At 73.5% G+C, this 54,707-nt stretch carries 56 protein-coding genes, 4 tRNA genes and 1 riboswitch (1 of these 61 running past the window's edge); of the genes, 29 read left to right on the top strand and 31 right to left on the bottom strand.

Features of this window, described 5'->3' with window-relative positions; all coding sequences use genetic code 11:
- Window positions 1–4 carry the beginning of a M23 family metallopeptidase gene (locus ACIRVF_RS38190; RefSeq protein ID WP_402828815.1) on the bottom strand. The gene continues 863 nt to the left of window position 1, outside the view, so only the first 4 of its 867 coding nucleotides appear in the window; it begins with the start codon at window positions 2–4; its stop codon lies off the left edge, out of view.
- A gap of 12 nt (window positions 5–16) precedes the next feature.
- A riboswitch (cyclic di-AMP (ydaO/yuaA leader) is annotated at window positions 17–175 on the bottom strand.
- Window positions 176–371: 196 nt separating this feature from the next.
- On the opposite strand from ACIRVF_RS38190, the gene ACIRVF_RS38185 reads away from it, so the two are divergent.
- The 10 genes from ACIRVF_RS38185 to ACIRVF_RS38140 all read left to right on the top strand — a co-directional run bounded on the left by ACIRVF_RS38185 (window position 372) and on the right by ACIRVF_RS38140 (window position 8,228).
- Window positions 372–662 (top strand): YiaA/YiaB family inner membrane protein, encoded by a 291-nt coding sequence (locus ACIRVF_RS38185; protein WP_402828813.1) that lies wholly within the window; start codon window positions 372–374, stop codon window positions 660–662.
- 97 nt (window positions 663–759) lie between these two features.
- Window positions 760–1,584 carry an alpha/beta fold hydrolase gene (locus ACIRVF_RS38180; protein ID WP_402828811.1) on the top strand — a complete coding sequence of 275 codons (825 nt, stop codon included), beginning with the start codon at window positions 760–762 and terminating at the stop codon, window positions 1,582–1,584.
- A 47-nt stretch (window positions 1,585–1,631) separates the two neighbouring features.
- On the top strand, window positions 1,632–2,207 hold the full coding sequence (locus ACIRVF_RS38175) for a TetR/AcrR family transcriptional regulator (protein WP_402828809.1): 576 nt from the start codon (window positions 1,632–1,634) through the stop codon (window positions 2,205–2,207).
- Window positions 2,208–2,572: 365 nt separating this feature from the next.
- Entirely contained in the window at window positions 2,573–3,826 is a 1,254-nt protein-coding gene (locus ACIRVF_RS38170) for an ATP-binding protein (protein WP_402828849.1), read from the top strand.
- A 91-nt stretch (window positions 3,827–3,917) separates the two neighbouring features.
- Window positions 3,918–4,331, top strand: coding sequence for a roadblock/LC7 domain-containing protein (locus ACIRVF_RS38165; RefSeq protein WP_030289775.1), 414 nt, complete (start codon window positions 3,918–3,920; stop codon window positions 4,329–4,331).
- Entirely contained in the window at window positions 4,328–4,693 is a 366-nt protein-coding gene (locus ACIRVF_RS38160; protein ID WP_030289776.1) for a DUF742 domain-containing protein, read from the top strand. Before ACIRVF_RS38165 ends, ACIRVF_RS38160 begins: the two co-directional genes overlap by 4 nt.
- Window positions 4,671–5,297 (top strand): ATP/GTP-binding protein, encoded by a 627-nt coding sequence (locus ACIRVF_RS38155; protein ID WP_046386144.1) that lies wholly within the window; start codon window positions 4,671–4,673, stop codon window positions 5,295–5,297. Before ACIRVF_RS38160 ends, ACIRVF_RS38155 begins: the two co-directional genes overlap by 23 nt.
- Window positions 5,294–6,826 carry a cytochrome P450 gene (locus tag ACIRVF_RS38150; protein ID WP_402828806.1) on the top strand — a complete coding sequence of 511 codons (1,533 nt, stop codon included), beginning with the start codon at window positions 5,294–5,296 and terminating at the stop codon, window positions 6,824–6,826. The genes ACIRVF_RS38155 and ACIRVF_RS38150 overlap by 4 nt, the downstream gene beginning before the upstream one ends.
- Window positions 6,823–7,902: a cytochrome P450 gene (locus ACIRVF_RS38145; RefSeq protein WP_402828804.1), complete on the top strand. Its 1,080-nt coding sequence runs from the start codon at window positions 6,823–6,825 to the stop codon at window positions 7,900–7,902. Before ACIRVF_RS38150 ends, ACIRVF_RS38145 begins: the two co-directional genes overlap by 4 nt.
- A 65-nt stretch (window positions 7,903–7,967) precedes the next feature.
- Complete coding sequence (locus ACIRVF_RS38140) at window positions 7,968–8,228, top strand: hypothetical protein (protein WP_402828802.1); 261 nt, start codon at window positions 7,968–7,970, stop codon at window positions 8,226–8,228.
- 81 nt (window positions 8,229–8,309) lie between these two features.
- Here ACIRVF_RS38140 and ACIRVF_RS38135 read toward each other — a convergent pair whose 3' ends face one another.
- Together ACIRVF_RS38135 and ACIRVF_RS38130 are read right to left on the bottom strand one after the other, a co-directional pair.
- On the bottom strand, window positions 8,310–9,119 hold the full coding sequence (locus ACIRVF_RS38135; RefSeq protein WP_402828800.1) for an isocitrate lyase/phosphoenolpyruvate mutase family protein: 810 nt from the start codon (window positions 9,117–9,119) through the stop codon (window positions 8,310–8,312).
- A gap of 11 nt (window positions 9,120–9,130) precedes the next feature.
- On the bottom strand, window positions 9,131–9,610 hold the full coding sequence (locus ACIRVF_RS38130) for a carboxymuconolactone decarboxylase family protein (protein WP_402828798.1): 480 nt from the start codon (window positions 9,608–9,610) through the stop codon (window positions 9,131–9,133).
- A 142-nt stretch (window positions 9,611–9,752) separates the two neighbouring features.
- Here ACIRVF_RS38130 and ACIRVF_RS38125 point away from each other — a divergent pair, with 142 nt between their 5' ends.
- The 5 genes from ACIRVF_RS38125 to ACIRVF_RS38105 all read left to right on the top strand — a co-directional run bounded on the left by ACIRVF_RS38125 (window position 9,753) and on the right by ACIRVF_RS38105 (window position 14,354).
- Entirely contained in the window at window positions 9,753–10,532 is a 780-nt protein-coding gene (locus ACIRVF_RS38125; RefSeq protein WP_402828796.1) for an NRDE family protein, read from the top strand.
- A 189-nt stretch (window positions 10,533–10,721) separates the two neighbouring features.
- The gene (locus tag ACIRVF_RS38120; RefSeq protein WP_402828794.1) at window positions 10,722–10,844 is read left to right on the top strand and encodes a hypothetical protein; all 123 of its coding nucleotides are present in this window, start codon (window positions 10,722–10,724) and stop codon (window positions 10,842–10,844) included.
- A gap of 121 nt (window positions 10,845–10,965) precedes the next feature.
- Complete coding sequence (locus ACIRVF_RS38115; RefSeq protein WP_402828792.1) at window positions 10,966–11,883, top strand: undecaprenyl-diphosphate phosphatase; 918 nt, start codon at window positions 10,966–10,968, stop codon at window positions 11,881–11,883.
- Between the two features lie 96 nt (window positions 11,884–11,979).
- Window positions 11,980–12,732 carry a glucose 1-dehydrogenase gene (locus ACIRVF_RS38110; protein WP_402828791.1) on the top strand — a complete coding sequence of 251 codons (753 nt, stop codon included), beginning with the start codon at window positions 11,980–11,982 and terminating at the stop codon, window positions 12,730–12,732.
- Between the two features lie 188 nt (window positions 12,733–12,920).
- Complete coding sequence (locus ACIRVF_RS38105) at window positions 12,921–14,354, top strand: PLP-dependent aminotransferase family protein (protein WP_402828789.1); 1,434 nt, start codon at window positions 12,921–12,923, stop codon at window positions 14,352–14,354.
- 21 nt (window positions 14,355–14,375) lie between these two features.
- Here the strand turns inward: ACIRVF_RS38105 and ACIRVF_RS38100 are convergent, their stop codons facing one another.
- The 8 genes from ACIRVF_RS38100 to ACIRVF_RS38065 all read right to left on the bottom strand — a co-directional run bounded on the left by ACIRVF_RS38100 (window position 14,376) and on the right by ACIRVF_RS38065 (window position 23,793).
- Window positions 14,376–14,621, bottom strand: a complete 246-nt coding sequence (locus tag ACIRVF_RS38100; RefSeq protein ID WP_402828787.1) for a DUF6126 family protein — start codon at window positions 14,619–14,621, stop codon at window positions 14,376–14,378.
- 31 nt (window positions 14,622–14,652) lie between these two features.
- The gene (locus tag ACIRVF_RS38095; RefSeq protein ID WP_402828785.1) at window positions 14,653–15,288 is read right to left on the bottom strand and encodes a helix-turn-helix domain-containing protein; all 636 of its coding nucleotides are present in this window, start codon (window positions 15,286–15,288) and stop codon (window positions 14,653–14,655) included.
- 103 nt (window positions 15,289–15,391) lie between these two features.
- Window positions 15,392–17,104: a pyruvate dehydrogenase gene (locus tag ACIRVF_RS38090; RefSeq protein WP_402828847.1), complete on the bottom strand. Its 1,713-nt coding sequence runs from the start codon at window positions 17,102–17,104 to the stop codon at window positions 15,392–15,394.
- 171 nt (window positions 17,105–17,275) lie between these two features.
- Window positions 17,276–19,681 (bottom strand): glycoside hydrolase family 65 protein, encoded by a 2,406-nt coding sequence (locus ACIRVF_RS38085; RefSeq protein ID WP_402828784.1) that lies wholly within the window; start codon window positions 19,679–19,681, stop codon window positions 17,276–17,278.
- Entirely contained in the window at window positions 19,678–20,424 is a 747-nt protein-coding gene (locus ACIRVF_RS38080; RefSeq protein ID WP_402828782.1) for an HAD family hydrolase, read from the bottom strand. The genes ACIRVF_RS38085 and ACIRVF_RS38080 overlap by 4 nt, the downstream gene beginning before the upstream one ends.
- A 163-nt stretch (window positions 20,425–20,587) precedes the next feature.
- On the bottom strand, window positions 20,588–21,388 hold the full coding sequence (locus ACIRVF_RS38075) for a VOC family protein (RefSeq protein ID WP_402828781.1): 801 nt from the start codon (window positions 21,386–21,388) through the stop codon (window positions 20,588–20,590).
- 193 nt (window positions 21,389–21,581) lie between these two features.
- Window positions 21,582–22,031: an SRPBCC domain-containing protein gene (locus tag ACIRVF_RS38070; protein WP_402828779.1), complete on the bottom strand. Its 450-nt coding sequence runs from the start codon at window positions 22,029–22,031 to the stop codon at window positions 21,582–21,584.
- Between the two features lie 106 nt (window positions 22,032–22,137).
- Window positions 22,138–23,793 carry an LCP family protein gene (locus tag ACIRVF_RS38065; RefSeq protein WP_402828777.1) on the bottom strand — a complete coding sequence of 552 codons (1,656 nt, stop codon included), beginning with the start codon at window positions 23,791–23,793 and terminating at the stop codon, window positions 22,138–22,140.
- Window positions 23,794–24,811: 1,018 nt separating this feature from the next.
- Between ACIRVF_RS38065 and ACIRVF_RS38060 the strand changes: the two genes are divergently transcribed.
- Window positions 24,812–25,531, top strand: a complete 720-nt coding sequence (locus ACIRVF_RS38060) for a G1 family glutamic endopeptidase (RefSeq protein WP_402828775.1) — start codon at window positions 24,812–24,814, stop codon at window positions 25,529–25,531.
- 216 nt (window positions 25,532–25,747) lie between these two features.
- On the opposite strand, the gene ACIRVF_RS38055 is transcribed toward ACIRVF_RS38060, so the two are convergent.
- The 5 genes from ACIRVF_RS38055 to ACIRVF_RS38035 form a co-directional block, all read right to left on the bottom strand.
- Entirely contained in the window at window positions 25,748–26,890 is a 1,143-nt protein-coding gene (locus tag ACIRVF_RS38055; RefSeq protein ID WP_402828773.1) for an MFS transporter, read from the bottom strand.
- 213 nt (window positions 26,891–27,103) lie between these two features.
- Complete coding sequence (locus tag ACIRVF_RS38050) at window positions 27,104–27,532, bottom strand: hypothetical protein (protein ID WP_402828771.1); 429 nt, start codon at window positions 27,530–27,532, stop codon at window positions 27,104–27,106.
- 226 nt (window positions 27,533–27,758) lie between these two features.
- Window positions 27,759–28,268 carry a hypothetical protein gene (locus ACIRVF_RS38045; RefSeq protein ID WP_402828769.1) on the bottom strand — a complete coding sequence of 170 codons (510 nt, stop codon included), beginning with the start codon at window positions 28,266–28,268 and terminating at the stop codon, window positions 27,759–27,761.
- Between the two features lie 118 nt (window positions 28,269–28,386).
- Window positions 28,387–28,459: transfer RNA gene (locus ACIRVF_RS38040), tRNA-Lys, on the bottom strand.
- A gap of 49 nt (window positions 28,460–28,508) precedes the next feature.
- On the bottom strand, window positions 28,509–29,261 hold the full coding sequence (locus ACIRVF_RS38035; RefSeq protein WP_402828767.1) for a DNA polymerase beta superfamily protein: 753 nt from the start codon (window positions 29,259–29,261) through the stop codon (window positions 28,509–28,511).
- Between the two features lie 112 nt (window positions 29,262–29,373).
- Here ACIRVF_RS38035 and ACIRVF_RS38030 point away from each other — a divergent pair, with 112 nt between their 5' ends.
- From ACIRVF_RS38030 to ACIRVF_RS38020, 3 genes are all read left to right on the top strand, one after another.
- Entirely contained in the window at window positions 29,374–30,687 is a 1,314-nt protein-coding gene (locus ACIRVF_RS38030) for a DNA glycosylase AlkZ-like family protein (protein WP_402828765.1), read from the top strand.
- A gap of 10 nt (window positions 30,688–30,697) precedes the next feature.
- Complete coding sequence (locus tag ACIRVF_RS38025; RefSeq protein ID WP_402828763.1) at window positions 30,698–31,459, top strand: SDR family oxidoreductase; 762 nt, start codon at window positions 30,698–30,700, stop codon at window positions 31,457–31,459.
- A gap of 86 nt (window positions 31,460–31,545) precedes the next feature.
- Window positions 31,546–32,241, top strand: coding sequence for a tyrosine-protein phosphatase (locus ACIRVF_RS38020; protein ID WP_402828761.1), 696 nt, complete (start codon window positions 31,546–31,548; stop codon window positions 32,239–32,241).
- A 17-nt stretch (window positions 32,242–32,258) separates the two neighbouring features.
- On the opposite strand, the gene ACIRVF_RS38015 is transcribed toward ACIRVF_RS38020, so the two are convergent.
- A complete protein-coding gene (locus ACIRVF_RS38015) occupies window positions 32,259–32,927 on the bottom strand; it encodes an RICIN domain-containing protein (RefSeq protein ID WP_402828759.1) in 669 nt (222 codons plus the stop codon).
- A gap of 106 nt (window positions 32,928–33,033) precedes the next feature.
- Between ACIRVF_RS38015 and ACIRVF_RS38010 the strand changes: the two genes are divergently transcribed.
- Together ACIRVF_RS38010 and ACIRVF_RS38005 are read left to right on the top strand one after the other, a co-directional pair.
- Window positions 33,034–34,176, top strand: a complete 1,143-nt coding sequence (locus ACIRVF_RS38010; RefSeq protein WP_402828757.1) for a hypothetical protein — start codon at window positions 33,034–33,036, stop codon at window positions 34,174–34,176.
- Window positions 34,177–34,262: 86 nt separating this feature from the next.
- The gene (locus tag ACIRVF_RS38005; protein WP_402828755.1) at window positions 34,263–34,598 is read left to right on the top strand and encodes a hypothetical protein; all 336 of its coding nucleotides are present in this window, start codon (window positions 34,263–34,265) and stop codon (window positions 34,596–34,598) included.
- Between the two features lie 31 nt (window positions 34,599–34,629).
- Here the strand turns inward: ACIRVF_RS38005 and ACIRVF_RS38000 are convergent, their stop codons facing one another.
- From ACIRVF_RS38000 to crcB (ACIRVF_RS37975), 6 genes are all read right to left on the bottom strand, one after another.
- A complete protein-coding gene (locus ACIRVF_RS38000; protein WP_402828753.1) occupies window positions 34,630–35,481 on the bottom strand; it encodes a TIGR02452 family protein in 852 nt (283 codons plus the stop codon).
- A gap of 173 nt (window positions 35,482–35,654) precedes the next feature.
- A complete protein-coding gene (locus ACIRVF_RS37995) occupies window positions 35,655–37,937 on the bottom strand; it encodes a DEAD/DEAH box helicase (protein WP_402828751.1) in 2,283 nt (760 codons plus the stop codon).
- 195 nt (window positions 37,938–38,132) lie between these two features.
- Window positions 38,133–38,771, bottom strand: a complete 639-nt coding sequence (locus tag ACIRVF_RS37990) for a hypothetical protein (protein ID WP_402828749.1) — start codon at window positions 38,769–38,771, stop codon at window positions 38,133–38,135.
- A 229-nt stretch (window positions 38,772–39,000) separates the two neighbouring features.
- Window positions 39,001–39,375, bottom strand: coding sequence for a fluoride efflux transporter CrcB (crcB, locus tag ACIRVF_RS37985; RefSeq protein ID WP_402828747.1), 375 nt, complete (start codon window positions 39,373–39,375; stop codon window positions 39,001–39,003).
- Window positions 39,372–39,728, bottom strand: a complete 357-nt coding sequence (locus tag ACIRVF_RS37980; protein ID WP_402828745.1) for a DUF190 domain-containing protein — start codon at window positions 39,726–39,728, stop codon at window positions 39,372–39,374. The genes crcB (ACIRVF_RS37985) and ACIRVF_RS37980 overlap by 4 nt, the downstream gene beginning before the upstream one ends.
- Window positions 39,725–40,192 (bottom strand): fluoride efflux transporter CrcB, encoded by a 468-nt coding sequence (gene crcB, locus ACIRVF_RS37975; RefSeq protein WP_402828743.1) that lies wholly within the window; start codon window positions 40,190–40,192, stop codon window positions 39,725–39,727. Before crcB (ACIRVF_RS37975) ends, ACIRVF_RS37980 begins: the two co-directional genes overlap by 4 nt.
- Before the next feature lie 71 nt (window positions 40,193–40,263).
- Here crcB (ACIRVF_RS37975) and ACIRVF_RS37970 point away from each other — a divergent pair, with 71 nt between their 5' ends.
- The 4 genes from ACIRVF_RS37970 to ACIRVF_RS37955 all read left to right on the top strand — a co-directional run bounded on the left by ACIRVF_RS37970 (window position 40,264) and on the right by ACIRVF_RS37955 (window position 41,008).
- A complete protein-coding gene (locus tag ACIRVF_RS37970; RefSeq protein ID WP_402828741.1) occupies window positions 40,264–40,605 on the top strand; it encodes a metallopeptidase family protein in 342 nt (113 codons plus the stop codon).
- Window positions 40,606–40,706: 101 nt separating this feature from the next.
- Window positions 40,707–40,779: transfer RNA gene (locus tag ACIRVF_RS37965), tRNA-Glu, on the top strand.
- A 54-nt stretch (window positions 40,780–40,833) separates the two neighbouring features.
- Window positions 40,834–40,907, top strand: a tRNA-Asp gene (locus tag ACIRVF_RS37960).
- A 27-nt stretch (window positions 40,908–40,934) separates the two neighbouring features.
- A tRNA-Phe gene (locus ACIRVF_RS37955) sits at window positions 40,935–41,008 on the top strand.
- A gap of 120 nt (window positions 41,009–41,128) precedes the next feature.
- Here ACIRVF_RS37955 and ACIRVF_RS37950 read toward each other — a convergent pair.
- The 3 genes from ACIRVF_RS37950 to ACIRVF_RS37940 all read right to left on the bottom strand — a co-directional run bounded on the left by ACIRVF_RS37950 (window position 41,129) and on the right by ACIRVF_RS37940 (window position 43,013).
- Window positions 41,129–41,533 (bottom strand): type II toxin-antitoxin system VapC family toxin, encoded by a 405-nt coding sequence (locus tag ACIRVF_RS37950; RefSeq protein ID WP_402828739.1) that lies wholly within the window; start codon window positions 41,531–41,533, stop codon window positions 41,129–41,131.
- A complete protein-coding gene (locus ACIRVF_RS37945; protein WP_218203968.1) occupies window positions 41,530–41,760 on the bottom strand; it encodes a FitA-like ribbon-helix-helix domain-containing protein in 231 nt (76 codons plus the stop codon). The genes ACIRVF_RS37950 and ACIRVF_RS37945 overlap by 4 nt, the downstream gene beginning before the upstream one ends.
- A gap of 116 nt (window positions 41,761–41,876) precedes the next feature.
- Window positions 41,877–43,013 (bottom strand): hypothetical protein, encoded by a 1,137-nt coding sequence (locus ACIRVF_RS37940; RefSeq protein WP_402828737.1) that lies wholly within the window; start codon window positions 43,011–43,013, stop codon window positions 41,877–41,879.
- Window positions 43,014–43,083: 70 nt separating this feature from the next.
- On the opposite strand from ACIRVF_RS37940, the gene ACIRVF_RS37935 reads away from it, so the two are divergent.
- Entirely contained in the window at window positions 43,084–43,293 is a 210-nt protein-coding gene (locus ACIRVF_RS37935; RefSeq protein WP_402828735.1) for a hypothetical protein, read from the top strand.
- A gap of 455 nt (window positions 43,294–43,748) precedes the next feature.
- Complete coding sequence (locus ACIRVF_RS37930) at window positions 43,749–45,482, top strand: RICIN domain-containing protein (RefSeq protein WP_402828733.1); 1,734 nt, start codon at window positions 43,749–43,751, stop codon at window positions 45,480–45,482.
- A 57-nt stretch (window positions 45,483–45,539) separates the two neighbouring features.
- On the opposite strand, the gene ACIRVF_RS37925 is transcribed toward ACIRVF_RS37930, so the two are convergent.
- The 3 genes from ACIRVF_RS37925 to ACIRVF_RS37915 form a co-directional block, all read right to left on the bottom strand.
- A complete protein-coding gene (locus ACIRVF_RS37925; RefSeq protein WP_402828731.1) occupies window positions 45,540–47,054 on the bottom strand; it encodes a glycoside hydrolase family 28 protein in 1,515 nt (504 codons plus the stop codon).
- Window positions 47,055–47,203: 149 nt separating this feature from the next.
- Window positions 47,204–47,644 carry a hypothetical protein gene (locus tag ACIRVF_RS37920; RefSeq protein WP_402828729.1) on the bottom strand — a complete coding sequence of 147 codons (441 nt, stop codon included), beginning with the start codon at window positions 47,642–47,644 and terminating at the stop codon, window positions 47,204–47,206.
- Window positions 47,645–48,096: 452 nt separating this feature from the next.
- Window positions 48,097–48,627 (bottom strand): SigE family RNA polymerase sigma factor, encoded by a 531-nt coding sequence (locus ACIRVF_RS37915; RefSeq protein WP_402828727.1) that lies wholly within the window; start codon window positions 48,625–48,627, stop codon window positions 48,097–48,099.
- Window positions 48,628–48,965: 338 nt separating this feature from the next.
- Between ACIRVF_RS37915 and ACIRVF_RS37910 the strand changes: the two genes are divergently transcribed.
- Both ACIRVF_RS37910 and ACIRVF_RS37905 read left to right on the top strand, forming a co-directional pair.
- Complete coding sequence (locus ACIRVF_RS37910) at window positions 48,966–51,356, top strand: non-reducing end alpha-L-arabinofuranosidase family hydrolase (RefSeq protein ID WP_402828845.1); 2,391 nt, start codon at window positions 48,966–48,968, stop codon at window positions 51,354–51,356.
- 318 nt (window positions 51,357–51,674) lie between these two features.
- Window positions 51,675–52,220 (top strand): Uma2 family endonuclease, encoded by a 546-nt coding sequence (locus tag ACIRVF_RS37905; RefSeq protein ID WP_030289478.1) that lies wholly within the window; start codon window positions 51,675–51,677, stop codon window positions 52,218–52,220.
- Between the two features lie 140 nt (window positions 52,221–52,360).
- Here the strand turns inward: ACIRVF_RS37905 and ACIRVF_RS37900 are convergent, their stop codons facing one another.
- Together ACIRVF_RS37900 and ACIRVF_RS37895 are read right to left on the bottom strand one after the other, a co-directional pair.
- The gene (locus tag ACIRVF_RS37900) at window positions 52,361–53,404 is read right to left on the bottom strand and encodes an alpha/beta hydrolase family protein (protein ID WP_402828725.1); all 1,044 of its coding nucleotides are present in this window, start codon (window positions 53,402–53,404) and stop codon (window positions 52,361–52,363) included.
- Window positions 53,405–53,426: 22 nt separating this feature from the next.
- On the bottom strand, window positions 53,427–54,347 hold the full coding sequence (locus ACIRVF_RS37895; RefSeq protein WP_402828723.1) for a zinc-binding dehydrogenase: 921 nt from the start codon (window positions 54,345–54,347) through the stop codon (window positions 53,427–53,429).
- Window positions 54,348–54,707 lie beyond the last annotated feature (360 nt).

Raw genomic sequence — 54,707 nt, 5'->3', positions numbered from 1 at the left:
CCACGGAGGCGCGCTCCTTTCCTTCCTTCGCGCCTACCGGGTTAGCTGACGGGTTCGGAGCAGGAAGGTCTCCTACGGCCGGGCCGGAGCCCCGCCGATTCACCCCAAGGAACGTGGTTCCCCGGCTCCCTGGCCTGCCCGGAGGCCGGCCGGCGGGATTAGGCGACGGCGCACGGTGCCGTCTGGGTACGGCGTTGACGACCGCGCTGCGTTATCAGACGTTAATCCTAGGACGCCCTGATTCCAAGCCGTCCATCCGCCAGGGGCGGGCAACAGGTGACCGGACGTCAACGAACGACCGCTCGACCGCCCGGCCCATCTGAGTACTCCTACTCATGTGCACCCCGGCCGCCCCGCCGCATCCTGGCGCCATGAGCACACCGATGCAGTCACGCACCACGGCCGCGTACTACGTCCAGGCCGTCCTCTCCTTCGCCATCTCCGGCGCGGCCCTCGCCGCCGGGATCGCCTACCTGCCCGTCGGCGGCTGGACCCGGGCCTTCCTCGGGATCGGCCTCCTCTACACCGTCACCTCCGCGTTCACGCTGGCCAAGGTGATCCGGGACCGGCAGGAGTCCTCGGACACCCTCGCCCGGGTCGACCAGGCCCGGCTGGAGAAGCTGCTGAGCGAGCACGACCCCTTCAAGGTCGAAGGGGTGTGACCGGGGAGTTCCGCGCGGCCGGAGGCTTGACGGCTAAGGCTAATAGCCGTAGCTTTATGGCTATCGGCAGCAGCGAGCGACCCCGTGGAGGTCCACCGTGAACGGCACCGTCACCCCGAGCACCCAGTACCTCGACGTCCCCGGCGGCCGCCTCGCGTACGACGACACCCGGCAGGGCGACGGCACCCCGGTCGTCCTGCTCCCCGGGATGCTCGACTCCCGCCGCGCCTACCGGCACCTCCACCCACTGCTCACCGCGGCCGGGCGCCGGGTCATCACCATGGACCTGCGCGGGTTCGGCGAGTCCTCGATCGTCTGGGACGACTACAGCCCCGCCGCGATCGCCACCGACGTCCTCGCCCTGCTCGACCACCTCGGCATCGAGCGGGCCGTCCTGGTCGGGCAGTCCTACACCGGGGCGACCGTCGTCAAGCTCGCCGGGGACGCGCCCCAGCGGGTCGCCGGGATCGCGCTCATCGACGCCTTCGTCGAGCACCGGGCGAACGCCCTCATGAAGGGCGTCATGGTCGTCATGGGCGCCGCGATGGTCCGGTGGCCCGCGGTCTGGGGCCACTACCTCCGCAGGATGGCCTTCCCCGGCCCCCGGCCGGCCGACCTCGACACCTACGTGGACGGGCTGGTCGCCGCCCTGCGCACCCCCGGCCGCCGCACCGCCACCCGCGGCCACGTCACCGGCGACTCCGCGCCGATCGGCTGGACCGCGGCCGTCCGCTGCCCCGCCCTCGTGCTGATGGGCAGCAAGGACCCCGACTTCCCCGGGCCCGAGGCCGTCGCCGACCTCCAGGCCGAGAAGCTCGGCGCACGGAAGGTCATGATCGAGGGATCCGGGCACTACCCGATGGCCGACAACCCGCGGGCGGTCGCCGACGCGCTGCTGCCCTTCCTCGCCGAACTCGCCTGAGACCGAACCCGCCTGAGACCGAACCCGCCCGCTGGAGAACCGGAGCCATGCCCCGCGTAGGACTGACCCCCGACCAGGTCGTCGACCACGCCCTCGCCCTCATCGACGACCAGGGCACCGAAGCCCTCACCCTCGCCTCCGTCGCCGCCCGCGCCGGGGTCGCCACCCCCTCGCTGTACAAGCACGTCAGCGGCGGGCTCACCGAACTCCGCCGGCTCATCGCCGTCCGGGTCACCGGGGAACTCGCCGACCGGCTCGCGGAGGCCGCGGTCGGCCGCAGCGGGGACGACGCCGTCACCGCCCTCCTGCGGGCCTACCAGGCCTACGCCACCGAACACCCGCACCGCTACACCGCCCTCCCCCAGGCCCCCCGACCCGACGACGACCTCACCCGGGCGGCCACCCGCCTCGTCGGCGTCATCATCGCCGTCCTCCGCGACTACGGCCTCGACGACTCCGAAGCGATCCACGCCGCCCGCACCCTCCGCTCCCTCGCCCACGGTTTCGCCGCCCTCTCCATCACCGGTGCCTTCCAGCTCAGCGAAGACCTCGGCACCACCCACGACCGCCTCGTCACCACCCTCACCACGGGCCTCCGCTCCTGGCCGAAGGAGGAGAAGTAGCAACCGGCGGTAGCAACCCGCCCCGGCCCGGGTCGGGCCCCCGGCGCCGGAGCGGACGCGCACCGGACGGCATCGCATCCATGGCCGGGGCCGGAATTGTTCACCTGCACGGAATGTCGTTCGTTCAACAACATCGTGCACACCGAACCCACACATCCCGGGAAGCGAATCGGTCACCACCCGCCACCCCCGCGAAGGCCGGAAGACCATGGACGAACGACCGGACAGCCCGTCAGGGCAGCGCGATCGCGTCCGAACGACACCGGGACGACGGCGTATTGACTCGATATTGACGAGATCCGGTCACATGGCGAGATCCGTTCACACCTTCGTAGGATCATCGCCCTAGAATTCGCCGCGTGACGATGACTCAGTGGTGCGCAACGGCTACCGGCGTGCTCGCCGTCCTCGCCCTCGTGGCCGCCGCGCGGTACCGCGCCGTGTCCGTCACCCAGCGCGGCCGGGCCGACCGGCTGGAGGGCGAACTCGCCCGGCTGCAGGAGCAGCTGAGCTCCGAGCTGTCCCGCCGGGGCGCCGACCTGGCCGCCGTCCAACAGGAGCAGGAGCTCACCGCCTCCACCCAGCGGGCCTTCCTCAGCGTGGCCCGACGGATCCTCGTCATGGCCCACGACCAGCAGGCCCTGCTCGACGAGATGGAACGCACCCACGACGACCCGGCGCTGCTGGAGGGCCTGCTCAAGGCCGACCACGCCGCCGCCCAACAGGCCCGGCTGGCCCAGACCCTGGCCGTACTGTGCGGCGCCCGGGCCGGGCGGCACTGGCCGGAGCCGGTCTCGCTGGAGGACGTGGTGCGCGGCGCCCAGTCGCGCATCCTGCCCTTCCAGCGGGTGGTCGTGCGCAGCCGGATCGAGACCGCGGTGGTCGGCGCCGCCGCCGAGGCGCTGATCCACGCCGTCGCCGAGCTGCTGGACAACGCCACCCGCTACTCCCCGCCCAGCACCCAGGTGTTCGTCACCCTGATGCCGGTGCACAACGGCGCCGTCATCGAGATCGACGACGGCGGCGTCGGCATGCCCGAACAGGCCGTCGCCAAGGCGGCCGACGCGCTCGCCGGGGGCAGCAGCCTGGAGGTCTCCCGGCTCGGCGAGGTGCCGCAGTTGGGGCTGGCCGCGGTCGGCCGACTGGCCGAGAGCTACGGCTTCCGGGTCACCCTCAGCTCGGCGCCCTCCCCGTACGGCGGTGTGCGCGTCGTCGTGCTGCTGCCGAACGCCCTGCTCACCGAGCCGCTGCCGCCGACCGTGCCCGGGCTCGGGCTCGGGCCGGACGGGGACGACCCGGCGTTCCGCCCCGGTCCGGCGCTCACCCCCGACCCGCGGCCGGCCTCCGGGGCCACGCACCCCGGCGCCGGTCACCCGCTGGTGGAGCCCCCGCCCACCGGCCGGCCGCCCGCGACCGGCGACGCCCCGCCGCCGCTGCCCCGCCGGAGCCACCGGCGCGACCGAGGGAACCGCACCGCCCAGCACGCCGCTCCCCCGCCGCCCGAGCCGCCGTACCGCTCCGCCCGGGAGGCCCAGACCTTCATGACGATGTTCCAGGCCGGGACGGCCAACGGCCGCTCGGCCGCCCGCTCCCAGGACCGGCCCCCCGGCCCGCACTGACCGGCCCACGCCGGCCGGCCCGCGCCGCTCGCCCCGACCTTCCCCGAGTCCCCCGGCTTCCCCCGACTTCCCCAGCGCTCCGGAGAGTTCCATGACCACCACCCCCGATCTCGGCTGGCTGCTCGCCGACATCATCGCCGTCCCGCAGGTCCAGCACGCCGTGGTCGTCTCCAACGACGGCCTGGAGATCGGCCGCAGCGCCGACATCGCCCGCGAGGACGCCGAGCGGCTCGCCGCCGCCTGCTCCGGACTGCAGTCACTGGCCCGCGGCGTGGCGGCCGGCTTCGGCGGCCCGGGCAGCGCCACCCGGCAGATCATCATCGAGTACGGCGGCGGCTACCTGTTCATCGTCGCCGCCGGGGCCGGCGCCCACCTGGCCGTGGTCACCAGCGAGGCGGTCGACGCCGGGCTGGTCGCGTACCAGATGCAGGTCCTGGTCGAGCGGATCGGCACCCACCTGACCAGCCCGCCGCGCGTCGACCACGCGGCGGGGGGCCACCGGTGAACGGGCCGGTCCGGCCCTACGTGATCACCGGCGGCCGCAGCCGCCCGACCCGCACCGACCTGGCCATCGAGAGCCTGGTCAGCGCCCTGCCCGGACCGTTAGGGCTGCCCGAGCCCCCGGCGCTGCCCGAGCACGTCCTGCTCAACCGGGAGCACCGGCGCATCCTCGGGCTCTGCCACAGCCTGCTGTCCGTCGCCGAGGTGGCGGCCCACCTGGGGCTGCCGCTCGGCGTCGTCAAGGTGCTGGTCGGCGACCTCTGGGACCTCGGCGCCGTGCAGGTGCTCCCGCCCGTCCCGCAGGCCGAGCGCCTGCCCACAACCCTCCTGGAAGAGGTGCTCGTTGGCCTCCGCCAACTCCGCTGAAGCCCCCGCCTCCCGGCCGTCCGGGCCGCAGTACCTGCCGTCCTCGGTGCAGGGAGCGGTGAAGATCCTGGTCACCGGCCCGTTCGGGGTCGGCAAGACCACCCTGGTCGGCTCGCTCAGCGAGATCACCCCGCTGCGCACCGAGGAGACCATGACCGCCGCCAGCAGCGGCGTGGACGACCTCACCGGGCGCGGCGACAAGACCACCACCACGGTCGCCCTGGACTTCGGCCGGATCACGCTCAACTCCCGGCTCGCGCTCTACCTGTTCGGCACGCCCGGACAGCAGCGGTTCTGGCCGCTGTGGGACGACCTGTCGCGCGGCGCGCTCGGCGCCATCGCGATGGTCGACCTGCGCCGGCCGGACGAGAGCTTCGACGTGCTCGGCCGGCTGGAGGAGCAGCGCATCCCGTTCGCGGTGGCGGTCAACACCTTCCCGGACACCCCGAGTTACCCGGAGGAGGAGCTGCGCTCGGCGCTGGACGTGCTGCCTGAGGTACCGATCCTCTACTGCGACGCCCGGGACCGCCGCCAGTCCTACGACCTGCTGATCGACTTCGTCGACCACCTGCACCGCAGCTCGCTCCTGGAGCTGCAGCCGTGACGGCACCCGAGCCCCCGCGGGCGCCCGGCGGCTGCCCGGTCGCGCACGGCGCCGCGTACGGAGCCGGGTACGGCGGCGCCCCGCCCGGCGGCGCCCCGCCCGGCGGCGGGCTCCCCGTGGGCGTCCCGCTGACCCCGCTGTACGGACAGGCCGTCGCCGACGACCCGCACGGCCTGTACGCCCGGCTGCGCGAGCGCCACGGACCGGTCGCGCCGATCGAGCTGGAGCCCGGGGTCGAGGCCTGGCTGGTCATCGGCTACGCCGAACTGCTCGAACTCACCCGGAACGAGGCACTGTTCTCCAAGGACTCGCGGCACTGGCGGGTCCCCGCCGAGGGCCGGCTGGCCCCCGACTCGCGGCTGCAGCCGATGACCGCCTGGCGGCCCACCCTGCTCAACCTGGACGGCGCCGAGCACCAGCGGCTGCGCGCCGCCGTCTCGGACACCCTGGCCCAGATCGACCACCGGCAGCTGCGCGAGACCACCGCGGCCGCCGCCAACGGCCTGATCGACAGCTGGGGCCCGGACGGCACCGCCGACCTGATCGGCCAGTACGCCCGCGCGCTGCCGCTGCTGGTCTCCACCCAGCTGGTCGGCCTTCCCACCGGCAGCGGGCCGCGGATGATCGAGCTGATCAGCCACTTCGTCGACAGCGGGCCCGAATCGGTGCGCGCCGCCGGGGAGTTCCAGTCGACCCTGACCGGACTGGTCCGCCACCGCCGGACCTCCCCCGGCGCCGACCTCACCTCCTGGCTGCTCGCCCACCCGGCCGCCCTGACCGACGAGGAGGCGGCGCACCACCTGGTGGTGCTGATGATCGCGGGCAACGAGACCTGCATCAACTGGATCGGCAACACCCTGCGGCTGCTGCTCACCGACCGGCGCTTCCGGGCCACCCTGACCGGCGGGCGGCTCACCGTCTCCGACGCACTGGAGGAGGTGCTCTGGCGCGACCCGCCGACGCAGAACTTCCCCGGCCGCTGGGCCACCGGCGACACCGTGCTCGGCGGCCAGTACATCAGCGCCGGCGACATGCTGGTGCTCGGCCTGGCCGCGGCCAACGCCGACCCGGCCGCCCAGGGCGCCGCCTCGGCCGCGCAGGGCTCGCTCGGCGGCAACCGGGCCCACCTGGCCTGGGGCGCGGGCCGGCACGTCTGCCCGGCCCAGCACCCGGCCCGGATCATCGTCGAGACCGCGATCGAGACCCTGTTGCACCGCCTGCCCGACCTCCAACTGGCCGTACCGTCGAGCGAGTTGGCCTGGCGGCCGTCCCCCTGGTCCCGAGCCCTGGTCGCCCTGCCGGTGCTGTACAGCGCCTTCACCCCGCCCCGTCCGCCAGTTCCCGAAAGGCCCGCACCCGCATGGACACCGCCGACGCCCCCCGTGGCTCCCGACCCGAGCCCGGCCGACCCGAGCCCGTCCGGCTCGACCCCTTCGGACGCGACCAGCACGGGGAGAACGCCCGGCTCCGGGCCGCCGGACCGGCCGTCCTGGTGGAACTCCCTGGTGGGGTGGTGGTCTGGGCGGTGACGCACCACGACACCCTGCAGTCCCTGCTGGCCGACCCCCGGGTCGGCAAGGACCCGGCGCTGTGGACCACCTTCCGGGAGGGCCGGCTGCCGTACGGCTGGCCGCTGCTCAACTTCGTCACCGTGCCCGGCATGATCACCGCGGACGGCGCGGACCACAAGCGGCTGCGCGGCCTGGTCAGCCAGGCCTTCACCCCCCGCCGAACAGCGGCGCTGGCCCCCGCGATCGAGGCCCGGACGCTCGCCCTGCTGGACGCGGTGGCAGAGCTGGAGGGCCCGTTCGACCTGCGCGAGCACTTCGCCTACCCACTGCCGATGCAGGTGATCGGCGAGCTGCTCGGCCTGGCGGAGGAGCAGCAGCACCGGCTGCACGAGCTGTCCGACACCCTGGTCTCCAGCTCCGCCACCCCGGAGGCGGCCCTCGCCGCCCAGCGGGACCTGAACGCCCTGCTGGCCTCGGTGGTGGCAGCCAAGCGGGCCGAGCCAGGAGACGACCTGACCACCGACCTGATCGCCGCCCGCGAGGCCGGGGACGCACTCAGCGAGGCCGAGCTCGTCGGCACCCTGCTGCTGATGCTGGTCGCCGGGCACGAGACCACCCTCAACCTGATCACCAACGCGGTCCGGGCCCTGCTCGCCCACCCCGACCAGCTGCGGCTGGTGCTGGACGGCGCGCAGCCGTGGTCGGCGGTGGTGGAGGAGACGCTGCGCTACGACTCGCCGGTCGGCCAGTTCCCGCTGCGCTACGCGATCGAGGACATCGAGGTCGGCGACGCGGTGATCCGGCGCGGCGAGGCGCTGCTCGCCTCGTACGCGGCGGCCGGACGCGACGGCGGGCACTACCCCGACGCCGACCGCTTCGACCTCACCCGGCAGCCCGCCCGGCACCTCTCGCTCGGCCACGGCCCGCACTTCTGCCTCGGCTCGGGGCTGGCCCGGCTGGAGGCGGAGACGGCGCTGCGGCACCTGTTCGGGCGGTTCCCGGGGCTGGCCCTGGCGGAGGGCGAACGGCCGGAGCCGATCGGCTCGTTCGTGAGCAACGGCGTGCGGACCCTGCGGGTGACGGTTCGGGGGTGACGGTTCGGGGGGTGATGGTTGGCGCCGCGGGGTTACCTGCGGGCGGTCCGGTCGTTCGGCAGGGCATGAAGAAACTCGCCACCCTGGCCGCCCTCACCATGGCGGGCCTCGCCCTCGCCGCCGCGCCGGCCTCCGCCGCCAGCCAGATCGCCAGCTCGCCGGACGCCACCGGCGGCCTCACCGACGGGCTCGAAGTCTCCCCCGCCGACCTCGCGCTGAAGACCGCGGGCAAGCTCCCGGTGGTCGGCCACGTCGCCGACCAGGTGGAGGCGATCGGCACCAACCAGATGTCCCACCCGGGGCTCAGCGGGCAGATCAATCCCTGACCGGCCGCCGCCCGTACGGCCGGGTGCCGGGCGGCTGACCGACCCCCGTCCGGTCAGCCGCCCGCCCTTCCCCGGTACCGCTCAGCCCGCGAAGAGGCCGTTGAGCTCCGGGTAGGTCAGTCCGCCGTCCAGGGAGGTGTACGTGCCGCTCGCGTACACCTCCTCGGCCGCGCGGCGGACCGCCGCGTAGGCCACCTTGGCCAGGCCCGGGCCCAGGCTGATCCGGGCGACCCCGAGCTTCGCCAGCTCGGCGACCGACAGGGAGCCGGGGGCGGCCAGCACGTTCAGCGGGGCCGGCACGGCCTCGACCAGGGCGGCGATGGTCTCCGGGTCGGCGACGCCGGGGACGAACACGCCGTCCGCGCCCGCCTCGACGTACGCCCGCAGCCGGCGGACCGCCTCGTCGAGCCGGCCCCCAGGTTCGCCGAGGCCGTGCAGGAAGACGTCGGTGCGGCCGTTGACGAACAGCGGGACCCCTGCCGCGTCGGCCGCCGCCCGGGCCGCCGCGATCCGCTCGGCGGCCTCCCGCGGGGCGTACTCCGCGTCCTCCAGGTTCACCCCGACCGCGCCGGTGGCGAGCAGCGCGGCGACGGTCTCGCCGACCCCGGCCGGGGTGTCCGCGTAGCCGCTCTCCAGGTCCGCGGTGACCGGCAGGTCGACCGAGCGGACCACCTCGGCGGTACGGGCCAGCACCTGTCCCCGGTCGGCGCCGCCGCCGTCCGGGCTGCCGAGCGACCAGGACACACTGGCGCTGGCCGTCGCCACCGCCCGCGCCCCGGCGCCGGCCACCAGCCGGGCACTCGCGGCGTCCCACACGTTGGCCAGTACCAGCGGCTCGCCCGGGCGGTGCAGCTCCTTGAGCAGCCGGGCCTTCTCCCGCTGGGAGGTCATCGCGGCCCCGCTCACTTCGCGGCCGGGCTCATGCGGGTGGACACGCCGATCCGGTTCCAGGCGTTGATGGTGGCGATCAGCGCGATCAGCTGGGCCAGTTCGGCCGGCTCGAAGTGGGCGGCGGCCTCGTCGTACACGGCGTCCGGCACGTGGCCCTGGGTCAGCAGGGTGACCGACTCGGTGAGGGCCAGCGCGGCGCGCTCGCGGGCGGTGAACCAGGGGGTCTCGCGCCAGGCCGGGAGGGAGACCAGGCGGTGGTCCTGCTCGCCGTTCTTGCGGGCGTCGGTGGCGTGCATGTCGATGCAGAAGGCGCAGCCGTTGATCATCGAGGCGTGCACCTTGACCAGCTCGGCGAGGACCGGGTCCAGGCCCTGCCGGGAGGCCCGGTCCACAGCGATCATCGCCTTGTAGTAGTCGGGGGCGAGCCCGTCCATCCGGAGGCGCTGCTCGGGGGCCGGCACGGTCGGGTTCGGGGTGCTGTTCGTCGTCACGGTGCCCAGCCTAGGAGCCCACTGGCCCGCGGCCCTGGTGCATTCGCCGCGCGGCGGCTTGGGCCACTTCCGACGTGCGAACGGGCGTGCGAGGATCACCGACAGGGATTCTCGGCAGGACGGCGTCAGGGGGAACGGGACCGTGTGCACGGCCTTCGTCAGCATCGAACCGGATTCGGCGGTACCGGTGCTGCTGCTGTCCGTCCGGGACGAGTACTCCGGCCGCGCCTGGCTGCCGCCGGACCACCACTGGCCGCGGCGGCCCGAACTGCTCGGCGGGCTGGACCTCGCGGCCGGCGGCACCTGGCTGGCCGTGGACCCGGCCCGGCGCACCGCCGCCTGCCTGCTCAACGGCTTCGGCCCGCCCGCCCCCGCCGGCACCCGGCTCAGCCGCGGCGAACTGCCGCTCACCGCCGTCCGCGAGGGCGGGATCGGGCACCTCGACCTGACCCCGTACGACCCCTTCCACCTCGTCCGGGTCCGCCCCGACGGCGCCCGGGTCACCAGCTGGGGCGGCGGTCAGCTCAGCGAGCACGAACTGCCCACCGGTCTCAGCGTGGTGCTCAACGACGGGCTGGAGGGGCTGGCCGCCAACCGCACCGCCCCCGAGTGGATCCGGGCGCTGATGGCCGCCCGGGCCGACCACTTCCGGGCCCGCTTCGCCGCCGCGCCCCGCCCCGAACCGGCCGCCGAGGGACCGACGGAGCAGGCCTGGGGCGACTGGCTGCCGATCGTCACCGGCGACGGGCTGGCGCTGGACGGGAACGCCGCGCTGATCCAGCGCCGGGACTTCGGCGACGGGCGGATCTGGGGGTCCTCCTCGATCTCCCTGCTGGCGCTCGGGCCGGAGCTGCTGCGCTACGACTTCTCGACCGCTCCGGTGCCGGCCGGCGGCTCGGACTGGCGGCGGGTGGCGGTCTGAACCGGGCGCGCCCGGGAAGGACTTGAACCTGACGCTGCGGGAGGCGGCATCGTGGGCGTCCGTCGACCCCCGCCTTCCGAGGAGGCTCCCGATGGACCGCCCGCGCCGTCCCCGCCCACCGCGACGACCGTCCCCCCTGCTGCCCGCCGTCCTGGCCGTCGCCCTGCCGCTGGTGGGGCCCCGGCGGCGGTGACCGCCGGTGTGCTGCTCGGCGGCGCCGTGCACCGGGCGGTACCCGCCGCCGGTCTGCCGTCGCCAGGGCTGCCGGGCGTCGTCACCGGGCTGCTGGTCCGGGCGGCCGGGGGCCGGTGACACCCGGACATACGCTCGATGAACTTCTGGCGGCGGGGCTGACGGGCGTCTACATACCGGTAGTAGCTTCGCGGAGGCCCCCGGAATCGGCGGGCCGCAGACCTCCGAGCGAAGGTGCGCGATGTCCACCCTGACCTACCCGGAAGCGATAGGCGTCGGCCTGCTGCAGGGTGTGACGGAACTCTTCCCGGTCTCCAGCCTGGGCCACAGCATCCTGCTGCCGGCCGTGATCGGCGGGAAGATCCAGCGGGACCTCGACATGACCGCCGACGGCTCCTCCTACCTCGCCGCCCTGGTCGCCCTGCACCTGGCCACCGCGCTCGCCCTGGTGGTGTTCTTCTGGCGGGACTGGGTCCGGGTGGTCAGCGGCCTGATCGGCTCGATCCGGCACCGCCGGGTGCGGACCCGGGACGAGAAGCTCGCCTGGCTGCTCATCATCTCCACCATCCCGGTCGGGGTGGCCGGCCTCGTCCTGGAGAAGGCGCTGCGGCACGCGCTCGGCAAGCCCGTCCCCGCCGCGGTGTTCCTCGCGCTCAACGGGCTGGTGCTGCTCGGCGCCGAGCGGCTCAAGCGCGGCGGCTCCGGCCGTCGCCGGGCCGGGCACGCCGCCCCCGTCGACGAGCCGGGCCTCGACCCGGCGGTGGCCTCCGACGTCCGGCTGACCAGGCTCGGCTACGGCCGGGGCACTTGGATCGGCGCCGCCCAGATCCTCGCGCTGTTCCCCGGCATCAGCCGCTCCGGCGTCACCATGAGCGCCGGCATCCTGCGCGGACTCCACCACGAGGACGCCGCCCGGTTCTCCTTCCTGCTGGCCACGCCGGTCATCCTGGCCGCCTCGGTGCTGAAGGTGCCCGAGCTGTTCAAGCCGGAGAACTCCGCCGTCCTCGGCCCGGTCGCGGCGGGCAGCGTCGCGGCCTTCGTGGCCGGCTACGTCTCGGTGCGCTTCCTCACCAGGTACTTCGAGACCCGCAGCCTGACGCCGTTCGCGGTGTACTGCTTCCTGGCCGGCGTCGGCAGCGCGGTCTACCTGTCGCTCTGAGCCCCGCCCGAACGAAACCGCGCGCGCCGGCCGGCCGCGTCGGCGACGATGTGTCCGACGCGGCGGGCGACTTCACGGCGGGAGGAGGTGCGCAGGGTGGTCGAGGGCAGGGTGGTCGAGGGCAGGGCGGCGGTCGTCACGGGCGGCTCACGGGGCATCGGACGGGCGATCGTCGAGCGACTGGCGCGCGAGGGCGCGGACGTCGTCCTCGGCTACGCCAACGACGGGGCGGCCGCCGAAGCGGTGGTCGGCGCGGTGACGGCGGCCGGCGGACGCGCCTGGGCGGTACGGGCCGACCTCGGTGAGCCGGGCGCCGCCGAGCGGCTGATGGCCGCGGCGGAGGAGCGCCTCGGCGGGCTGGACATCCTGGTCAACAACGCCGCGAGGACCTTCACGCCCACCCCGCTCGCGGACCTCGACGACGCGGCCTTCGACGCCGTGCTGGACGTCAACACCCGCGCCGTGTTCGCCACCGTCCGCTACGCGGCCCGCCGGATGCGCGACGGCGGACGGATCGTCAACATCTCCAGCGTGAACACCGCCCGCGCAGTCCCCGGCATCGCCGCGTACGCCGCCAGCAAGGGCGCCGTGGAGCAACTCACCGCCGTCGCCGCGGCCGAGCTCGGCCCGCGCGGCATCACCGTCAACACCGTCTCCCCCGGCGCCACCGACACCGACCTGCTGCGCGGCACCAACCCGCCCGAGGCACTCGAACGGGTCGCGGCCCTGACCCCGCTGCGCCGGCTCGGACAGCCCGACGACATCGCCGACGTGGTCGCCTTCCTGGCCGGGCCGGACGCCCGCTGGATCACCGGGCAGAACCTCCGGGCCACCGGCGGTCTGGGCTGACCACCGGCGGCCCGCCCGCCTCCCCGCCTACGAGATCTGGGACGCGGCCGCCGACCACGTCAACGAGGAGCAGCTCTCCGCGATCATCCCGATGACCGGCCTGACCAACTTCTTCCATCGGATCAACGCCACCGTCGAGAAGCCCGCCGGCGCCACCTGGCGACCACCGGCCGCGCGAGAATGGGGCCGTGAACGGCTCCTGGACCTCCTTCGGCGGCGACCTGCACCTGGACCTCACCGAGCGGCGCGCCGCCGGCGCCGGGCTCCGGGCCGCCCTGGAGGACGCCCTACGGGAGGCCGTCCAGCACGGGCGGCTGGCACCCGGCACCCGGCTGCCCTCGTCGCGCGCCCTCGGCGAGGACCTCGGCATCGCCCGCAACACCGTGGTCGAGGCGTACGGCCAGCTCACCGCCGAGGGCTGGCTCAACTCCCGGCAGGGCTCCGGCACCACCGTCGCCCGGCGGGCCGCGCCCGCCCCCGCCGTACGGGCCGCCGAGCCGCGGCCCCGGCGGCCGGCCGTCCGGCACGACCTGATGTCCGGGCGCCCCGACCTGTCGCTCTTCCCCCGCACCGCCTGGCTCGCCGCCGCCCGCCGTGCCCTCGCCACCGCGCCGCACGAGGCGCTCGGCTACGGCAGCCCACTCGGCCGGATCGAACTGCGGGAGGCCCTCACCCACTACCTGGCCCGGGTCCGCGGCGTGCGCACCGACCCGGACCGCCTGCTCATCTGCAGCGGCGTCCAGCAGGGCCTCGGCCTGCTCTGCGCGGCCCTGCGGGAGCGCGGCGCGCGGTCGCTGGCCGTCGAGGCGTACGGGCTGCCGCCGCAGCACGCCGTGGTGCGGGCGGCGGGGCTGTCCACCGTCGCGCTGCCGCTGGACCGCGAGGGCGCGCTGGTCGACCGGCTCGACGCCCGCAGCGGGGCCGTCCTGCTCACCCCCGCCCACCAGTACCCCACCGGCGCCCCGCTGGCGGCCGACCGGCGGGCCGCCGCGGTGCGGTGGGCGCGCGAGCAGGACCGGTACGTGATCGAGGACGACTACGACGGCGAGTTCCGCTACGACCGGCAGCCGCTCGGCGCCATGCAGGCGCTCGACCCGGAGCGGGTGGTGTACGCGGGAACGGCCGCCAAGAGCCTCGCCCCCGGCCTGCGGCTGGCCTGGCTGGCGCTGCCGGACGCGCTGGTCGAGCCGGTCGCCCGGCTGAAGGTGCTGGCCGACACGATGTCCCCGGTGCTGGACCAGCTGACGCTGGCCGAACTGATCACCTCGGGGACGTACGACCGCCACGTGCGGCGCTGCCGGCTGCACTACCGGCGCCGCCGCGACCGGCTGGTCGCGGCCCTCGCCGAGCACGCCCCACAGGTGCGGGTCACCGGCATCGCGGCCGGCCTGCACGCCGTCCTCCAACTCCCGCCCGGCTCCCTGTCGGAGGCCGAACTCGTGGCCCGGGCGGAGGCCGCCGGGCTGGCCCTCAGCGGCCTCGGCTGGCACCGCGCCGACCCGGAGGCGGCGGAGGCGGCGGAGGACACCGGGCCCGCTCTGGTGATCGGCTACGCGACCCCGCCGGAGCACGCCTTCCCGGCAGCCCTGGAGGCCCTGTGCGGGGTGCTCCGCGCGTCGTGAGCGGGGCCCGGGCGGGTCGGACTACCGGTTGCGGCTGCCCAGTTCGAACAGCAGCATGATGAAGCCCGCGAAGACGTGGATGCCCGCGGTGTAGATGACCAGGCGGAGGTAGACCCGCTTGTTGGCCCACTTGCCGGCGTCCATGGTCTTCGGGCCGGTGGCGGTGTCGGCGGCCCCGGTCGGGACGGCGGCGGTGACGGCGGTGGCGCCGACGGCGGTGGTCACGGTGGCGGTGGTCACGGTGGCGGTGGTGGTGGGATCGGCCATGGGGATCTCCTCCGAGGGGTCCGACGGCTGGTCAGTGGGTCGCGGCGGGGCCGCCGCCGAGGCAGAGCTCGCCGCCGGGGCTCTGCAACAGGGTGTGGACGAAGAGCAGTTCGACACCGGAGCCGGATTCGGCGGCGATGCAGTGCGGGGTGAGCGAGTCGTAGTGGGCGGAGTCGCCGGGGGCGAGGTGGTGGACGCGGTCGCCGAGGGTCACCCGCAGCTCCCCGCGCAGCACGTACAGCCACTCCTCGCCGGGGTGGACCCGGACCACCGAGTCCTGGACGCCCGTCGGCACGTGCACCCGCAGCGCCTGCATGGCGCGACCGGGGGCGCCGGCCCGGCGGTAGCCCCAACCACCGGCCCGGCCGGGCTCGATGGCGCCGCCGCGGACCACCGGGTCCGGCTCGACCATGGCCTCGCCGAGCAGGCCGGACACCGAGGTGCCGTAGGCGCGGGCGAGGCCGAGCAGGACGGGCAGCGAGGGCTGGCGGCGGCCGGTCTCCAGCCGGGACAAGTAGGCTGGGGAGAGGCCGACCCGGCCCGCGGCAACCTCCAGGGTCAGCCGGCTGCTGAGCCGGTGCTCACGGAGGCGGGCGGCGAGGCCGGCGACCTCCTGGTCGTCGAGCTGGTCGCCGGCGTCGGGGGTGCCGGTGGAGCTGGTGGTCATGTGACCAGTGGACACCCGGCCTGCCGCTCGGGCAAGAAATTTGCCTCAGAGGCAAAGGCCCGGTGGAGTCGTCGGCCTGGAGTCGTCCGACCATCCGCCGCGCTCACGGCCGGGGAATGTTGCGCAGGTTGCTGCGCGCCAGGTCGACCATCCGCCCCACGCCGCCCGAGAGCACCGTCCTCCCGGCCGCCAGCGCGAAGCCCTTCAGCTGGGCAGCGGTGATCCGCGGCGGGATGGACAGCGCGTTGGGGTCGGTGACCACGTCCACCAGGGCCGGACCCGGCCGCTCCAGCGCCTCCGCCAGCACCTCCCGCACGCGGCCCGGTTCGGCGACCCGCTTGGCCGGGATGCCCATCGCCCGGGCGATGCCGGCGTAGTCCACGTCCCCGTTGTCGATCTCGGACTCCGGGTAGCCGGAGACCAGCATCTCCAGCTTGATCATGCCGAGCGCGCCGTTGTTGAAGACCACCGTCTCCACCGGCAGCCGGTGCTTGGCCACCGTGAGCAGCTCGCCGAGCAGCATGCCGATCCCGCCGTCGCCCGCCATCGCGATCACCTGCCGCCCCGGACAGGCGAGCTGGGCGCCGATCGCGTGCGGGAGGGCGTTGGCCATCGAGCCGTGCAGGAAGGAGCCGATCACCCGGCGGCGGCCGTTCGGCTGGAGGTAGCGGGCGGCCCAGACGTTGTTCATGCCGGTGTCCACGGTGAACACCGCGTCGTCGGCGGCCACTTCGTCCAGCACCGAGGCGACGTACTCCGGGTGGATCGGCAGGTGCTTCTCGATGTCCCTGGTGTAGGCGCCGATCACGTCCTCCAGGGACCGGCAGTGCTTGGCCAGCATGCCGTCCAGGAAGGACCGGTCCTGCTTGGCGTCCAGCAGCGGCAGCACGGCCCGCAGGGTGGCCGCGACGTCCCCGTGCACGGCCAGCTCCAGCGCGGTGCGGCGGCCCAGCCTGGTCGCGTCGTGGTCGACCTGGACGGTGTGCGCCTGCGGCAGGAAGGAGTCGTACGGGAAGTCGGTGCCGAGCAGCAGCACCAGGTCGGCGGAGTGCAGCGCCTCGTGGCAGGCCCCGTAACCGAGCAGGCCGCTCATCCCCACGTCGTACGGGCTGTCGTACTGGATCCACTCCTTGCCGCGCAGCGAGTGCCCGACCGGAGCGTTCAGCGCCTGGGCGACGGCCATCACCTCGGGGTGCGCGCCGCGCACCCCGGCGCCGCAGAACAGGGTGACCCGGCGGGCCGCGTTGAGCAGCCGGGCCAGCTCCTGCACCTGGGACCAGGGCGGCGCGGCGACCGCCTGCTCGGTGAGGAAGTGGCTGGTGCCGGTCGGTCCGGCGGCCGGGAGGGCGGCGACGTCCCCGGGGAAGGCCAGCACCGAGACGCCGTGCGAGCCCAGCGCGTGCTGGATCGCGACCCGCAGCAGCCGGGGCAGCTGGGCGGGGGTGGAGAGCATCTCGCACCAGTTGCTGCAGTCGGTGAACACCCGCTCGGGGTGGGTCTCCTGGAAGAAGCCGGTGCCGATCTGCCCGGACGGGATGTGCGAGGCCAGTGCGAGCACCGGCAGGCCGCTGCGCTGGGCGTCGTACAGGCCCTGGATCAGGTGGGTGTTGCCGGGGCCGCAGGAGCCCGCGCAGACCGCGAGGCGACCGCTGAGCTCGGCCTCGGCGGCGGCCGCGAAGGCGCCGGCCTCCTCGTTGCGCACGTGCACCCAGCTGATGCCCTCCGCCCGGCGGATCGCGTCGACCACGGGGTTGAGGCTGTCGCCGACGACGCCGTAGACCCGTTCCACCCCGGCCTGCCGGAGCACCTCCACCATCTGTTCGGCCACGGTCGCCACGGGGAACTTCCCTTCGATCGCCACAGGACACCTGCACCCTCCGACGGGGCGGCGGGGGCGTGCACCCGGGGTGGGCCGAACGGGTGGGCGGGCGCGGATGGGCGGGCGCGGGGCCGCGAGACGGCCCCGTGCTTCCGGGTGCCGGGCGGGCTACTCCGCCGCCAGGTGGTCCTGCTGGCCGAGCTTGCCCACGACCAGCCCCGCCTGGGCCTGGCGGCGCGCGGGCTCCCGGCCCGGGGGCTGGGTGCAGCGCTCCTGGGACGGCGGGACGGTGGTGGGCAGGGTGACCGGGGAGCCGGCCTTGACCTGGACCGCCTCGCCGTCGTGCCGCAGGTGGATCACCTCGCCGCGGCGCAGCGTGTAGGTGGTGCCCCCGTGGGTGATCCGGACGCCGAGCAGCTGGTCGCGCACCATCAGGGAGAAGCTCAGCTTCATCAGCCCGGAGGGCAGCCGGGGCCGGAAGTCGAGCACCTCGTCGTGGTCGCGCAGTCCGCCGAAGCCGGCCACCAGGGCGATGCAGGCGCCGGCGAGCGAGGCCATGTGGAGGCCGTCGCGGGTGTTGCCGCCGAGGTCGTGGAGGTCCATCAGGGCCGCCTCGGCCGTGTAGTCGTAGGCGAGGTCGAGCTGGCCGACCTCGGCGGCGATGACCGCCTGGGTGCAGGCGGACAGCGAGGAGTCGCGGACGGTGAGCCGCTCGTAGTACGCGAAGTTGCGGGCCTTCTGCTCGTCGGTGAAGGCGTCGCCGCGGACCTGCATGGCGAGCACCAGGTCGGCCTGCTTGACCACCTGCTTGCGGTACAGGTCGAAGTAGGGGTAGTGCAGCAGCAGCGGGTACTTCTCCGGCGGGGTGTCCTCGAAGTCCCAGACCTGGTGGTGGGTGAAGCCGTCGGCCTGGGGGTGGACGCCGAGGTCCTCGTCGTACGGGACGTACATCGCGGCGGCGGCGTCGCGCCAGGCGGCGGTCTCCTCGGTGTCGACGCCGAGTTCACCGGCCTCGCGCGAGTGGCGGACGGCCGCCTCGGCGGCGGCGCGCAGGTTGGCCTGCGCCATCAGGTTGGTGAAGACGTTGTTGTCGGCGACGGCGCTGTACTCGTCGGGGCCGGTGACGCCCTCGATCCGGAACTTCCCGGCGCTGTCGTGGTGGCCGAGCGAGCGCCACATCCGGGCGGTCTCCACCAGGAGTTCGAGGCCGTACTCGCGCTCGAACTCGTGGTCCCCGGTGGCCCGGACGTAGCGGGCGACGGCGGCGGCGATGTCGGCGCCGATGTGGAAGGCGGCGGTGCCGGCCGGCCAGTAGCCGGAGCACTCCTCGCCGCGGATCGTCCGCCAGGGGAACACCGCGCCGGACAGCCCGAGCTGGGCGGCCCGTTCACGGGCGAGCGGGAGGGTGGTGTGCCGCCAGCGCAGGGCCTGGTTGACGGCACCGGGCAGGCAGTAGGTGAGCACCGGCAGGACGAAGGTCTCGGTGTCCCAGAAGCTGTGGCCGTCGTAGCCGGGACCGGTCAACCCCTTGGCGGGGATGGCGCGTTCCTCGCTGCGGGCGCCGGCCTGGAGGACGTGGAAGACGGCGAACCGGACGGCCTGCTGGAGTTCGACGTCGCCCTCGATCTCGATGTCGCTGGTCTCCCAGAACTCCGTGAGGAAGTCCGCCTGTTCGGCGACCAGACCGTCCCAGCCGGTGTACCGGGCGGCGGTCAGGGCGGCCTCGACCTGGTCCCGGACGGCGGGCAGCGAGCGGGTGCCGGACCAGCCGTAGGACATGAACTTGACCAGCCGGAGCTTCTGTCCGGGCTCCAGCACGGTGGTGACGCTGATCCGGCAGTGGTCGGACTCGGCCTCGGCGACGGTGTCCAGCCGTTCCGGGCCCTCGATCACGTGGTCCATCCCGGCGGCGACCCGGATGCCGCTGAACCGGGTGCGGTGCACCAGGACGGCCTTGGTGCCGCTGGCGTGGTGCGCCTCGGGCTGCAGCGGGGCCTCCAGGACGGCGGCGGCACGCGGGTCGCCCTCGGGCCCGCCGGGCAGCTGCTCGTTGGCGACCAGCTCGGACTGGAGCACGATCCGCACCGGCCCGTCCACCGCCTCGACGCTGTACTCCACGGCGGCGATGGCGCGCTGGGTGAGCGAGACGAGCCGGGAGGAGCGCACCCGGATGGTGCGTCCGGCCGGGGAGGTCCATTCGCACTCGCGGTGCAGCAGGCCTTCGCGGAAGTCCAACCAGCGTGTGTGGCTGGCGAGTTCGCCGTAGCGCAGGTCGAAGGGCTCGTCGTCCACCAGCAGTCGGATGATCTTGCCGTTGGTGACGTTGATGACGCTCTGGCTGGACTCCGGGTAACCGTAGCCGCCCTCGCCGTACGGCAGCGGGCGCAGCTCGAAGACGCCGTTGAGGTAGGTGCCGGGCAGGCCGTGCGGCTCGCCCTCGTCCAGGTTGGCGCGCAGGCCGATGTGCCCGTTGGAGAGCGCGAAGACGGACTCGGCGCGGGCCATCGAGGTCGCGTCCACGCCGTGTTCGGTGATCTGCCAGGGGTCGACGCTGAAGTTGTCGGCGGGGCTCACGGCTTCTCCCCCAGCAGCTCTGAGAGGTCGTCGACGACCACCGTGGCGCCGTCCCGGCGCAGTTCGTCGGCCTGCCCGGTGCGGTTGACCCCGACCACGGCGCCGAAGCCGCCGGCCCGGCCGGAGGCGACCCCGGCGAGGGCGTCCTCGAAGACGACGGCGTGCGCGGGTTCGACGCCGAGCCGGCGGGCGGCGTACAGGTAGGTGTCCGGGGCGGGCTTGCCGGGCAGGTCCTGCTGCTTGGCGACCACGCCGTCCACGATCAGGTCGAAGAGGTCCAGGATGCCCGCCGAGCGCAGCACGTCCTTGCAGTTGGCGCTGGAGGAGACCACCGCGCTGGGCAGCCCGAGCGCGCGCAGCCGGCGCACGTAGGCGACCGAGCCCTCGTACGGCGCGACGCCCTGCTCACGGATCAGCCGCAGCACGGTGTCGTTCTTGGCGCGGCTGATCCCTTGCACGGTACGGGCGTTCGGCGGGTCGTCCTCGCTGCCCTCGGGCAGGTCGATCCCCCGGCTGTGCAGGAAGGCCCGGGTGCCGTCGAGGCGTGGTCGGCCGTCCACGTAGGTGTCGTAGTCGGTGACGGCGTCGAAGGGGACGAACTGCCCGCCGGTGCGGGCGGCTTCGGCGCGCAGGAAGGCGTCGAAGGTGTCCTTCCAGGCCGCGGCGTGGACCGTGGCGGTCTGGGTGAGCACCCCGTCGAGGTCGAAGAGGAAAGCGCGGATGTCGTCCGGTAGCCCCAGCATGGGTGCAGTCTGCCCCAGCGAGCGCAAGGGATGCCGCCCATCCCGGCGGCGCGTCGCGGGAAGGGCGGCTCCGGCCGCCGCGGCGGGATCGGTCGCCGCGGCGGGGTCAGGGCAAGTCGGCGGGCTCAGGGCGAGTCGGCGGGCTCAGGGCGAGTCGGCGGGGTCAGGGCGAGTCGGGCAGCTGGGCCTCGGGCGCCTGGATGACGGCGAAGACCGCGCCCTGCGGGTCCTTGACCACGGCCATCCGGCCGGACTGCATGTCGAACGGCGGCTGGATCACGGTGCCGTTCCGCTTGACCACGGCGTCCACCACGGAGTCCGTGTCGTCCACCGAGAAGTACGGCATCCAGTGCGAGGGCGTGCCGGGGTCCAGGTACTTGGGGATCCCCTGCATGCCGCCCACCGTGCGGTCGCCGACGTTCAGCGAGTAGTAACCGTCCATGCCCTGGATGGTGGCCGGGCGCAGGCCCAGGGCCGGCTGGTAGAAGCGGCCGGCCGCACCGGTGTCGGCCGTGTTGAGCTCGTTCCAGACCAGTGCGCCGGGCTCGTTGACCACGCCCGCGCCGATGAAGTCCATCGCCTGCCAGACGCCGAACACCGCGCCGGTCGGGTCGGCGGCGACCAGCATCCGGCCGAGCGCGCCGACGTCCATCGGGTCGTACAGGACCGTGCCGCCGTTCCCGGCGATGGCGGCCTTGGCCGCGTCGGCGTCGTCCGAGGCGAGATAGGTGGTCCAGGCGACCGGCGGCAGCGGCTGGCCCTCGGGTCCGGACTGCGCCATGATCCCCGCGACCGGGCGGCCGCCCAGCGTGCACACGGCGTAGCCGCCGAACTCGGCCGGGCCGATCTCGCCCTGCCAGCCGAACAGGTCGCGGTAGAAGTCGAGCGCGGCCTGCTGGTCGCTCGCCATCAGGTCGATCCAGCACGGGGTGCCGGGCTTGTACGGATCGGTCACTACGGGCATTGCTGGGCCTCCCGGAGGCGGTGGTGGCCGGCTGTGGTCGTCGGGCGGGCGGAGGCCCGTCCCGGCCGGTACGGCCGTCCGCACGGACGGCGGTACGACGGAGGTACACCGCCCACCTTCGGTCCACCGCCGTGTTCCCGCCACCGGACGGCGCCCTGCTGGGCGACCGGCGGCCCGGAGGGCACCGGGCCGGTCACTGTTCGTCGTGGCGCTTCGTGGTGACGAAGTACGGCTGCACCTTGCCGCTCTGCGCGTAGTCCTTGAGCCGGACCAGCAGTTCGGCCCAGGTGCCGGCCACCATCGGGACGCCCCCCTCGCTGCCCGGCTGCCAGCCGCCGTGCCGGAACAGCAGCCGGGTGCGCTCGGGCGCGTCGGGCTGGTCGGCGAGGTCCCAGCTGATCCAGGTGCCGGCCCAGTGCGGCGGGAACGCCCCGGCGTTGGCCCACAGCACCCGGTCCGGGTCGGCCCGCTCGCGGCGCAGCCGGAACGGCTCGGGGACGCCGGGGAAGTCGAGGAGCAGCACGTCGCCGTCGCGGTCCACCGCGGTGGTCCACCAGCTGGTCAGCCCGTCGTGGGTGTTGAGCGCGTCGAGCACGGCCGCCCGGGGCGCGGCGATGTCGATCTGCATGGCGATCTCGGGCACGGGATCCGCCTTTCGGTGACCGGTGGGCCCCCTCCACCCGCCCACGATGGCACGACCCCGGGGCTTGTGCGCCCCGGGGTCGTGCCGGCCGTTCCGTCGCCCGCGGTCAGCCGCCGCTGCCGTAGGTGGTGTTCGCGCAGATGTCGTCGTCCGCGGAGCGTGCGTCGTTGGTGACGGTGGTGGGCAGCGGCGCCGCGGGCGTCTGGGCACCCGGAGTGCTGCTCGCGGTGCTGCCCGAGGACGTCCCCACGCCGTTGGCCGCGGCGAAGTCCTGGCCGACGATCACCGAGATGCCGCGTGCACTGCCCGGCTCCATGCTGGCGCCGGGGAACAGCGCGGCGACCTTCTCCGCGTTCGCCTTCTGGCTGGAGCTGTACTCGATCGTGGTGGTCTTGTACTTGGTGCTCGCCGCCTGGCCCGCCGTGCTGGCGGTGAACTTGGCGCCCTTGAGCAGGTCGGTCGCCTTGCCGGCCAGGCCGTTGGCGACGGTGCCGTTGTAGACCGCGACCTTGATCGAGGCGTTGGAGGCGTCCCCGGCCGGGACGGCGGGCGTGCTGGGCGCGGCCTGCTGCGGGGCGGCGCTCGGGCTGCCGCCGGCGTCCGGCTGCTGGCCGGTGGCGTTCTGGCCGTCGATGGTCTGGTCGGCCTTGAGGGTCTCCCAGAGCTTGTTGGCGTCCGGCTGCACCAGGTCGATGTTGGCGTCCTGGGTGCGGTAGCGCCAGGGTGCCGTCACGAACTTGAGGTCGTGCATGTCGATGTTCTTCAGCGACAGGCCGAAGGAGAGCAGCTTGTCCGCGGAGTCCAGCCCCGGGTCGACGGTCAGCGACTTGGTCGCCGCGTCGGCCAGCGGCAGCAGGTTGGTGGGGCTCATCCCCTCCTTCTTCATCTTGGTGGCGAGCGAGCTCATGAAGGCCTGCTGGCGCTTCATCCGGCCGATGTCGGAGCCGTCGCCGATGCCGTGCCGCAGGCGGACGTAGTCCAGCGCCTGCTGGCCCTGGACGGTCTGCTTGCCCTGCGGGAGGACGAGGTTGCCCTTCTTGTGCAGGTTGGGGTTGATGTCGCCCTCGTAGATCGGCTTCGGCAGGCAGACGTCCACGCCGTCGACGGCCTTGGTCATCGCGGCGAAGCCGTTGAAGTCGACCACCATGGTGTGATCGACCCGGATGCCGGTGAGCTTCTCCACGGTGTTCTGGGTGCAGGCCGGGTTGCCGTTGTCGCTGCCACCGGTCGAGAAGGCGGCGTTGAACAGGTCGTTGCCACCCTTGGTCCACTTGCCGTTGGGCAGCTTGCAGGACGGTATCTGCACCATCGCGTTGCGCGGGATCGAGATGCCGACGGCGTGCTTGTGGTCGGCGTAGACGTGCAGCAGGATCGTGGTGTCCGAGCGGGCGCCGCCGTCCTCGCCGCCACCGAGGTCGGAGTTGTTGCCGCCCCGGCTGTCGGAGCCGATCAGCAGGACGTTGACCGGCTTGTTGCCGTCCGCGTCGGCCTTGGCCTCCGGCGGCCGGTCGGTGGCGATGGCGTCGGCGTCGAAGGACTTGATGTTGGCGTTCAGCTTGAAGTAGATCGCGCCGCCGGCGCCCGCGACCAGCACCAGCACGCCGGCCGCCGACCAGGCGACGATCTTCTTCACGTTCTTCTTGGGCTTGGCCCCGCGCCGGGCCGCCGCCCGTCCGCCGGAGGCGCCGTCCGCCGCGCCGCCGCCCTTGCCCTGCGCGGCGCGACGGGCCTCGGCCCGGCCGCCGGAGCGCGGCGCGGGCACGGTGCCCGGTGTACCTTCCGCCGGGAGCGCGTCGGGCGCGCCCTCGCCCCGTGCCGGGCTCTCGCCCCTCCGACCTGACATGCGCGTACCTTTCACCGACGGAAGCGACGCCCCGGACGATCTGGCGCACCGCACAGGGGGAGACGGTCAGAACCGCTCCCTGGTTGTACGTACGAAGGTCGGTACAGTCCGACCATCGTGGCTTCCGATCATATTGAGACCAAAGGTGATCACTGACCTCCGGTACACCAACGACCCCGGCAGCCACGGGGAGATCCCTTTACAAAACCCCCCAAAACGCTCGATTCGGACTCGGTGCCGTCGGCCGGGCAGGAAGACGCGGGGAAGGCCGCCGTCGGGCCGGGCGTCGACCATCGGCCCCGCCGGTGCGCGACGACGCCCGGGCCGGTCAGGGCGCCGGCGGAGCGGTCGGCGGCGAGGCCGGTGAAGGCGGCGCCCGGGGGGTGGCCACGATGTGGCCGGCGGCGGATGAGGCGTTGAGCACGTCCGCGGTGGCGGACGCGGCCTCCTGGGCGCGGTCTCCTGGGCTGGGGCCCCGGCCCGGGCCGCGCTCGCGGAGGCGCTCGGGTTGGCGATGCCGGTGGGCGCGGGAGGCGGGGCCGCGGCGGCGTCCGCGCAGTTCGGCAGGAGCGGAGCGGCCGGAGGAACCCGGGAACCGTCCCGGCTCCCGTGATCGACCGTCATATTGCCGTCTTCGTACGGCGCTTGCGGAGAATCGCCGGTGCCCGGGGCGGCCTCGGCACGGGCTCTGCACGGGCTCGGCGCCGGCCGCGCCGCCCGGCCGGAAGCAGAAAGGCCCCCGACCTGGGAAGAGGAGCTTGTCATGAGTTTCGCCAATTCTTCTGCGTGATAGGGCAATTGACTGGCCAACAATCCCGGAACGGACTTGCCGGGCACATGACAGTCGGCGGACTCTGTACTGCCATCCCTCAACGGCCGACCCCCACGGCCGGGCTGGCGCGTGAACCTCCTGCTCGCCCCCAACGAAGGAGCCCGCATGCGCACGTTCATGATCCGCCTCGCCACGCTCGCGGCGGCCGCCACCACCCTCGCCGCCCCCGCGGCGCCGACCACCGCGGCAGCCGCCCAGAACCTGCCGTTCCGCCCCCTCTCGTACAACACCAACGGCTACAACTGGGGCGGCTACGCCGCCACCGGCAGCGGCTTCACCTCGGTCTCGGCCTCCTGGACCGAGCCGGACGCGGTCTGCAACTCCACCAACGACCTCTACGCCCCCTGGGTCGGCATCGACGGGTACGGCTCGTCCAGCGTGGAGCAGACCGGCGTCGCGACCGACTGCTCCAGCGGCAGCCCGGTGAACCAGGCCTGGTACGAGATGTACCCGGCGAGCCCGGTCTACCTGAGCCTCAGCTCGTACCCGGTGTCGGCCGGCGACCACATCAGCGCGTCGGTGACCTACGCCGGGAGCAACCGGTACACCCTCAAGCTGACCGACTCCACCAGCGGCTGGACGTTCACCACCACCAAGTCCCTCACCGCGCAGCGGACCAGCGCCGAGGTCATCATCGAGTCGCCGACCGGGTCCTACCCCGACTTCGGCACGCTGACCTTCACCTCGGCGACGGTCAACGGCAAGTCCCTCGGTTCCTACAGCCCGGTCGCGCTCGACCCCAGCTCCAACGGCACCTACGAGGCCCGCACCAGCGGCCTCGGCTCCAGCGGCACCAGCTTCACCGACACCTTCCTGGCGGAATAGCCACCGCACGCACAGCGAGGAGCGGGGGGGGGGGGGGGGGCCCGCGCCCCCCCCCCCGCCCCCCCCCCCCCGGGGGGGGCGGCGGGCCCCCCCCCCCCCCCCCCCCGGGGCCGCGGCACCCGCCCCACCCGCTCCCCCCCCCCGTGCGGGGCGAAACCCCCCCCCCCCCCCCGGCGGGGCGGGGGCGGGCGCCGGCCCCCACCCCCCGCTCCTCTTCTACCGTTCCCGAGTGGCGGAAACGTGCGCCACCGCTGCGGCGACGAGTGCGACGCACCCGCCGAGCAGCATCACCGTCGACGGCGACGAGGCGTCCACGACCGCACCGCCGACCAGGGCACCGAGCGAGATGGTGGCCTGGAACGAGGAGGTGAAGACGACGGTGGCCGCCTCCGGGGCGTGCGGGGCCGCGCGGACGAACCAGGTCTGGGCGCAGACCGGGACGGCACCGTAGGCGAGACCCCACGCCGCGAGCAGCAGTGCCGCGCCCGACGACGTGGTCCCGAGGGCGGGAAGCAGCAGAACGGCGGCCGCGAGCAGGCCGATGGCGGCGGTGAAGGTGGCGCGCCGCCGACCCGCCCAGGCTCCGCCCACGACGTTGCCGACGACTCCGGCGGTCCCGTAGACGAGCAGGAGCGCGGTGACGGCGCCCGGCCCGGCGTGGGTGACGTCCTCCAGGAACGGGGTGACGTAGGTGTACGTGCCGAAGTGGGCCGTCACCAGGAGAAGCGTGACCACGAGCCCCGCACGGACGGCCCGGATGCCCAACAGACCGCGCAGGACGGCGAGGCGGGTCGGTGCCTCCGGCGGCAGCGGGGGCAGCGTCGCGGCGAGGGCGGCGAACACGGCGAGGCTCAGCACCGCCATGGCCCCGAAAGCCGCCCGCCACCCGGCCAGATGACCGAGCAGCACCCCGGCGGGCACGCCCAGGACCGACCCCAGCGGAACGGCCGAGAAGATCACCGTATTCGCCCGGGCCTGCCGTCCCTCCCCCGCCACCAGCCGCGGCGCCAGCCCGGCCCCGACCGACCAGAACCCTCCGACCACCACCCCGAGCACGACCCGGGCGGCGAGCACCGCCCAATAGCCCGGTGCGAGCGCGTTGAGGACGTCGGCGAGCGCAAGGGCCAAGATGAGCCCGCAGAGCACACGGCGCCGGTCGACCCGCCGAACGGCGACCGTGACGACCGGCGCCGCGACCGCCGCGATGACCCCCGGCAAGGTCATCATCAGTCCGGCGGTGCCGTCCGAGATCCGGAAGGTGCCGCCGATCGGGGTGAGCAGGCCGATCGGCAGGATCTCGGTGGTCACGATGGCGAAGATCCCCGTCATCACGGAGACCACGGCCAACCAGCTGCGCACCCGGTTGCGAGCGTCAACCGGCGATGGGAGAAGAGGAGTTGTGGACACGTAGCCAGTCCAACAGCGCTGCCGGGCCCCGGCTGGCGCGATTGCGACCTCGACGTCCGAAGCGCCCGGGCCCGCGAGGCGGGGGGTTCAGGTGGCATCGGGGACGGTGCGGTCGGGTTCGGGCCCTGGCCCCGCCCCGGCCCGGCCCGGCCGTGACGCCCCGGGTCAGCCGGCCTGGCGGACCTTGACGCCCCCGACCAGCGAGTACGAGCGGACCTTGACCACCGCGCCACCGGGCTCACCGGCCACGCCCTTGCTGCGGCCGCCGAGCAGCGAGAACCCGCTGACCTGCACCGCCGTCCTGGCCGGAACCGTCAGGTCGACCCCGCCGAACACCGAGAACGCGTCCACCTCGGCCGAGGCACCCTCCGGGTAGGCCAGCTCCGCGCCCCCGACCAGCGCCGCCTTGACCAGGTGGGTGCCCTCCTCCGGCAGCACCGCCCCGGTGTGGTCCAGCTTGGCCCCGCCCACCGCGGCCACGTGCACCGTGCGCTCGCGGGCCGTGAAACCGCCGCGGTGCTTCAGCCCGCCCAGCAGGGCCAGGCTCCACTCGGTGCGGCGGGCCGGGGTCTCGGTGTCCTTGGCGATCTCCATGCCCTGAAATCTACGGCCGGGCCCTGGACCGCCGTCAGTGCCTGCGCGCACCACTGCGACATGACAAACGTCATCCCCGCCCGCGCTCTCGCCCCACCGCGCTCTCGCCCCACTGCGCTCTCGCCCCACTGCGCTCCCACACGCACCGGAACGGCCCGGGTCCCGGGCAGTGGTTCAGCCACTGCCCGGGACCCGAGCCGTTGGTGGGGAAGTACGAAGCTGCAGGTCAGGACTCGACGCCGGCCTTGTCGTCGTGCGCGGCGAAGAACTCCTCGGCGATCGCCCGGGTGCGCGGCAGCTCGGCGACCGGCTCGCCGATCACCCGCCCCGCGAGCTCACCGGCCAGCCGGATCACGTCCTCCCGCAGCTCGGCCTCGGCCAGCACCCAGTCCGCCGCCAGCTGCACCTGCGCCTCGGCCAGCATCCGGTCCCGCAGGTCCTGCCCCTCGGCCCGCAGCCGCGCGATCAGCGCCGCCCCCTCCTCGGTGGCCGTCTGCCGGATCAGCGCCGCCTCGTGCCGCGCCGCGACGAGCTCCGCCTGGAACTCCTCGTACACCCGCTGGGCCTCCGCCCGCGCCGCCTCGGCCCGCTCCACACCACCCTCGGTGGCATCCCGGCGCTCCCCCAACAGCTTCTCGATCCGCGGCAGCAGCCCCGCCCCGAGAATGCCGAATATCAGGAAGAAGCAGACGAGTCCGACGACGACTTGAGAAAGATCCGGCTTCAAAGGTCCCATGCCGTCAAGATAGTTGAGCCTCCCTCACCCAACTCCGGCGGCCCCCTCCCCGGCCCCGGACACGACGAAGGGCGCCCTCCCGGAGGAGAACGCCCAGGTCACAAGCCATGCGGTTGGGTGGGGCATCAGGGGCTCGAACCCTGAACCTACGGATTAAAAGTCCGCAGCTCTGCCAATTGAGCTAATGCCCCGCGGCTCTCCGTAGCGGGCTGGTCCCGGGTGGGGAGGGCCACCGCGATCCTACCCGGTGGGCCCCAGGGCTCCGCCAGTGGATTGGGTGGGCGCGCCGGGCGCGCGGAGCGGGGGCCGGGGCGCGTCGTAGTGGGCGGCGCGGACGCGGCGGAGCCAGGCCTCGGCGGGGCGGGGGTCGGGGGCGTCGGCCAGGACGCCGGGGCGGGCGAGCTGGTCGGCGGCGTCGGCGAGCATGCGTTCGGCGGTGTCGGGGCGGTCGGCGATGCGTTCGCCCAGGTCGCGGACGCGTTCCGGGTCGGGCAGCCGGATCAGGTTGTGGCCGGTGCAGTGCAGCCGGACGGCCTGCTCGACCAGCCGGACGAGGTGCCGGGCGTGCTTGGCGGCCCGGGCGCGGGTGGCGACGGCACCGGTGTCGCGGGTCAGCAGCTTGCGGAACTGCTGGTCCGCGTAGCCGAGGTAGGCCTTGCGGACGGCGGGTGCGCTGAGGAAGCTCGACCGGATCCCGACCAGTTCGCGACCGAGCGGGGTGACGGTCTCGTACAGGTCCTCCGGCAGCCAGACGAGTTCGGAGGCGGTCGGGTTGCAGGACAGCGCCAGCCGGCACCACTTGGCGGCCTCGTGCAGGGTGACGTCCGGCGCGGTGGTGACGTGCGACTCGGCGGGGCGGTGCAAGCCGTGCAACTCCTCGGTGGGCACGGCGAACAGGCCCAGCCGGTCGACGTCGGAGCCGGCGTGGGCGAAGCCGTACGCGGTGGAGCCGACGATGCCGGAGAGCAGCACGGTGCCGGGGGCGGTGGCCATGGACGGGGCTCCTCTCGAACGGGCGGCCCGGAGAGCGCATCCTCCCCCGGATGGGCCGCGCCGGGCGAGCGATTTCCGGACCGGCGCCCGACCGGCCGTCGATACTGGCCCCATGCAGCACTCCCCCCTCCCGGAAACCGTCGGCATCGAGAAGCTGCGGGCCTGGTGGTCCCACCGGCAGTGGCTGGACCGCCCGCACACCGGGGCGTCCGCCGCCGAGGTGCTGGCCGCCACCGGCTGGGCCCGCTCGGTCGGCGGCGCGGCCCCGTACCTGGGCCTGTTCGCCCGGGCCGGGCTCGGGCGGGCGGAGGTGGACGCGGCGGTGGCCGCGCTGGAGGTGCACGAGCTGCCGGCCGCCCGCGGCTGCACCTACGTGCTGCCGGCCGCCGACTTCGCGCTCGGCCTGGCGGTCGGCGCGGCCGCCCCGGCGGGTGAACTGGCCGCCGCGGCGAAGCACCTGGGGGTCGGCCGGGACGAGGTGGAGCAGCTCTGCCTGGCCGTCGAGCGGGCGCTGTCCGACAGCGGTCCGCTGGATCCGACCACGATCCGGGAGGCGGTCGGCGACGCCGTCCGGCCGCTCGGCGAGGCGGGCCGCAAGCGCGGCCTGTCGACCACCCTGCCGCTCGCCCTGGGGCTGATGCAGTCACGCGGCCGGATCCGCCGGGTGCCGGTCAACGGCCGCCTGGACCAGCAGCGTTACGGCTACGTCGGCTGGGACCAGCCGGTCGCGGGGGCCGCCGTCGACCTCGCCCGCCGCTACTTCTCCTGGGCCGGGCCGGCCACCCTGGGGCACTTCCGCTGGTTCTCCGGCTTCACCGCGGCCACCGCCCGCCGGGCCGTCACCGAGGCCGGTGCCGCCCCGATCGCGCCCGGCTCCGATCTGCTGCTGTTGCCGGAACTCGCCCAGGAGTTTGCCGAGTTCCAGGTGCCCGCCGAGCCGCACTACACCCTGCTGGCCGGCATCGACGGCATCCACCTGCTGCACCGCGACCTGTCCCGGCTGCTCGACCCGGCCGACGCCGCCCGCCCGCTGCCCGCCGGCCGGGCCGGACGCACCTTCGGCAGCGAGGCCGACCCGCAGACCCACCTGGTGCTGGACCGCGGCCGGATCGTCGGCCTGTGGGAGTACGACACCGAGCGGGCCGAGATCGTCCACCAGTCCTTCGTCCCCCCGGACGACGCGCTGCGCGAGGCGGTGGTCCGCACCGAGGCGTTCGTCCGGGACGACCTCGGCGACGCCCGCGGCTTCAGCCTCGACTCGCCGAAGAGCCGCGCCCCGAAGATCGCCGCACTGCGGGCGACCGCGACCGGCGCCGGGTCCGCGTCCGCTACCGGCTCCGCGTCCGCGACCGGCTTCGAGTCCGGGTCGGGGTCCGGGTCCGCGACCGGCTCCGGGCCCGGGTCCGCCGGTCGGCGGACCCGGTAGCGTACGGCCCATGTCGACCACCACCACCGACGAGGTCCTGATCGTCACCGGCGCCGGTCGCGGCATCGGCGCCGCCACCGCCCTGCTGGCCGCCCGCCGCGGCTACCGGGTGTGCGTCAACTACCGCACGGACGAGGCCTCGGCCGCCGCCGTGGTGGACGCCGTCCGGGCCGCCGGGGGGACCGCGATCGCCGTCCGGGCCGACGTCAGCCGCAGCGCCGACGTGGAACGGCTGTTCACCGTCGTGGACTCCGAACTCGGGCCACTCACCGGGCTGGTGAACAACGCCGGCACGCTGGAGCGGCAGTGCCGGCTGGAGGAGATCGACGAGGACCGGCTGAACCGGATCTGGGCCGCCAACATCACCGGCCCGTTCCTGTGCGCGGCCCAGGCCGTCCGCCGGATGTCCACCCGGCACGGCGGACGCGGCGGCGCGATCGTCAATGTCGGCTCGGCCGCCTCCCGGATCGGCTCGCCCAACGAGTACGTCGACTACGCGGCCGCCAAGGGCGCCGTGGACTCGATGACCCGCGGGCTTGCCCTGGAGGTCGCCGGCGAGGGCATCCGGGTCAACTGCGTGCGCCCGGGCCTGATCCACACCGGCATCCACGCGCTCGGCGGCGAGCCGGGCCGGGTCGACCGGGTCGCGCCCAACCTGCCGATGCGGCGCGGCGGGGAGCCGGAGGAGGTCGCCGAGGCGATCCTCTTCCTGCTGTCGCCGGCCGCCTCGTACACCACGGGGGCGTTCCTGGAGGTCTCCGGCGGCCGTTGAAGACCCTGTTCGGCGTCCACCGGACGCCGAACGGTCCTCTCCGGTTTCCTTCCCCGCGCTCCGTCCGCCCCCGTACCGTAAGGGCCATGACCGACGCCTTCATCGACATCCCCGGTGTGCGCAACTTCCGTGACGCGGGCGGGATCGGCGCGCTGCGCCGGGGTGTGCTGTACCGCTCCGGCTCCCTCCACACGCTCACCGAGGAGGGCGCCCGGAAGCTCAAGGACCTCGGTCTGCGGACGGTGGTCGACCTGCGCAGCCCGTTCGAGCTGGAGATCTGGCCGGACCAGCGGCACGGCCTCGACCACGAGTCCCTCCACCTGCCCACCCTGCCCGCCGACCGCGGCGACCTCGACCGCCCCTGGCCCGAGGACCAGGCCGCCCTCTACACCTTCATGCCGGAGACCGCCGGTCCCTCGCTCAGCGCGATCATCCGCCGACTGGCCGCCCCGGAGGCCGTGCCGGTGATCGTGCACTGCGCGGTCGGCAAGGACCGCACCGGCCTCACCGTCGCCGTCCTGCAGTCCCTGCTGGGCGCCTCGGACGCCGACGTCACCGCCGACTTCCTGCTCTCCAACCGCGGCCTCGGCCTCGACCACGGCCCGACCCCGTACATCGACGAGACCGGCAGCGAGCGCCTCTCCCGGCCGGTCGGCGCCGAGCTCATCGCCTCCTCCCTCGCCTGGATCCGCACCCGCCACGGCACCCTCCCCGACTACCTCCGCGCCCACGGCGTCACCGACACCGACCTGGACGCCCTGCGGGCCAACCTCTCGGTCTGAGGAGTCGGCCCCGAAGGTCACCCCTGGCGTTCGAAGCGCCACCACTGGGCGGGGGAGTCGACGTCCTCCCACTGCTGGACGACCCCGTCCGGTGCCTCGGGGGCGGTCAGCGGCTTGCCGCTGATGAAGCTGGTGACGGTGTACGTCCCCGGGGCGTCGACATGGGCCTCCAGCAGCCACTCCTGGGCGCCGAAGGCGTTGGCGGACCACTGCTGGATCGGGACGCCGTCCTCCGGGGAGGCGCCGGTGACGTCGAGGCGCTTGCCGCTGCCGGCGTTCTCGATGTGGAACAGGGCGCCCCCGGGATGGACGGCGGTGAGCTGCCAGAGCTGGGCGTCGGAGCCGTCGTCCGCGCCGACGCGGATGCGGGCGCCGCTGCGCCGGGAGGCCTCGGCGACCTCCAGCAGCAGGCCGCTGCCCACGTTGCGGATCCGGTAGCGGCCGTCGGTGATCGCGCTGTCAGTCATGCCCGGAGTGTCCCACCGGGCGCTGACAGAACGCCTCGTGGCCGAGGACCACGACCCGCACCGCGGCCATCGCGCCGACCTGCGCCGGCGTCGGCACCCGATGCCCAGCGGGACGGTCGGCGCGACCACGGCGGCGAACAGCAGCACGCCGAGCAGCGGCCCGAGGTGGCCGGGGCGGTCGCCGCGCGGGCGTTGTCGTCGTGCCCGGAGTACGCCCATCGGTAACGGGAGGAACGGGGGACGCGGTCACCGCACGAGTACCCGTCACCCGGCGAGGGACGGGGGCGTTTCCAGTGGACCGACGGCGCCGCCTATGCTGCGGCGAATGTCCATCGAGCAGAACCCCGAGCAGAACGCCGAGCAGCATCCCGGGCCGACCTCCGGTCCGCATCCGTCGCAGCGTCAACAGCCCACCCTCCTGGAGGCGGTGGCCGAACTGGAGACGGTTGTCGCGGCCGGCGACGACGAGCGCTTCGGCCCTGCCCTCGGCCTGGTCGGCGGGCTGTTCGGCTCGGCCGGGCCGGCCGATCGACGGGCCGCCGGGCCCCGGCTGGCCGCGCTGCTTCCGGACGCCCCGCCGTTCCCGCGGGCGCACCTGGCGATGGTGGTGGGCGCCTGCGTGGAGTCCGGGGCCGACCCGGTGGCCTGCGCCGGACCGGTGCTGGCCGGCCTGCGCGGGGCGCTGACCGGCGCCCAGCGGCTGGTCGAGGGCTGGGCGCGCACCGGCGGCGGTCCGCTGCCGGACCAGGAGGAGGACGATCCGGCCGAGGCGCACGCCCGGATCGAGAGCCCCGGGCACCTCGACGCATGGAACGCCCACCTGGCCGTGGTCGGCTGGTGGACGCTGCACCTGTGGCAGCAGGCCGCCTGGGCGGTGTACGCCCACGCGTCGGTCCGGGCCGAGGCCCGTGCCTCGGGCGTCACCGAGGTGCTGTTGGAGCTGTTCGACCGTTACGAGGGCGAGCGGCACGACTTCAAGGGCCTGACCCACCTGGCGCTGATGCTCGACGACGAGCCGCTGCTGGTGCTCGACCGGCCCACCGGCACCGGCTACCTGCTGCGGATGAGCGGCCTGAGCGACACCTTCCAGCTGCACACCCTGCTCGCCGACCTGCTGATCGGCGGCGGCCACCTGCCCGGCGAGCCGCAGGACCCCGAGGTGGTGGCGCTGGCCCGCACGGAGTTCCTGGACGGCCGCCGGCTGATCGCCACCGGCGCCTTCAACCTGGTGGCGCCGGACGGCTCCTGGCTCTGGAACGAGGGCACGCCCAGCGACATCCCGGTGGTGGACGGGGTGCGCACCCTGGTGCTGGAGCCGCTGCCGTACGAGCGCAGCTGGTCGGCCGGGCGCTTCATCCAGGAGGTCCCGGGCGACCTGCGGTTGGAGCGGGTGCTGGACCCGGCGGAGGTGGCGCGCCGGCTGGCGCTGACGGTGCCGGGGATGTCCACGGTCTCGGCCTTCGGGTAGGGACCCGCCCGTGGCCCTCCCGTTCGCCGGGTTATGGTCGGAAGCCGGACGCACCGTCCCCACGAACCCCACGAACGGAGTCGACAATGGCGAAGGTCCCGAACGCGCTCGCGACCGCCGCGCCCGCCGCGCTGACCGCGGCGAGCGGTCTGGTCGGCGGCTACGGCGTGGCCCGCTGGAGCGGCCGGCGCGAACTGGGCGGCGCGGTGCTGGCGGTGGCCGGGGCCGGGGCGGCCGCGCAGTGGCGCCGGAGCTCGGGCACGGCCGCCGCGGCGGCGCTGACCGGCCTGTACGTGGCGGCCTTCGGCGGCTCGCACCCGCTGGCGAAGCGGATCGGCGCCTGGCCGTCCGTGTTCGCCGTCACCGGGGTGGTCGCCGCGGCCTCCACGGCCGCGACCGTGCTGTCGGCCCGCAGGCGCTAGGGACCACCCGGCAAGATCCGCCGGACAGGCGCTAACGCGCCGGACGGGACGGGACCACCGCCGCGCCGAACCTGGCCTCGAAGGCGGCCCGGTTCGCCGAGACCGGTGAGCGGTCCCAGACCGCGAACACCACCTGCTCGAACGCGCCCCCGTACCGGGCCAGCGCACCCTCGAAGGCCTCGGCGACCTGGGCCGGGTCGTTGCGGAACACCCCGCAGCCCCAGGCGCCGAGCACCAGGGCGCGGACCTCGTGCCGGGCCGCCGCCGCGAGCACCCGGACGGCCCGCTCGGCGAGCACCCGCCGGACGTCCGTACCGGCCGAACGCCGTTCCAGCTGACCGGCGTTGGGTGCCGGCGAGGTCAGGAAGGTGACCGGGTACGGCCGGGCCCGGAGGTCTCCCCGGTCGCCGCGGATCACCGGCACCGCGGGCGAGACGATCACCCGGTGGCTGTACCGCAGATCCGTCGAGGCCCGGTGCGCCTCGTAGTAGTCCGGCGCCTCGACCAGGCAGCTGTACAGCAGCGCGCTGCGGCACAGGTCCTCCTCCTGGGCGCGGGCGCCGCGCAGGTAGCCGCCGCCGGGGTTGCGCGCGGAGGCGAAGTTCAGCACCCCGACCGGCCCGGCCCCGGCCGCGACCAGCCGCCGGGCGGCCTCCATGCTCCCCTCGGCCGTCACCTCGATCCGCCCGCCCGCGGGCCCGGGCCCGCGCTCCCCCTCCGCCAGCATCGCGTCGAGGTCCGCCGGCGCGTACGACACCGTGCCGGCCCTGGCCGCCGCCAACTGTTCCCCCACCTGCACGAGTTCGCCCCCGGCAGTCCGGTAGCTCCCCCGCGCGGCGATCTCCTCGTTCACCCGTGCCACGTCGTGCAGTCTGCTGCTCATGTCCGTGACGCTACGGGACTACCGGCATCGCGCGCCACAGGTTATTCTCACCTCCAGAACAACACCTCGGGGGGCGAGCAGCAGCGGGGTGTTCGGGGGGATCGGGGGAACACGGGGAACACGAAGGGCCCGCTCCGGGAAACGGAGCGGGCCCTTCGTGGGTGCGTCAGGCGTCAGTTCTTCCAGCGCGGCTTGCGGTCCTCGCGGTTGAAGCCGCCGCCGTTGAAGCCACCGCGGTCGCGGTCGAAGCCGCCGCGGTCACGGTTGAAGCCACCGCGGTCGGACTGCGGACGGCCGCCGGAGCGGTGGTCGTCGCGGCGCGAGAACGGACGGCTGCTGCCGCCGCGCTCGTCGCGCTCCCGGCCGAAGGACGGGCGGTCGCCGAAGGAACGGGCCGGACGGTCACCGAAGGAGCGGCCGCCGCGGTCGTCGCGGTCGCGGTTGAAGCCACCGCGGTCGCCGCGGTCGTCACGGTTGAAGCCACCCGAGCGACGGTCGTCACGGTCACGACCGGCACCGAAGCCACCACGGTCGCGGTTGAAGCCACCGCGGTCGCCGCGGTCGTCACGGTTGAAGCCACCCGAGCGACGGTCGTCACGGTCACGACCGGCACCGAAGCCACCACGGTCGCGGTTGAAGCCACCGCGGTCGCCGCGGTCGTCACGGTTGAAACCGCCCGAGCGACGGTCGTCACGGTCACGACCGGCACCGAAGCCACCCGAACGGCGGTCGTCACGGTCGCGGTCACGGCCACCGAAGCCACCGGAACGGCGGTCGTCGCGGTCACGGTCACGGTCACGGTCGCGGTCGCGGCCGAAGGCCGGGCGCTCGCTGCGCGCCTCGCGGTACGACGGGGCGCGCTCCTCGGCCTGCGGCGCGGCGGCGGCCGGGGCCTCCGCGACGACCGGGGCGTCGGCCTGGGCGGTCTCCTCGCCGGCCTCGGCGGCGGCCGGGGCCTCGTCCTCGATGCCCAGCTCGGCCCGCTCGCGCGCCGCACGGGCGGCCAGGCGGTCGGCCTCCTCGCGCAGCTCGGTGGCGCGGCGCTGCGCGCGCTCCAGCTGGCGGGTCATGTCGGCGAGCTCGCGCTCGGCGGCACCGGCGATGTTCGCGGCGCTCTCGGCCTGCACCTCGGTGAGCGAGCGGGCGCCGGTGATCTTGGCGACCTCGGCGTCGAAGGCGTGGTCCAGGATGTGGCGGCTGGCGTCGACGCCCGCGTCCTCCATCAGGCGGAAGACGCCGCGGCGCTGGTGCGGCAGCACCAGGGTGACGACGGCACCGGAGCGGCCGGCACGCGCGGTGCGGCCGGAGCGGTGCAGGTAGTCCTTGTGGTCGCCGGCCGGGTCCACGTTGAGGACCAGGTCGATGCCGTCGACGTGGATGCCGCGGGCGGCGACGTCGGTGGCGACGACGACGTTGACGTAGCCGTCCTTGAAGTCGCCGAGGACGCGGGTACGGGCGCCCTGGGTCATGCCGCCGTGCAGCGCGTCGGCCTTCACGCCGGCCTCGATCAGCTGCTCGGCGACGCGGTCGGCGCCCATCTGGGTGCGGACGAAGATGATCGTGCGGCCCTTGCGGGCGGCGATCGCGTTGGTGATCGGCGCCTTGTCCTTGGGCTTCACCACGAGGATGTGGTGGGTCATGGTGGTGACGGCGCCGGCCGACGGGTCGACCTCGTGGGTGACCGGGCTCTTCAGGTAGCGCTTCACCAGGGTGTCGATCTCGTTCTCCAGGGTGGCGGAGAACAGCAGGCGCTGGCCGCCGGCCGGCACCTGGTCGAGGATCTCGGTGACCTCGGGCAGGAAGCCCATGTCGGCCATCTGGTCGGCCTCGTCGAGGACGACGGTCTGGACGTCGTCCAGCTTGGCGGCGCCGCGGTTCAGCAGGTCGCGCAGACGGCCGGGGGTGGCGACCAGGATGTCGACGCCGCGCTCCAGCGCGTAGATCTGGTTCGACATCGAGGTGCCGCCGCAGACGACCTTGAGACGCAGGCCGAGCACCGAGCCGAAGGGCTCCAGGGCGTCGGCGACCTGCATGGCCAGCTCGCGGGTCGGGACCAGGATCAGGCCGCGCGGGTGCTTGGCGCGGGTGCGCTCGCCGTCGGCCAGACGGGTCAGCAGCGGCAGGCCGAAGCTGAGGGTCTTGCCGGAGCCGGTGCGGCCGCGGCCCAGCACGTCCTTGCCGGCCAGGGCGTCCGGGATGGTCGCGGCCTGGATCGGGAACGGGGTGGTCACGCCGCGCTTGGCGAGGGCACGGACGACGTCGTCGTGCAGGCCCAGGTCGCCGAAGGTGATGGTGGGCTCGGCGGGCTCGGTGGCCTCGACCGTCTCCTCGACGGTCTCGGCGGTGATCTCCTCGGCCGGCTCGGCGGCCTCGGTGATCTGCTCGGTGGAATCGGTGACATCGGCGGCGGCCTCGTTCGCGGGCATGGCGAAGCGGGCGTCGTCAACGAGAGACATGCAAAACCTTCCGGAAGTGGCACGCGCCAAAGTCCGGGGTTCTGTTTCACAACCGCCTCTATGCGGTCAGCCACGGATCGCCGGAACGCGCCAAGGGCGCCAGTTGGGAATGGGGCGCCAGTCAAATGGATCAAACGAACGATCTACCACCATAGAGGACCCTCGGGATCGGAGGCAAATGCCCAGGCCAGCCCGCTATTGGGTGGCCGCCCGAGGGCTCGGGGCCGAGGAACCGGAGCTGCCGGCGGAGGGTTCCGGGCCCGGCGGGACGGTCGCGGCGGGCGTGGTGCGCTCGGGCGCGGGGGTGCTGGACGGGTGGGCGCTCGGCGTGGCCGACGGGGTCGCCGGGCCGCCGCCGGAACGGCCCTCGGCGGTACCGCCGGTGCCCGTCGAACCGCCGCCCGAGGAGCCGCCGGGGTGCGGTGCGGGGCTGGAATTCGCCCCGCCCGTCGAGGCGTTGCCGCCGGGCGCGCCCTCGGGAGCGGGCGCCCCGGGCACCGGGACCACGCCGGCCACCGTGCCGTTCGCGCCGGGCGTGAGCTCGCCCGGCGCGGCGGCCGTGGCCCCGGCCGGCGCGTTCTCGGCCTGCAGGCCCCCCTGGTGCTCCGCGCGCCCCGGGACGCCCCCCGGGTGCCCGGCGCCCGGCGAGGCCGAGGGACCGCCCGTCGCCCCCGGCCGGCCCGCCGGACCGGCCTGCCCGACCGGCGCCACCCCGCCGTGCTTCTCGTCCGCCGCCGGACCGACCGACATGCACCCCGTCAGCCCCAGCCCGGCCACCGCCAGCACCGCCGCCGCCCGTACCGCGCGCGACCGCAGCGCAGCCGGCTCCCGCACCGCCGCTCCCGATCGCACCGCCCGCACCGAAGCCACCGCGCTCACTCTCCTGCCGCCCCACCCGGGCCGCCCACTGGCGCGCGGCCGCTTTTCGGTGCCCAACGCGCGCCGGGCCCTGCGGGACACGGGTCGGTGCGGCAGTTCCCGGCCGCCGCAGGACGCCGGGACCCCGGAACCCCGGAACCCCAGCCGCCTCGGCCGCCTCAGCGCCCTCGGCCGCCTCAGCCCCTCAGCCCCAGATCGCCGAGGCCAGCTCCGCCCCCGCGTACACCGCCGCCAGCCCGGCCGCCAGGCTCCCGGCCACGTTCGCCAGCGCGTACCGCCCGGCGCCGGACTCGGCCAGCCTCAGCGTCTCGTACGAGAACGTCGAGTAGGTGGTCAGCGCCCCGCAGAAGCCCGTCCCGACCAGCAGTTGGACGTGCGAGGAGGCCGCGCCGGCCGTCACCGCCCCCGCCAGCAGGCCGAGCACCAGGCACCCGAACACGTTCACCGCGAAGGTGCCCCACGGGAACACCGAGTCGTGCCGGGACTGCACCGCCCGGTCGGTCAGGTACCGCAGCGGAGCGCCGACCACCGCGCCCGCCACCACCAGCAGCCAGTTCACTCCGAGCCCCCGCCCGCACCCCGGCCCCGGTAGTGGACGACCTCGCAGTGGTCCAGCAGCACCAGGCCCTCCGCGACCAGCTCCTCCAGCTGCGGCAGGAACGCCCGCACCCGGTCCTCCTCGTCCACGACCACCACCGCCACCGGCAGGTCCTCGCTCAGCGACAGCAGCCGCGCGGTGTGCACCAGCGAGGAGGCCCCGAACCCCTCGATCCCCCGGAACACGCTCGCCCCGGCCAGCCCGGCCGCCCGCGCCCGGTGCACGATCTCGCTGTACAGCGGGCGGTGGTGCCAGGTGTCGCTCTCGCCCACCAGCACGGTCAGCCGCAGCGCCGGGCCGCTCAGCCGGCTCACCGGGCACCGCCGCGGCGGATCACGCGCCGGGTCAGCGCCGCCGCCGCCCACACCGCGCCGAGCGCGCCCACCAGGGTCAGCCCCAGGTACGCCAGCCCGGGCCCCGGCCGCCCGGCCACCAGCAGCCGTCGGACGTCCACCGCGTACGTCGAGAAGGTGGTGAACCCGCCCAGCACCCCGGTGCCGAAGAACGGCCGCAGCAGCGGGTGCGCCGGGCGCCCCTCCGCGATCGCCACCAGGAACACCCCGATCACCGCGCAGCCGACCACGTTGACCAGCAGCGTCGTCCACGGGAAGGCCGACGGCCCGGTCTCCCAGCCCAGCCCGGCCGCGTACCGCGCCACCGCCCCGATCGCCCCGCCCACGGCGACCACCGCCACGGCCGGACCCTGCCCGCGCAGCACCGACGGCCGTTCGCGCACCGGCGTCGTCGTGCTCTCCACCGTGTCCTCCGAGGTCGCCACGAATCCCATCAAACACCGCTGCCCGCTGCCTGGCACACCGTCACCCGAGAGCCGACAATGATCCGGTGGAAATGACCCGGGAAGAGTTCGAGACGCTGGTCAGCGACGCCCTGGACCAGATCCCCCCGCAGCTCGCGGCCATGATGGACAACGTCGCGGTCTTCGTCGAGGACGAGCCCGACCCGAGCGACCCCGAACTCCTCGGCCTCTACGAGGGCACCCCGCTCACCGAGCGCGGCGAGTGGTACGCGGGCGTCCTGCCCGACCGGATCCTGATCTACCGCGGCCCCACCCTGCGGCACTGCGAGACCCACGAGCAGGTCGTCGAGGAGGTCCGCACCACCGTCATCCACGAGGTCGCCCACCACTTCGGCTTCGACGACCACGAGCTCGACGAACTCGGCTGGTCCTGACCCCCGCCCCGCCCGGCGCAAACCCGTTTTGGCGATCCGCCCCGAATCCCATATGCTTCTCGACGTCCCCGGAACGCTGGAAACAGCCGGACGGGCCGCAAGCCCTCATCGTCTAGTGGCCCAGGACGCCGCCCTTTCAAGGCGGTAGCACGGGTTCGAATCCCGTTGGGGGCACGCAGTACCGTAGTAAAGTCAGTGCCGCAAGACCTTAGTGGTTCGCCACTACCAGGTCCCGTGGAGCAGTTGGTTAGCTCGCCACCCTGTCAAGGTGGAGGTCGCGGGTTCAAGTCCCGTCGGGATCGCTCGTCTCGCAAGAGACGGTGCAGTACGGCCAGGTAGCTCAGTTGGTACGAGCGTCCGCCTGAAAAGCGGAAGGTCGCCGGTTCGACCCCGGCCCTGGCCACATTGCCTGACCAGGCACGATGCCCCCGAAGCGGATCGCTTCGGGGGCATTTTCGTGCCGTTTGACGCCAACGGCGCAGCGGGCGGTCGTTGCCCTGCTTCGGCCCGCCTTCACCAGCGGCTAGGCAAAGACCTCGATGGTGCACTTGGCCGCACCGCTGCGCTGGATTCGGGCATCGCTGGTGACGAGCGGCACGCCGAGGGTCTCTGCGAGCGCCACATACTGGGCGTCATATGCACTGATGTTGTGGTGCAGTTCTCGCACCCGCTGCCACAGGATCAGCGTCTCGTGTCGCGTGATGGCGAGTGCCTGGTAGTCGGCCATGGCCTTCACCGCTTCCTCCTCCGCGAGCTTGCCGCCCCGCACCATGCCGAAGAGAGCCGACACGAGTTCGTAGTCGAGCAGGCCAGGGGCGGCAAGCACATCTACCCCGCGGAGTCGGTCGCGGACGGCGTGGCCGGCGGGGCTGTGGTCGGTGAGCACCCGCACCAGCGCAGAGCAGTCAATGACAACGCTTGGATTCACCGACGCTCCCGCCCGTCATCGATCGCGGCGAGGATGTCAGAGGTACTGACGTCGGTACGGGTCTCCCGGTCAAGGCGGGCCATCATCTCGGCCAACGTCGGCGTGGCCGCCTCGCGGGTGACGAGGTCGAGCAGGTACGCCTGGAGGCTCTTCCCTGCCTTGGCCGCCTTGAGCTTGAGGGTTTCGAGAATCGGGTCCGGGACTTCACGAATCGTGATCGCAGTCATGCAGGCATTTTAGCTGCAACGCTTGCGAAATGCCTGCACGTGATATCCCAGCCGCTTGGTCACGGCCCAGGGGCCACCGGTGTCCCTCGGCGAGCCCCGTGAGTGGAGGGAAAGCATCAGCCTCGCAGGGCCCGGTCGTCGAGCCTGCGCAGCAGACCGGGCAGGTGCCGGTACTGCTCGCGGAGCGCGGCCAGTCGCTGCCGGAACTCAACGCCGCGTCCGACGTGGTCACAGGCATCACGGAGCTGGACCAGGAGGGCCACGGCGGTGTCGTAGCGAGCCGTCTGCTTGCGGGCGACGTGGTTCTCGATCTCGCGCCAGATCGCTTCCTCGTCGGCGGCCAGGGCGGTCAGCTTCGTCGCGCGCGCCTCGTCCCGAACCCGCTCGGCACGCCGCTGGCGCTCGGTGGCCCGGGTGCGTGCTGCGGCCAGCAGTTCTGCGGCCGAGCGCCGGCCCGGCGCGGTCACTGCAGACGGCTCGCCGAGCAAGCGGCGCAGGAACTCGGCTCTCGGCTGAGGCTCGTCGCCCAGTGCCAGGCGCAAGAGGATCTCGTCCTTGTCCTTCTCAGGAAGCGCGGCAATCAGCGGCGCCAGCTCCTTCTTCCCGGGCCGCTTCCGGGGCATGGGGGCGGGCGGGCTGGCCTCGGCGGCGACCGCCAGCAGGTCGGCGTCGACACGCAGGAAGTCCGCGAGCGCTCGCTGCGGTGCGGTGGGGCGGTCGAGACCGGCCGGGACCGGGGGCTCGACCGCTGCCAGATACTCATCCTCGCCGTCGTCGTCCTGCAGTTCCCAGGTGCCAATGGCGGACAGCCATGCAAGGTACAGGGCGCGGTGATCCCCGGAAGCCAGCTCGGCCGGTACCCCGGCGATGGCGCCGAGCGAGTCCTCCGCGCCCTCCTCCCAGTCCCCGCTCTCGTCCTCGCTGCGTAGGTCCAGAACGAGGTGGGTCTTGGTCGTCCATGCCTCGACGCACTCGTCGAAGCAGTACGGTTCCAGCGCCCGCAGCGTGAGCTGCCCCTTGGGCACGCGCAGGATCACCTGGTGGGTGCCCCAGTTGGTCAGGTAGAGATGAGCGTCGTAGTACTGCTCCACCATCTGCCTCGGATCACCGCGGAAGTCGCCCCACTGGTATTCGTTGGTGAAGCTGGTCGCGGTGATCCGGGCCCGGGTGGACAGCGCCCGCAGTTGCTCCTGCTCGTCGCTGGTCAGCGGCCGGTCGATCGCCAGGAACTCGTAGTACTGGTACTCACTCATCGCTGCGACCCTAGCGGGACCCCCGACACCCGATGATGAAATCCGCCAAGCCCGAGGCAGACAGGAAGCGATGATGGAACCCGAGCAGCCACGCACCGTCGAGCAGATCCGAGGTCTCGTCAGCTGGATCGGCGCGGGGCGCAAGCTCACCCAGACGGGCAAGGTCACCCTGGCGGATGCGCGGGCCCTGGTCACGCTCCTGGAGACCGGCAACACCATCGACCCGGCCGTCGGTGACAGGACCTTCAAGACCAAGTCCAGCGGGAGCTGTACCACCTGAACCTGCTGGTGGAATGGGCCAAGGCGGCCCGGCTGCTTCGGGTCACCGGCGGCCGCCTGGTGACCGCCAAGAGGAACGCGCGCCTACTGGAGGACCCCGACGCGTCCTCGACGCACTGTTCGAGGCCCTGCCGCGCATCGGCGCGGCGGTGCTCCCCTCCGGGTGGCTCGGCTCGGTGCTCGCTCACGGCGAAGAATCTCCGGCTCCTCGCGGCAACCTTTTCTGCCTCCGCGGCCACTCAGTGGTGTCCGGCCAAGTGGTTCGGTCAGATGCGACGGCTGAAAGAGAGCACAGACGTGTCCCTTGAACGAGAGCACAGAGACGTCCCCCGCCCACCCCACGCCGCCAGTGGCGCCGCACGGGTGGGCGGCCACGGGCGCGGAGCCCGTCCGTCGCATCGCGCCCGTCGGCTGTACCAGCGCCGGGGTTTCTGGGCGGCCGTCGGCCTGGCGGTCGTGGGCGCCACCGTGGCCGTGGTCAACACGGCCTCGGCGGGCACCGTGGCCGTGGACACGAACCCCTGGTACCTGCTGGTCAACCGCAGCACCGGCCAGGTGCTGGACGACTACGGCTACGGCGCGTACGACGGCGCCTCGGTGGTGCAGTGGAGCCGCACCGGCGAGGCGAACCAGCAGTGGAAGTTCATCGACGCGGGGGACGGGAACTACCGGCTGCAGAACCGGTACTCCGGAAAGGTGCTGGACGACTACGGCTGGTCGAAGGCCGAGGGCGCCCAGGTGCGGCAGTGGCGTGATCTGAACGGCGCCAACCAGCAGTTCCACCTGGAGAAGTCGTCGGACGGCTACGTCCGTCTGATCAACAGCTTCAACGGCAAGGCCGTCGAGGTCCCGCTCGGCTCCAAGGCCGACGGGGGCCAGATCGCCCAGTACCACGACTGGAACGGCGCCAACCAGCAGTGGCAGCTCGTCCCGGCCGGCAGCACCGGAGGCACCGGGAACGCGGGGGGCTCCGGCAGCAGCGCCACGCCCGCCGAACCCGCCACGCCCGCCAAACCCGCCACGCCGGGTGGCAGCGCTCCGACGGGCCAGGCCCCCAGCGGCAACCACCCGACATCGGCGCCGCCGGCGCCGGCCGGCGGCGGCAACAACTCGGCGAAGAGCTTCATGGGCAGCACCACCGTGCTCGTCGGCGGCTCGATGTCCGACGCATCGGCGAACGCCGCGCCGTTCGACGTGCAGTACGCCTACGTGCACAGCCAGCCCGCGCCCTCGTCCGACTACTACACGGCGGCCCGCTGCCAGGACGGGTGGACGGGCTGGTGGGGCTGCTGGAACGGCAGCACCACCGCGCCCGGCACGTACGTGACCTGGCGGGACGCCAAGGCGGCCCAGCAGACCTACCAGGGCAAGCCGCGCCCGCAGAAGTTCCTCTGGACCTGGTACTCGCTGCGCGACCTCGGCGACGCGGCGGGCCAGGGCGACGGTCCGGGCGAGGTCCAGGCCATCAACAGGACCGACCTGCTCACCCGGTACCTGAACGACTACCGCTTCTTCCTCCAGAAGATCGGCACCTCGCACGACATGATCGACCTCGAACCCGACTTCTGGGGCTACGTCCGGTCGCTCGGCGACCCGCACCAGGTCGCCGCGCAGGTCAAGGCCGCGGACCCGACGGACTGCGGATCGCAGGAGAACAGCGCCGCCGGTCTCGCCCAGTGCCTGATCTCGATGGCGCACAAGTACGCTCCGAACACCGCCGTCGGACTGCACCTGTCCTGCTTCGACTGGCAGCAGAACACCCCGCAGTGCGTCAAGGACTACGCCCACCTCGGCGCACAGAACGCCGACTTCCTGGCCACCGACGTGTCGGACCGCGACGCGGGCTGGTACGCGCAGCCCGCCCACGGCGGCCTCGACAAGTTCTGGACCGAGCAGAAGGCCGCCGCCCAGCTGTCGTTCTACAGGACGATGGCCGAGTCGGTGGGCAAGCCGGTGGTCCTGTGGCAGATCCCCGTGGGCAACATGGCGCAGAACAACACGCTCAACCACTACAAGGACGACAAGGTGGACTGGTTCTTCGCGCACATGGACCAGGTGGCGAACGCGCACATCGCCGGCCTGCTCTTCGGACCGGGGCAGCAGGAACAGACCACGGCCGAGACCGACGGCGGCAACCTGATCAACAAGACGACCGCGTACCGCAACTCGGGCGGTACAGCGCTCAAGTAGGCGGAAGAACGACTGCGGCCCCGCCTCCTCGGCGGGGCCGCAGTCGTTCCGGTGGCGTCAGAGGGCGGGGAAGGCGGGGAAGGAGCAGGCGGGGGCCGCGCCCGGGCCGTCGGCGGTGGTCAGGGTGACGTCGGGCCCGGACGGGTGGAGGTTGGTGTCGGCGGCGGTGATGCGGGCGTTGGCGGCGGTCACCGTGGTGACGTCGAGGTTGACGTGCCGCAGGGTCAGTTCGAGCGGGCGGGTCCTGTCCAGTCCGACGAGGGTGGATTTCGCGCCCTTGGGGGAGTGGGTCGCGGTGACCCCGTCGACGGTGATCCCGGTGAACCAGGGGACGTTGGGGCCGCTGCCGCCGGAGTAGTGGGTGTCGAGGACGAGCGGGGCGCGGACGGCGTCGAGGCAGGTGTTCAGGTAGGTGACGCCGGTGACCCTGCCGCCGTTGGCGGGGGAGCTCTTGATGCGGATCCCGGTGCTGGAGCCGCTGGTGTTGCCGAGGGCGTCGGTGCCGGTGAGGGTGTTGTCGCGGAAGAGGACGTTGGTCACGCCGCTGGTGGTCTCGCTGCCGATGGAGATGCCGTGGGTGCCGTAGAAGTGGTTGTTCGACACGGTGATGTTGCTGCTGGGCCGGTTGCCGCCCTTGATGGCGATGCCGTCGTCGCCGTCCATGATGGAGGAGTCGGTGATGGTGACGTTGGTGGCGCCGGCCGGGTCGATGCCGTCGGTGTTGCGGGCGGTGGCGGGGGTCTTGATGCGTACGCCCCAGGCGGTGAAGCCGTTGCCGCCGTTGTAGACGACGTGGAAGTTGGGGGAGTTCAGCAGGTCGACGTGGTAGAGGGTGAAGTTGTCGGAGTTGTCGGCCTGGATCAGGCGGGGGTTGTTCTGGTTGGAGCCGGCTTTCTGGGCGTCGGTGGCGAGCTGCCACCAGCTGGTGGTGGTGCCGAGGACGGTCTGGTCGCCGCGGCCGTCGATGCGGCCCTGGCTGCCGTCGGGGGCGCGGACGGCCTCGATGCCGGCGTTGGCTCCGGCGACGCTGATCAGGGGTTTGCAGCCGCCCCCGGAGGAGGCGAGGGTGCCGCAGCGCGGCTTGCCGCTGACCTGGTAGTCGGCGGGGTTGCGTGAGCCGTAGAGGGTGACACCGCTGTCCAGCAGCAGGACTTCGCCCTGGTGGACGGCCAGCGGTCCGGTGAGGAAGGCGTTGTGGCCGGAGTCCGTCGCCTGCAGGCGGACGGCCACGGTCTGTTGTCCGGTCCGGGCGCAGGTGTCGAGGGCATGCTGGATGCGGATCGTGTCCGGTGGGGTGGCCTCGCTGCCCTGGTCGGCTGTGCGGGTGGGCATGGTCCGGGCGGCGGGAACGGTGGCACAGACGCTGGTGGGCAGTGCGGGCTCCGTGACATGGCGGGTGTCCCCGGTCGCGGTTGCGGCCGGCCCGGCCGCTCGCGTGTGGGCCTTCGGGGTCGGGGCAGCCTGGGCGATCAGGGGGACGGTGGCGCCCAGGACGGCGAGGACTCCGGCGGTGGCGAGCACGCGACGGGTCGGCGGGCGTCGGCGGTGTGTGCGTCGGTCGAGATCTGGCAACGGTCCGTCCTTCTGGAGCCGGCGGCCCGCGGGCGCGGGCCGGATTCCCCATCAGTTGCCGTCGGAGCACAAAAGGTTGCCGTGCGGGAGCACGCGTTCCTTCCGGCCGGGCGCGCCGCCTCCGGACGCGCCGCCTCCGGACGCGCGTCTCACCGCGGGGAGGAGAGGTGCCCCCCGACGGCGAGGGCGCCTTCGGAGTCCGAGGCGTCCGCACGGTAGGTGTCGTCCCTTGGATCCCGCTGGCCCGTGGCGTGGTTGTACTGGGCCGCGAAGACGTGCTGCCCCGCCGGCACGGTGCAGCCGGGCTTGAGCGTCCAGCGGTAGACCAGCGCACCGCCCTGGTCCTGCACGGTGACGGAGAACCAGTCGGCGGGCAGCGTCTGCCAGTAGCCCGTGTTCTGCACCCCGCCGGTCTGGGCGATCCGCAGCTCGACGGTGAGGGTGGCGAGCGGCTGGGTGGTCCTGAGCGTGAGGTTGCTCTGCGCCCAGTAGATCGTGCTGTGGGGGTCGACGGAGCCGTCCGATGACAGGGCTCCCTGCTGGGCCTGCGTGCTGCCGGACGGTGACCGGCTCGGATTGCCCGTCGGCACGGTCGGGGTCGGTCCACCCGTCGGCACGCTCGGGGCCGGCCTGCCAGACGACGCGTTCGGGGTGGAGCCACCCGTCGGCACGGTCGGGGCCGGTCCACCCGTCGGCACGCTCGGGGCCGGTCCACCCGTCGGCGCGTTCGGGGCCGGGCTGCCGGTGGGCGGGACGAAGGGCGTAGGACTCACCGTCGCCGTCGCGGTCGATGTGGGAGCGGTCGCGATGTCGGGCCGTGGTGGCGAACTCCGGACCACGGCGGCGACTGCCACCCCGACGGCCAGGATGCCGGCCGTGGCAACGGACACGAGAGCCGCCTTCGGCCAGGACCGCCCCATCCGTGGCCGGAGGGGGCGGGTTGCGGCGGGTGTCATGCCGCGTTCCATCCGAGCCCGGATCCGGTCGCGGTCGGGCTGATGCTGCTCGGCGGCATCGCGAAGCAGTCCGGCGACCTCCTCGTTCAACGACTCCCCCTGCCCGTCACCAGTGCTCCGGCCACGCGTGCGCCCAGCATCCGTTCCAGCTCGGCCGTACCCTTCGAGGTCCGGCTCCTCACCGTACCGACCGACACTCCCAGAGCCAGCGCCGTGTCCCGCTCCGACAGGTCGAAGGCGTGCCGCAGCACCACGCACACCCGCTTGCGGAACGGCAACCACGCCAAGGCCGTCCTCACGTCCACCGCGGCAGCCGCGTCCGGGCCCTCGATCCGCGCCGACCGGGTGGACCGGAACAGGGTGATCCGCCGCCTTTCACGCACCGAACGCCGGATTCGGGCCCGCGCCAGCTCGGCCACGACGCCCCGCGCGTACGCGAGCCGCTGCTCCGCTGCGCGCAGCCGGTCCCACCGCCGCCACAGAGCGAGCAGCGCATCGGCCGCCAGGTCGTCGGCCGCATCCGGGTCGCCCGTCAGAAGGGCGGCTAGCCTGGACAGTTCGGCGTAATGGCGTTCGAAGAATCCATGGAACTCCGCGGACGCATCATCGAAGAGCATGTCCGTCGGCAGCCTCTCAGTGCGTTGTTGGCGCTCACATCCGAAAGCGGGGGAGCGGCAGCCTACCAATCGGTAGCCTGCCCCGGTTCATCGCGTGGCCTCTGTCCACGCACGTCATCGCCGCGGAATCCCCCGACTTGATGGACACATGACACAACGAGCGGCGCGGCCGTGCCCATCCGTCCGAAGGAAGATTCTCCTTTCCTGACGGCAACCTTCCCGTGCGCCGCGGCAACTGACGGTCAACCGGGGCATTAGACGGAGGCCCCCAGCGCCAGAAGGACAAGCCTTTGCCAGATCAGAACCGCTCTCATCGCCGCCGTCCGGCAACCCGCCGCGTGCTCGCCGCCGCCGTTGTCCTCGCTGCCGTGGGTGCCGCCGTACCCCTGGTCGCTCAGGCCGCGTTCACGTCGAACTCCGGCACGCCCACCACGCTGGGCGCGGCGGCGTCCGGCAGCGGCCGCTACTTCGGCACGGCGGTGGCCGCGGGCAGGCTCGGGGACTCGACGTACTCCACCATCCTCGACCGGGAGTTCAACGCGATAACCCCCGAGAACGAGATGAAGTGGGACAGCACCGAACCCTCCCGGGGCTCGTTCAACTTCGGCCCCGCCGACGCGATCGTCGGCCACGCCGCCGCGCACGGCCAGAAGGTGCGCGGCCACACCCTGGTCTGGCACTCCCAGCTGCCCGGCTGGGTCGGCTCGATCAACGACGCCAACACCCTGCGCAGCGTGATGGACGACCACATCACGCAGGAGATGACCCACTACAAGGGCAAGATCTACGCCTGGGACGTGGTGAACGAGGCGTTCGCCGACGGCCCCAGCGGCCAGCACCGCGGCTCGGTGTTCCAGAACGTGCTGGGCAACGGCTTCATCGAAGAGGCGTTCCGCACCGCCCGGCGCGCCGATCCCGGGGCGAAGCTCTGCTACAACGACTACAACATCGAGAACTGGTCCGACGCCAAGACCCAGGGCGTCTACGGCATGGTCAAGGACTTCAAGTCCCGTGGCGTGCCGATCGACTGCGTCGGGTTCCAGAGCCACTTCGGCGCGGGCGGCCCACCGGCGAACTTCCGGACCACGCTGTCGAGCTTCGCCGCGCTCGGCGTGGACGTCCAGATCACCGAGCTCGACATCGCCCAGGCCCCCGCGAGCGCGTACACCGACACCGTCCGGGACTGCCTCGACGTCGCCCGCTGCACGGGCATCTCGGTGTGGGGCATCCGCGACAGCGACTCGTGGCGCGGCGGTGAGAACCCGCTGCTGTTCGACGCCGGTGGCAACAAGAAGCCCGCCTACGCCGCAGCGCTCAATGCCCTCGGCGGCGGGAGCAGCAACGGTGGCGGCGGCGCACAGGGCGGGGGCATCACGTCCGGCACCGTCTACTCGCTCGCCGCGGCGGTCGGCGGACGCGTCCTGGACGAGCCCGCCGGGCAGAACGGCAACGGCACCCCGCTCCAGGTGTGGGACGCCAACGGCGACGCGGCCAACCAGCACTGGCGCGCCGACCGCAACGGCGACGGCTCCTACACGTTCACCAACCTCGCCAGCGGCCGGGTCCTGGACCAGCCCAGCGGCCGGACGGCCAACGGCACGAAGCTGCTGGTCTGGGACGCCAACGGCGGTGCCAACCAGCACTGGCGCGCCGACCGCAACGCCGACGGCTCCTACACCCTGATCAACGTCGCCAGCGGCCGGGCACTCGAACTCCCCGGCGGCCAGAGCGCCAACGGCACCTCCGTCCAGGTCTGGGACTCCTGGGGCGCCGCCAACCAGCACTGGAACCTCGGCTCGTCCGCACCGACGGCCGGCGGCACCTGCACCCTCCCGTCGACGTACCACTGGTCCTCGACCGGCGCGCTGGCGCAGCCGGCCAACGGCTGGTCCGCGGTGAAGGACTTCACCGACGTGGTCTACAACGGCAAGCACCTGGTCTACGCGTCGAACGTGAACGGCTCCTCGTACGGCTCGATGATGTTCAGCCCCTTCACGAACTGGTCCGACATGGCCTCGGCCCCCCAGACCGGGATGGGCCAGGCCGCGGTGGCGCCGACGCTGTTCTACTTCGCGCCGAAGAACATCTGGGTGCTGGCCTACCAGTGGGGCCAGTGGCCGTTCGTCTACCGCACGTCCAGCGACCCGACCAACCCCAACGGCTGGTCCGCGCCGCAGCCGCTGTTCACCGGCAGCATCCCCAACTCCGGCACCGGCCCGATCGACCAGACGCTGATCGCCGACGACCAGAACATGTACCTGTTCTTCGCCGGTGACAACGGCAGCATCTACCGGGCGAGCATGCCCATCGGCAACTTCCCCGGCAACTTCGGCTCCTCCTACACCACGGTCATGAGCGACTCGGAGAAGAACCTCTTCGAGGCCCCGCAGGTCTACAAGGTCAAGGGCCAGAACCAGTACCTGATGATCGTCGAGGCCCGCGGCGCGAACGAGCAGCGCTACTTCCGCTCCTTCACCGCCTCCAGCCTGAACGGCTCCTGGACGCCGCAGGCCGCGAGCGAGAACAACCCCTTCGCGGGCAAGGCCAACAGCGGTGCCACCTGGACCAACGACATCAGCCACGGCGACCTGGTCCGCAACAACCCCGACCAGACCATGACCATCGACCCCTGCAACCTCCAGCTCCTCTACCAGGGCAAGTCCCCCACCGCGACCGGCTCCTACGACCGACTGCCGTGGCGGCCCGGCGTCCTCACACTCCAGCGCTGACCCCGCCTGATCCACGCTGATGGCGATCGGGCGCGGCCCGCCGGCGCGTAACCGAGCGGTTCACGCCGCGGGCGGCTCCACCCGTTGACCGTCACTCACCGCATCGAGGAACCCCAGCCGTGCGACGGCTGGGGTTCCTCCTTCGTGGACCTCCATCGCGGGTAGCCGAAGCGTTCAGCCGCAGCACGTCGCTCTCGTCCCGGGCGTAGGGCGAAAACGTCCGTGGGAGTCTCGGAACACCGCGCACGAAGGCCGTCACAGCCCCAGCGCCGGACTACTCTGAGGGTGTTGCCCGGCACACCCCAGGAGACACCGCGCATGAACCCGGAGCACTTCGCACTTCTCGAAGAAGCCCGCCGGAGCCTGCCCGACGGCTTCAAGGTGGAAATCTCGGGCGACACCATCGTCATGATGGTCAGCCCCTCGGGCATCCACCAGCGAAACCTGCTACTGGTCCGCCGCCAGTTCGACAGGCACGCCCCGGTCGACCTGCTGCCGAGTGAGAACACCGACCTCGTCTCGCCCAACGTCGGCAAGAGCCGCAACCCGGACCTGACATACCTTCCGAGCGAGGCGCTGGAAACGTCCGACAACCAGGTCCCGTCCGAGCTCGCCGCAGTCGCCGTCGAGCTGGTCTCCCCCTCGAACCCGGAGAACGACTGGGTGGGAAAGGTTCGCGACTACCCCCTGATGGGCATCCCGCTGTACTTGCTGGTCGACGCCAGGCAGAAGACCGTGACCCTGTTCAGCCGACCCGACGGTACGAAGTACCACCGCCGTGAGGACGTCGACTTCGGCGAGACGCTGCGCATCCCCGAGCCGTTCGACTTCGACCTGGTCACGAGCGACCTGCTGCCGTACTGATCCGCGCCGGCCCGTGCTCCCCGCCGCCGGTTGACGCTGACGCCAACCGATCCGGACGACGGCGCTCGACAGCGGCCTTCCCCGGACGGCAGAGGTGATCAGGCCGGGGGCGTTCCCCTCCCCAGCCGCCTGACCGCCCCTCACCGGGCGAGTCGGGCGGTGAGCCAGTCGGCGGTGGCCGGGAGCCAGTCGGGGAGGGCGGTGCCGAGCAGGTGGTTGCCGTGCGGGACGAGCAGCAGTTCGGCGTTCGGGGCCCGCTCGGCGAGGACAGTGGCACTGGTGACGCCGGGGATGCGGTCCTCACCGCCCTCGACCACCAGCAACGGGAGGGTGATCGTCGGCGCGAGCTCGGTCAGGTCGAGCCGGTCGGCGAAGGCCCGGGCCGCCTCGGGGCCGCCGCAGCGCTGGCCGAGCGTCTCGGTGACGAACGGCACCAGGCCCGCCCAGTCCAGCCGGTACGGCCCGCTGACCGCCACCGCGGCGCGCAGCCGCGGCTCGTGGGCGGCGGCCATCGCCGCGTAGTAGCCGCCCAGGCTGAGCCCGACCACCGCGGTGCGGCCGAGATCCAGACCGTCGTGCGCCGCGAGCGCGTCCAGCGCCCGGCCCACCACCCGGTGGTAGTCGGGCTCCGGCGCACTGCCGGCGGCCAGGACGCCCTGCCCCGGCCCGTCGATCGCCAGCACGGCGGCCCCCCTGGCCAGCAGCGCGTCGGCGAGCGCGTGGAACTCCTCCTTCCCCGAGTCCATGCCCGGCACGATCAGCACCACCGGGCCGCCACCCGCCGCCGGCCGCCGCAGCCAGCCCGCGAAGCCCTCGCCCTCGACCCGCGCCGCCTCCGGCTCCAGCAGCGCCAACGACCGCCCCATCGCCTCGTCGGCCTCGGCGGCCAGCCGGGCGGCGCCGGCCCGGTCGGGGTGCGGCATCAGTCCGGCCGCGTGGAACCAGCGGGCGGCACTGCGGTAGGCGCCGCCCGCGGTGACCGTACGCCCCTGGGCGGCGGCGGCCCCGGCCTCGGCGGCGTACCGGCGCCCGACGGCCCCGAACGCGGCCGGCCAGTCGCGCAGCGAACCCAGCGACCCGGTCACCCGGTCGTACTCGTACAGGTCGAGACCGGCACCGTGGGCGCGCGGTCGGGTCTCCGCGATGAACGCGGGCAGCAGACCAGGGGTGTCGACGAATGACACGATGAGAGTTCCTTTCCGGCAATCAGGCGACGGTCAGCACGGCCTTGCCGCGGATCCGCCGGTCGCGCAGGTCGGTGAGGGTGGTCGCGGTCCGCTCCCAGGGCGCGACCAGGCCGATCTCCGGGGTCAGCCGGCCGGCCGCCACCAGCCGCACCAGGGTGGCCAGGTCCTCGCCGTCCGGGACGTCCGAGTCGGCGTAGTGGAAGTGCCGCAGGACGGCCGACTCCGGCCCGGCGAAGAAGTCGAAGAAGTTCAGCGTGGCCGGCGTGCGCGAGGCCTGCCCGAACCAGACCAGAGTGCCCCGCCGGGCCAACCGGGCCAGCGCCAGCGGCAGGTTCGCCCCACCGGTGGACTCCAGCACCAGGTCGTACGGCCCCCGGGCCTCGCCCAGCTCGTGCACCACCTCGGCCGCCCCCAGCTCGGCCAGCCTCCGACCGCGCTCCGGAGAAGCCGTGACGACGGTCAACTCGGCCCCCGCCGCCGCTGCCAGCTCCGTGAAGTAGTGCCCCACCCCACCGGACGCCCCGGTCAACAGCACCCGCCGCCCGGCCACCGCCCCCACCGTCCGCAACAGCCGCAGCGCCGTCAGCCCCGCCAACGGCAGCGCAGCCGCCCGAACGGCATCCACACCGTCCGGCAGCTCCGCCACCGAGGACACCGGCACACACACGTACTCCGCCCACCCCGCCGCCGGCGGGTGCCCCACCACCCGCCGACACACCGCAGGCCCCGACCCGTCAGCCGCAGCCTGCACCACCAGCCCGGCCACGTCCTTCCCCGGCCGCCACCCGTCCCCCGGCGCCTCCAGCTGGAACGTCTCCCCCCGGTTCACCGAGAACGCCTCCACCTTCACCAACACCTCCCCCGGCCCCGGCCGCGGCTGCTCCACCTCCGCGAACCGCACCGGCTCCCCCGCATCCCCCGTAGCCACCAGCGCCTTCATCCCCACTCCTCACCTCACCGGAGCCCCCACTCCACCGCCCCCACCACCCCCGGGTCCAACAACCACCGGACACCCACGACAACCACCAGCTGTCACCCCCTCCGGCACCCCACCACCCCCACCCCGTGGGCACACGAGCAACCCCCACGCGCCCACACCCCTCCCCCTCCGTGGGCACACGAGCACCCCCCCACGCGCCCACACCCCTCCCCCCACCCCCGGGCGCGCGAGCAACGCCCCGCGCGCCACCCCCCTCCCCCTCCCACCCGACCAAGGCGAGAGGGACGCGCTGCGGGAGGGGGCGGTGGAGGGGGTGGGTGCGGAAGGGGGCGTTGCGGGTGATTTTCAGACTGCCAACGG

The organism is Kitasatospora sp. NPDC101157, assembly GCF_044768255.1.
GTDB lineage: Bacteria > Actinomycetota > Actinomycetes > Streptomycetales > Streptomycetaceae > Kitasatospora.
Note: the sequence above shows the minus strand (reverse complement) of the source record. Positions and strands in the feature narration are given on the sequence as shown.

What these genes read in the sequence shown, in the direction of transcription:
- ACIRVF_RS38185 (WP_402828813.1), top strand. Translation starts at nt 372, where the DNA reads ATGAGCACACCGATGCAGTCACGCACCACGGCCGCGTACTACGTCCAG.
- ACIRVF_RS38175 (WP_402828809.1), top strand. Translation starts at nt 1,632, where the DNA reads ATGCCCCGCGTAGGACTGACCCCCGACCAGGTCGTCGACCACGCCCTC.
- ACIRVF_RS38170 (WP_402828849.1), top strand. Translation starts at nt 2,573, where the DNA reads ATGACTCAGTGGTGCGCAACGGCTACCGGCGTGCTCGCCGTCCTCGCC.
- ACIRVF_RS38165 (WP_030289775.1), top strand. Translation starts at nt 3,918, where the DNA reads ATGACCACCACCCCCGATCTCGGCTGGCTGCTCGCCGACATCATCGCC.
- ACIRVF_RS38140 (WP_402828802.1), top strand. Translation starts at nt 7,968, where the DNA reads ATGAAGAAACTCGCCACCCTGGCCGCCCTCACCATGGCGGGCCTCGCC.
- ACIRVF_RS38135 (WP_402828800.1), bottom strand. Translation starts at nt 9,119, where the DNA reads ATGACCTCCCAGCGGGAGAAGGCCCGGCTGCTCAAGGAGCTGCACCGC.
- ACIRVF_RS38115 (WP_402828792.1), top strand. Translation starts at nt 10,966, where the DNA reads ATGTCCACCCTGACCTACCCGGAAGCGATAGGCGTCGGCCTGCTGCAG.
- ACIRVF_RS38100 (WP_402828787.1), bottom strand. Translation starts at nt 14,621, where the DNA reads ATGGCCGATCCCACCACCACCGCCACCGTGACCACCGCCACCGTGACC.
- ACIRVF_RS38095 (WP_402828785.1), bottom strand. Translation starts at nt 15,288, where the DNA reads ATGACCACCAGCTCCACCGGCACCCCCGACGCCGGCGACCAGCTCGAC.
- ACIRVF_RS38090 (WP_402828847.1), bottom strand. Translation starts at nt 17,104, where the DNA reads ATGGTGGAGGTGCTCCGGCAGGCCGGGGTGGAACGGGTCTACGGCGTC.
- ACIRVF_RS38080 (WP_402828782.1), bottom strand. Translation starts at nt 20,424, where the DNA reads ATGCTGGGGCTACCGGACGACATCCGCGCTTTCCTCTTCGACCTCGAC.
- ACIRVF_RS38075 (WP_402828781.1), bottom strand. Translation starts at nt 21,388, where the DNA reads ATGCCCGTAGTGACCGATCCGTACAAGCCCGGCACCCCGTGCTGGATC.
- ACIRVF_RS38060 (WP_402828775.1), top strand. Translation starts at nt 24,812, where the DNA reads ATGCGCACGTTCATGATCCGCCTCGCCACGCTCGCGGCGGCCGCCACC.
- ACIRVF_RS38050 (WP_402828771.1), bottom strand. Translation starts at nt 27,532, where the DNA reads ATGGAGATCGCCAAGGACACCGAGACCCCGGCCCGCCGCACCGAGTGG.
- ACIRVF_RS38045 (WP_402828769.1), bottom strand. Translation starts at nt 28,268, where the DNA reads ATGGGACCTTTGAAGCCGGATCTTTCTCAAGTCGTCGTCGGACTCGTC.
- ACIRVF_RS38035 (WP_402828767.1), bottom strand. Translation starts at nt 29,261, where the DNA reads ATGGCCACCGCCCCCGGCACCGTGCTGCTCTCCGGCATCGTCGGCTCC.
- ACIRVF_RS38030 (WP_402828765.1), top strand. Translation starts at nt 29,374, where the DNA reads ATGCAGCACTCCCCCCTCCCGGAAACCGTCGGCATCGAGAAGCTGCGG.
- ACIRVF_RS38025 (WP_402828763.1), top strand. Translation starts at nt 30,698, where the DNA reads ATGTCGACCACCACCACCGACGAGGTCCTGATCGTCACCGGCGCCGGT.
- ACIRVF_RS38020 (WP_402828761.1), top strand. Translation starts at nt 31,546, where the DNA reads ATGACCGACGCCTTCATCGACATCCCCGGTGTGCGCAACTTCCGTGAC.
- ACIRVF_RS38015 (WP_402828759.1), bottom strand. Translation starts at nt 32,927, where the DNA reads ATGGGCGTACTCCGGGCACGACGACAACGCCCGCGCGGCGACCGCCCC.
- ACIRVF_RS38010 (WP_402828757.1), top strand. Translation starts at nt 33,034, where the DNA reads ATGTCCATCGAGCAGAACCCCGAGCAGAACGCCGAGCAGCATCCCGGG.
- ACIRVF_RS38005 (WP_402828755.1), top strand. Translation starts at nt 34,263, where the DNA reads ATGGCGAAGGTCCCGAACGCGCTCGCGACCGCCGCGCCCGCCGCGCTG.
- ACIRVF_RS38000 (WP_402828753.1), bottom strand. Translation starts at nt 35,481, where the DNA reads ATGAGCAGCAGACTGCACGACGTGGCACGGGTGAACGAGGAGATCGCC.
- ACIRVF_RS37995 (WP_402828751.1), bottom strand. Translation starts at nt 37,937, where the DNA reads ATGTCTCTCGTTGACGACGCCCGCTTCGCCATGCCCGCGAACGAGGCC.
- ACIRVF_RS37970 (WP_402828741.1), top strand. Translation starts at nt 40,264, where the DNA reads ATGACCCGGGAAGAGTTCGAGACGCTGGTCAGCGACGCCCTGGACCAG.
- ACIRVF_RS37945 (WP_218203968.1), bottom strand. Translation starts at nt 41,760, where the DNA reads ATGACTGCGATCACGATTCGTGAAGTCCCGGACCCGATTCTCGAAACC.
- ACIRVF_RS37940 (WP_402828737.1), bottom strand. Translation starts at nt 43,013, where the DNA reads ATGAGTGAGTACCAGTACTACGAGTTCCTGGCGATCGACCGGCCGCTG.
- ACIRVF_RS37935 (WP_402828735.1), top strand. Translation starts at nt 43,084, where the DNA reads ATGATGGAACCCGAGCAGCCACGCACCGTCGAGCAGATCCGAGGTCTC.
- ACIRVF_RS37915 (WP_402828727.1), bottom strand. Translation starts at nt 48,627, where the DNA reads ATGCTCTTCGATGATGCGTCCGCGGAGTTCCATGGATTCTTCGAACGC.
- ACIRVF_RS37905 (WP_030289478.1), top strand. Translation starts at nt 51,675, where the DNA reads ATGAACCCGGAGCACTTCGCACTTCTCGAAGAAGCCCGCCGGAGCCTG.
- ACIRVF_RS37895 (WP_402828723.1), bottom strand. Translation starts at nt 54,347, where the DNA reads ATGAAGGCGCTGGTGGCTACGGGGGATGCGGGGGAGCCGGTGCGGTTC.